We start from the raw sequence: 57,671 nt of genomic DNA, 5'->3' as shown, positions 1-57,671 counted from the left end.
CGAAACCAGGGCGCTCGAGGAAGCGATCAGCCATCGTGACGAGCGCTGGGAGGAAGGCATCGTGCTCGCCCTCCACCGGCTCTCGCGCTATCGCTCGGATCTCCCTGCGGAGCGCGCCGCTTGGGAGGACGCCCATCGCAATTTCCACCGGGCGCTGCTGGCGAATTGCGGGTCGCCCTGGCTGCTCGAGTTCTGCGAGATCCTGGCCGACCATGCCTCGCGCTATATCTCGATCTCGCACGCCTTTGGCAGGATGCCGCGCAATGGGCAGAGCGAGCACGAGGCGCTGATGAAGGCGGTGCTCAACGGCACCCCGCAAGAGGCCTGTGCCCTGCTCGTCGCGCACTACACCAAGACGCTCCAGACGATCGAGGAACTGTTCACGGAGGAGCGTTTCGCAGCCCTTGCGACCGGGCCCGGGAGCACACGCACCGCGGAATTCACGGAGTGACCACAGCGACGCTACGCGGAAATCTGATCTCCGCGTCGGCAAATCTGTGGGGAGCGCCGTTGTTTCGAGTGTCGCCTCCAGCCCGATCTTGCCGGGCCTCTTCCCGTCTCCGCCCGCCGCAGCGACGAACGTGGCTGGCGTGTCTGACTGGACCTCAGGACAGTCGATGGTCAGGCTCGGCGACAAGGCCGAAATCCTCCTGGAGCCCCCCGGACCCGGCAATGGGCTCGTGAGCCGAAGGTGCGCATATTGGCGTAAGGCATCGCTCGTCAGAAGCCGACCGATGCGGTCGTAAACGGCAAGCCCGTCACGCGGTGCCTGTTCGGAAGCGGCAAAAGTCAGACGATTGCCGAACACCGGATTGTCCATGGTAGTGGACATGCTTGGTGGTGTGGCGATCGTCTGGGCAGCTGACGCGGCGGCCCCGATAATTCGCGTGAGATGGTTCGGTTTCTGCTCGAAAGCTGAGGCGTGGGATTGCACGAGAAGGATCACGTTTCGGGTCGGCCGACATTGACGAAGGCGAAGTCCGCATGCCCTCACTCTGCCCCGCCTCTGCCGACTGCCGACGGACGAGCGCCCTCGACAGACTCACGGCGCGGCAAACGGCCATGCAGGATCACATAGGCGACGAGCCCGATCACCAGCCCCCAGAACGCCCCGCCGATGCCGAGCAGGCTGATCTTGGCCGATGAGGCAAGGAACGTGATCAACGCCGCCTCACGCGACCTCTGGTCGGCCATAGCGCTGGCGAGACTGCCGCCAATCGTGCCCATTAGCGCCAGCCCTGCGAGCGTCGTGATGAAGGTCGCTGGGAATGCCATGAAGACCGCCGCCAGAGCCACGCCGAAGACGCCGACAAGCACATAGAAAACGCCTGAGGCGACTCCTGCGATCCACCGTTTGGACGGATCCTCATGCGCTTCCTTGCCCGTGCAGATCGCCGCGGTGATCGCTGCGATGTTGAAGGCGTGGGAACCGAACGGCGCCATGATCAGCGAACCGAGACCTGTCACGGTCACGATCGGATTGGCGCTGGTCCTGAAGCCGTCATTGCGCAGGACGAGCATCCCCGGCATGTACTGCCCGGTCAACGTGATCAGGAACAGCGGCAACGCGACGCTCAAGAGCGCATTGAGCGAAATGTCCGGCGCAGTGAACACCGGAGCCGCAAGCTTGAACTGAAGCCCCGCGAGATCGACACGTCCCTGCACAGTCAAGAAGGCGAGGCCGAGCACCAGAATGCCAACGATAGCATAGCGAGGGATGAAGCGCTTCAGCACGAGATAGGCGATGATCAGAAGCCCAACCAGCAGAGGATCGACGCTCGCACCGCCAAACGCGCCGATGCCGAACTGCAGCAGGATACCGGCGAGCAAGCCTGATGCGATGCCCGGCGGGATCAGCCTGACGACCTTCTCGAAATAGCCCGACAGCCCGAGGGCGACGAATGCGGCCGCCGAGATCAGGTAAGCACCGACCGCCTCGGCATAAGGGGTCGTGGCGAGTGCCGTGACGAGGAACGCCGCCGCCGGCGTCGACCAGGCCGTGATGATCGGCTCGCGAAAGTGCCAGCTCAGATAGATCCCCGTCAGCCCCACGCCGATGGAAACAGACCAGACCCAGGATGCCGTCAGCTCCGGGCTGAGCCCCGCAACCTTTGCGGCCTGAAAGACCAGAATGAAGGTTCCCCCATAGTTGACGATGACAGAGATCAGTCCCGCGACGATCGGAGGCGCGAGATCACTTGGAGTGAGCGATGGTGGTGACGAGACAGGCGGCATGATCGTGGTCGTTATCCTGAAAACCCGCCTGGCCCGGGCCAGCGAGGCGGCTTGACTCCTAGCGGATCAATGGTCTGTTCATCCCCTCCACTTTCTTCGAGCAAGTCAGACCAATTGTTCAAGCATTCTCAGTTGGAATCGGTGAAGGCATGGCTTGCCCATCCCGCCCATGCGGAACTGCCGCTTCACGCGCGTATTCAACGGGCTTTGCGGCAGATGATCCTCGATGGTGCGCTGGGTCCCGGCAAGCCGCTGCCGGCCTCGCGGGCGCTCGCCAAATCGCTCGGTCTCTCCCGCGACACGATCGAGGCCGCCTATGCCCAGCTCCATGCCGAGGGCTTCATCGACCGGCGGGTGGGCAGCGGCAGTTTCGTGGCTGAGATGACCGAGTTCACTCCTGGCCTCAGGCTCTCTCATCGCGGCGCACTGCGGCGTAGCCCGGCTTCGAACCTCAGCGAACGCGGAGCGGCCATCTTCCGCGGTGGCGGCGTTCGCGAGCAGCTATCTCCCCGGCCGTTTGCCCCGGGCGTACCCGAGACGCGCAGCTTTCCGCTCGCGCTCTGGCAACGCCTGGAGCGGCAGGTGCTGAAGGAGACCGGCACGCGGGCGCTTCTTCACGGAGATCCCCAGGGCGCGGAGCCGCTTCGACGCGCTATTGCAGACTATGTCAACCTGGAGAGAGGCGCCCGCGCTCATCCCGACCGCGTGCTGGTCCTGACAAGCTCACAACAGGCAGTGGCGCTCTGCGCCAATATGCTGCTGGATCCTGGAGACCGCATCTTTATCGAGGATCCAGCCTATTACGGGGCACGCAAGGCCTTCGATGCAGCCGGTCTGGAATCTGCGCCTATCCGCGTCGACGATCAGGGAATTCTGGTCGAGCAACTGCGTGACGATCCGCGCAAGGCCAAGGCCGTCTTCCTGACGCCGTCCCATCAGTTTCCGACGGGCGCGACACTTGCGCTCGACCGGCGTCTCTCCCTGATCGAATGGGCAGCGAAGCATCAGGCCTGGATCATCGAGGACGACTACGACAGCGAGTTTCACTACGCCGGCAAACCAATGGCCTGCGTTCAGGGTCTCGATCAGCATGACCGGACCGTCTATATCGGCACATTCACGAAATCGCTCTTTCCAGGCTTGCGGGTCGGCTATGTCGTGCTGCCCCCGCAGCTGGTCAAGCCAATGACGATTGCGCGCACGCTCCTGGACGGCCACACCGCCTCGATCGCGCAATTGACACTCGCCCGTTTTATGGAGGGAGGACATTTCGGAGCGCATGTTCGCGCCATGCGTAATGTCTACGCCGAGCGGCTCGAAATCCTGGCAAGCCTCGTGCGGACGGAGCTTTCGGCTTTCGTCGAGCCTCGGGTTCCGATCGGTGGACTCCAGATGCCGTGCGCGCTGACCGGCGACCTTTCAGAGCGTGCGGCCATCGACGCCGCGCAGCGCGTTGGCGTCGAGCTTCTGGGTCTGTCGGCCCTTCATGCTTCTGACAATGGCGAGGCTGGCTTTCTGATGGGCTTCGCGGCCTACACTCCGGCCGAGCTTGAGGTCGCAGTCAAGCAGCTCTCGAGCGCATTCCGGACTGTGAAGAGCGCGTAGACCGGGGCAGTCCGGCTCACCGCAAATGGCCGGCCTTATCCTCTGCAAGTGGATGGGTGCAGCAGGCCATTTTCAAGATAAATACCGACGAAGCGATCCGCCGCAGATCAACAGTCGCATGTGCCAGGACTACACTTCATCTGGGTATAACGGACCTGCATCAAGGCGGGATCGTCGGGTTGCCGCCCTCGGCAAGGTCTTCGCAAGACTTGCCCGGCGGTCTCATCTGGAGCTTGCTTCGACATGAATGCACCATCGACGGGCGCCCTTTCGGCCGAGGATATCGCCCGCTTCGGTCATGACCCTGCCGAAGCATTTGCGATGAACCTGAAAGCCGTTCAGGAGCGCATCGCGTCAGCGTGCCAGGGCTGCGGGCGAAATCCAGTCGATGTGCATCTGCTGCCGGTCACCAAGACGGTTCCCGCCCATATCCTGCGGCTCGCCTTTGCTGCAGGCATCTCCAGCTTTGGGGAGAACAAGCTTCAGGAGGCCCGGGACAAGCGGTCGGTGCTTGGCGACCTGCCGATCCGCTGGAGCATCATCGGTCACCTCCAGACGAACAAGGTCAAGTATCTCGCCCGCTTCGCCACGGAGTTCCATGCCCTCGACAGCGTCCGGCTGGCCGATGAGCTCAACCGCCGGCTGGAGGCCGAGGGGCGCGACCTCGACGTCTTCGTTCAGGTGAACACGTCCGGCGAGGCCAGCAAGTACGGCCTGCATCCCGACGATCTTGTGTCGTTCGTCGAATGTCTGTCCGAGTACCCTCGCCTGAAGCCGCGCGGCCTCATGACGCTGGCAATCTTCAGTGCGGATTCCGAGCGCGTGCGCGCCTGTTTCCGGCTGCTGCGGACCCTGCGGGACCGCGCCGTCAGCATCGATCCCGGCCTTGTGCAGTTGTCGATGGGTATGTCGGGTGACTTCGAGTGCGCCATCGAGGAAGGCGCCGACGTCGTTCGGGTCGGCCAGGCCATTTTCGGTGCGCGACCGACCAGCGACGCGCTCTACTGGCCTGGTCTCATCCCGACCTCGCGACCGGAAGAGTGACGACACCGAGCCGAGCCTGTTCTGTTTCCGAAAGCAGACATGATCCGGCGGCAATGCGGGTTGCCGGCTGCGCCTCATGCAGCTTCGTCAGGCCCAGGTCTTCACCGCTGTGTCAGGTCAGCAACTGCCCGCCATCGACGACGATCGTTTGCCCGGTCACCCAGCTTGCCATGTCGCTCGCCAGGAACAGGGCGACATTGGCGACCTCTCCCGGCGCCCCGAAGCGCCCCCAGGGAATGCTGCCGAGCGTGCGCTCGTAGAGCTGCGGATCGGTCGTCTTGCGATTTTCCCACGAGCCGCCCGGAAACGCGATCGAGCCCGGCGCGATGGCGTTGACCCGGATGCGCTTCGGTGCGAGCGCCCGCCCCTGCCCCATGGTGTAGTTGACCACGGCCGCCTTGATGGCAGCGTAGGGCAGCGAACGCGGCACCGCCGTCAGGCCGGAAATCGACGAGATGTTGATGATGGCGCCGCCGCCCGCTTCCTCCAGGAACGGTATCGCCGTCTGGGTGGCGCGCACGGTCGCCATCAGGTCGACATTGATGCTGGCAAGCCAGCCGCTCTCGTCATCCTTCGAGCCGAAGCCCGACGCGTTGTTGATCAGGATGTCGATGCCGCCGAGCGCGCGAGCAGCGTCAGCCACAAAGCTCGCGGCCGCAGAGCCCTCGCCGAGATCGCATGCCATGCTGAAAACCGCCCCGCCATGCCGCTTCAACTCGGCTTCGACGGCGCTGAGCCCCTCGGGATTGCGAGCGCAGATCGCCACATCGGCGCCTGCCGCCGCGAAAGAGAGCGCGATGGATCGCCCGATGCCGCGGCTGCCGCCTGCGACGACGACCTTCTTGCCCCTGAAGGAGATTTCCATTCCGTAGCCCCGTTCAAACCATTTGACTGATCACGCCATGGTGCGCTTTCGGCAAACCGGCCTCAATCCGAATATGGCCCGGCGTCGATGTGTCCACACCCCAGTGAGGGGCGGATCATGCCGGCCGCTCCATCGCGGGCGCGAACTCCTTTTTCGGGGCAAGGGGCAATTTCTGTCGCGCATCACCGGCGGGCATCCCGGAGGCGATAGGCGCCGATCGAAACCCGGGTCGCTCAGAGGGTGAGCGGCATCCTGAATCTGAACCGCGTGCCCTCGGATGTCGAGATGACATCCAGCGTGCCTGCATGCGCCTTGGCGATCTGCGCGCAGATATAGAGGCCAAGACCGAGGCCCTGCTGGTGGGATCTGGCGGAGGCGCGCACGAAGGGTTTGAAGAGCTCGGCCATGATCTCAGGCGGGATTGGCTCTCCGGAATTCGAGACCGACAGCTCGAAATAGTCGGGAGACCGATGAGCGTCCACGATCACGGGGCCGTCCTCGGCGCCGTGCCTCAATGCGTTGGCGATGAGGTTCGACGCCATCTGGGCGATGCGCGCCGGGTCGCAGTCGATGACGCCGTCGAACCGCAGCGCCGCCGCGATCTCGCGATCGGGATATGCGGTCTGGAGTTCGCCGATCACCTGCTCTAGCGCAGGCTTCAGGTTCGTCTCGGCACCGCGCTCGAGAATGAACCCGCCGCCCAGTCGCCCGCGTGCGAAATCGAGAACGTCGTCGATCAGGCGCGACATCCGGCCAACGCTGCTCTGCATCATCGTCGCCAGCGTGCGCACCTTCGCCATGTCATCGCTCTTCAGCACCATGCGAAGGCCGGAATGGATGGAGGCAAGCGGATTGCGCAGGTCATGGCCGAGCACGGCGATGAACTGCTCGCGGATCTCGGTGTTCTGCAATTCGCCGACCAGTCTGGCCGCGCTGTCAGCGAGTTTCTGGTGGGCGTCGAGGTGGAAGGCGATCAGCTCAGCGAAGAGCTTGAACATGCCGGTAATGGCGGGCGTGCTGACGACATGCGGCCGCGGGTCGATCGCGCAGAGCGTGCCGAAGAATATTCCATCAGGCAGGATGATCGGCATCGAGATATAGCTCTGCAGGCCATAGGTCGCAGGCGTATGATGCCGGCAATAGACGGGGTCCGCGTCGACATGGTCGATGACGACCATCTCGCGATGGTCGCGGATTTCATTGCAGATCGTGGTCTCGATCTTTAGCTCGCCGCCGGGCTGCAGGCCGAACGCGATTTCGTCGCGAACGCCACAGGCGACCCAGCGGTCCTCGGTCACCCGCGCGACGGCGGCAAAGCCCATGCCCGTCGTCCGGCACACCACTTCCAGAATGCTCGGTACCGCGGCAATGGACGAGATCGCGGCGATATCTTCAGAGAAATCTTGACGCATCAAACCCCGCCCGGAAAAAATGAGCGGAAACACAATCGTGACGACGCGTCTATGTCAAAAGACCGGTCACGATTGGCCGTCCACGCCCGGATATGCGGCTCAGACATTTCTCCAAAGCCATGGGCATAGCGGCCATTCCGGCCCCATACCATAGGATAATGCCTAGCCTGTGACGCGTCCCAACACCCGCCCGAGCAGGTCCAGACCATAGGGCTTCTTGAGCAACTCGGTGCGCGGCTCTGCATCAAGACCCTCGACCTGGTCCCGCCCCGTCGCGAAGACAATGGCGATCGCCGGCTTGAGTTCACGCAAGCTCCGGGAGAGCTCGATGCCCGAAATGTCGGGCAGGCCGACATCGGTCAGCAGGATGTCGATCTCCTCCCGCGACGCGATATCGATTGCCTCGCGCCCGCTATCGGCCTCGATCGCGACATAGCCGAGCTCGCGGACCAGATCGGCGGTATCCATGCGAATGATGGCGTCATCCTCGCAAACGAGGACCGTGAGTTTCCGCGCGGGCTCGGATGCAGCGAGCGGTGCCGGGCTGACTGCCGGCTCCGGCGTGTCGCCAGACGGTTTCCTGCCGCCATGCGACAGGACCTGCCTGATCTTCCTGGCCAGAGCCTCGCGCGTGTAGGGCTTCGACAGCAGGTTGACGCCTTCATCGAGCCGCCCGCCATGCACGATGGAGTTTTCCGTGTAGCCCGAGGTGAAGAGCACGCCGAGTTCCGGCAGCCTCTCCTTGGCCTTGCGCGCCAGTTCCGGGCTCTTCAATACTCCCGGCATCACGACATCGGTGAAGAGCAGGTCGATGGGTATGCCGCTCTCGATGACCGCAAGCGCGCTTTGCGCGTCATGTGCCTTCAGGACGCGGTAACCGAGTTCGCCCAGCAGTGCGATCACCGTGTCGCGAACGGCCTCGTCGTCCTCGACGACCAGGATGGTCTCGCTGCCGCCGCTGACCGGGCCGGTTTCGCTCTCGACCGGCATATCCTCGACCTGGGTCGAGCGTGGCAGATAGAGCCGGATCGTCGTGCCGTGGCCGGCCTCGCTGTAGATCTTCACATGGCCGCCGGACTGTTTGACGAAGCCGTAGACCATGGAGAGGCCGAGGCCTGTGCCCTTGCCTTCGGGTTTGGTCGAGAAGAACGGCTCGAAGACCCGCTCCATGACCTCAGGGCTCATGCCCGAGCCCGTATCGGTCACCGCCACCATGACATACTGGCCCGCCGAGACATCGGAATGCGCGCGTGCATAGGCGTCGTCGAGAAAGGCGTTGCCGGCCTCGATGGTGAGGCGGCCCTGGCCGTCCATCGCATCACGCGAATTGATCGCGAGATTGAGGAGCGCATTCTCCACATTGGTCGGATCGACCAATGTGTTCCAGAGCCCGCCGGCGATCATCGTTTCCACTTCGACGGCTTCGCCCAATGTGCGGCGAAGCAGATCGTCCATGCCGCGGATCAGCCGGCCTACGCTGACGACCTTGGGCTCCAGCGCCTGCCGGCGGCCGAAGGCCAGCAGTTGAGCGGCGAGCTTTGAGCCGCGCGCCACGCCTGCCATGGCGTTCGCGGCCCGCTTCTCGGCCCTCTCATTGCCGGTGATATCGCGCGAGAGCAGCTGCAGGTTCCCGCTGATGACCTGCAGCAGGTTGTTGAAATCATGCGCAACGCCGCCGGTCAGGTTGCCGATCGCCTCCATCTTCTGGCTGTGGCGCAGGGCATCCTGCGCCCTGGCGAGCTCGGCCGTGCGGAGCTCAACGCGATCTTCCAAGGTCGTGGCGAGGTCCGAGAGCGCCGCCTCAGCCGTCTTCTGATCGTCTATATCGGTATTGGTGCCGATCCAGCGTGCCACCGCGCCGTTCTCATCGAGGATCGGGACGGCACGGGCGATGTGCCAGCGGAAGGCCCCGTCATGGCGCCTCAGCCTGAATTCGGTCTCGTAGCGAATCCCGTCACGCCGGGCATTTTCCCAGGCTGCGGCGGCACTCGCGAGATCGTCGGGATGAACGATCGCTGTCCAGCGCTCGTCGTCGAGCGCGCCTGCCTCGGTTCCAGAATAGGAATAGACCTGTTCGTTGAACCAATCGAGCATTCCGTCCGGCGTCGCGGTCCAGACATGGTTCGGCATGGATTGCGACAGAGTCCGGAAGCGGCTTTCGCTCTCCTGCAAAGCGGCCTCGGCCTTTTTGCGGCCCGTGATGTCCTGGAAGAGCACCGCGACCTGCTTCGCGCTGGCCGGCTCGATGCGAAAGGCCGAGAGCTCGAGATAGCGGCCGGTGGCGACGAGCTCACGTTCGAAGCGGATCGGCTGGCCGGTGCGCAGCACGCCGCCATAGAGCTCGACCCAGCCATCGGCCTCGTCCTGCACCATGTCGCGGAGCTTCTTTCCGACGACATCGGGAATGCCGGCATGAATCGCGTAGGCGGGGTTGGCCTCGATATGAATGTAGTCGCTCAGCGCGCCATGCGGCCCATCGAAGAACTCGATGATGCAGAACCCCTCATCTATGCTGTCGAACAGGGTGCGATAGCGCTCTTCGGTCGCGACCAGCGCCTCTTCGACCGATTTTTGCGCCGTAATGTCGCGGGAAATCGCCAGCAGCCGCTCCGGCTTGCCGTCGGGACCCGGGACAGGCGTGACGCGGACATCCCACCATTTGGGCGTGCCCGCCATCGTCCTGGCGAAGCCCTCGAATTGGCCGGTGCCGCCGGCCCTGGCCGCTGCAACAGCGGCGATCGCCTCTGCCCGATCCGTGCCCTCCCAGAAATCGGTCCAGGCGCACCCCTCGATCGGCCCAAAATCGGCGACCTCCATGACCCGTATGCCGCCTTCGCTCATGAAGGTCAGCTTGCCGTCGAGGTCGAGAACCTTGATGCAATCGTCGGATATCGCGAGCACGCTCTGGATCAGGCGGCGGTCGCGCTCCACGTCTGTGGTCACAGTCAGGTCCCTGCTCATTGCGCTGCGTGATGTCTCGAGCGTGCAAGCGTTCCTAGCGGCATTCGGCATGAACTGACACTGAGAGGATCATCGCGGGGCCGCCAGACTGAGCAGAGTGGAAGGAAAAACGGGGAGATAGACACGCCGGCAGTCCGCCGGGGAGACGAAGGATTTCGACACCGACAATCGACTGGCGACACTCAACTGCGATGCCCCCCGTCAGGTTCCATCGGTCCGAAAAGATTCTGCGCCTCACGATGCCGTCCGTGCGCAGGCACGAAGAGGCGCCCTCATTCTGATCCGGCCTGGGCCTCGCCTTCGCCGTCCCCGCCATTCATCACGCCGTAGGAGCTGGATTTTGCGCCCGGCACGAGCGTGTAACCGACGGCCTCCAGCCCTCGCCTGAGCAGCTCCCGCACGGCCGCGGCACGCGTCGGCATGCGATTATTGAACCGGAAGTCATCGATCACCCGCAGCTCGTCCTCGTCGAGCATGACCTGAAGTCGCTCGCCGCGGCTGAGGCTTGTTCCCTTGATCGTTGTCTCGCTCATTGTCCGACCCTGCGCTGCCCGGATCACTCAATCGACGCAAAAGCATCACTCTCATCAGAATGCGCCACTTACTCATTTGTTCCCATTGCGCCATCGGCTCGAAATGAGCAGGCGGTGCGCACGCCTCGCTATAAGTCACTGCACCAATTGGTTTTTTATCGTATCGACGGGCGAGGCGCGGTACTCTTGAGAAAATTATCTCAGGGACCGCGCCGAAGTTTCGCCCGTCCCGGAACAGGAGCAGCGATGCCAGTTGCAGGAAAAATCGTACTCAAGAGCGGAGCACAGCTTCCGCTGGAATACCGCATGGTGACCCAGCCGGACGGCCTCCTGTCCGGTGAGCTGATCGGCGATCTGGATGCCTGGGATCCGTTGGTCTTTGCCGACCGCCTGAGACTGGTCTGCAATGACGGGCGATCAGTCGAGGTGCTGATCACGCATGTGACGGACAAGGGCGCGCTTTTCATCGCCGCGCTGGAAGTTGCCGCCACGAACTCCGATTGCCAGGATGTGGCAACCACGACGGCAGCACTCGCTGGCTAGTATTGGGCCGCGGCGCAGTCGGATCTGCGTGCCGAATTCAGCTTGTTGCCGCGTCGACGGCACGCTGGAGATCGACCTGCCAGAACGGCTTTGAGAGCCGGGGCAGTTTCTGTCCCTGCTCGGTTGGCAGCTCCGCATAGCCGGTTGCCAGGATGATCGGCAGGTCCGGCCATTTCGCCCTGATGATTTCGGCGAGCTGGGCGCCTGTCATCCGGGGCATCGCGTGGTCGGTGATGACGAGATCGATCTTTGCGCCGCCGTCGAGCACCTCGAGCGCCTCCCTGGCCGAGGCCGCCTCGATCACGCTGTGTCCAAGATCCTCGAGCAAGGCCGCCGTGTTCATCAGGATGAGTGCGTCGTCATCGACGGCGAGCACCCGCAATGAGCGCTGGGGCTTGTCATCCGCCGGATACGATCGGGCATCGGGCGAGACCTCCTGCGTCGGCAATCGCTCTGCGACGGGAAGCCAGATTTCGGCCGTCGTCCCCTCTCCGGACCGGCTCTTGAGGACGAATCCCCCCCCGGACTGTTCGGCCATGCCATGGACCATGGAGAGCCCGAGCCCGGTGCCCTTGCCGACCCCCTTGGTCGTGAAGAACGGCTCGGTCGCGCGTGCCAACGTCTGCTCGTCCATTCCCTCTCCGACATCGCTCACCGACAGGCAGAGATAGCGCCCTGGCGCCAGGTTCGAGCGCCCGGCCGCCGCAATATCCTCAGCGCGCGCCGCAATGATGATCGTCCCGCCACCTGGCATGGCGTCCCGCGCATTCATGGTCAGGTTCAACAGCGCCAGTTCGAGCTGATGCGGATCGACGCGCGCCGCATCCAGCGCCAGCGGAAACCGCGTTTCAATACTGACGAGCGGACCGAGCGAGCGCTGGAGCAACTCCGACATGCCCGAGACCAGCTTCGGCAGGTCGACCGTCGTGGGAGAAAGTTCCTGGCGGCGCGCGAAGGACAGCATGCGCTGTGTCAGGGAAATGCCCCGGCGCGCGCCCTCGATCGCGTTATCGGCGAGAGCGGCGACCTTCTCGCTCGAGGCCTGTTTGCGGATGAGCTCCAGGCTGCCGAGGATGGCGGCCAGCAGATTATTGAAGTCATGCGCAACGCCGCCGGTGAGCTGGCCGATGGCCTCGGTCTTCTGGCTTTGAAGCAGCGATTGCCGCGCCTCCTCCAGCGCCTGCTCATGGCGTCGCCGTTCGGTCATGTCCCGGGTGACCTTGGCGAAGCCGATGACCTCGCCATTGTCCCCCTTGATCGCATCGATGACCACGCTTGCCCAGAACGGCGTTCCGTCCTTCCGGAGGCGCCAACCCTCCTTCTCGAACTTGCCCTCGCGGATGGCCGTGTCGAGCGCGCGCTGGGGCTCGCCCCTCTCGCGATCCTCGGCCGTATAGAAACGGGAGAAATGCTGCCCGATGATCTCGTCTGGCGCATAGCCCTTGATCCGCTCGGCACCCTGATTCCAGTTGCTGACGATGCCGTCGCGATTGAGCATATAGATGGCGTAGTCGGTGACGCCCTGCACCAGGAGCCGGAAGCGCTCCTCGCTTCGACGCAGGGCATTTTCGGCTTCTCTCCGCTCGGACAGATCGCGCGTGATCTTGGCGAAGCCGAGGAGTTCGCCGTCCGTTCCATAGATCGCATCGATGACGACGCTGGCCCAGAAGGTCGTGCCGTCCTTGCGGACGCGCCAGCCCTCGCTTTCGAAGCGGCCCTCGCGCGCCGCCGTGCCCAGCGCGAACGCGGGCAGTCCCCTCGCGCGATCGGCATCGGTGTAGAAACGCGAGAAATTGGTGCCAAGCACCTCCAGCGCCGTGTAGCCCTTGAAGCGTTCGGCCCCGCGGTTCCAGCTGCCGATCGTGCCTGCCGGGTCGAGCATGTAGATCGCATAATCCGTGACGGCCTCGACCAGGATGCGATAACGCTCATCGCCCATTGCAGATTGTTCGGCCTTACCCATAGCGTCCCCGCGCATCACACCGGAACAGGGAACGTCGGCGAGTGGACATTGTTCCGTCGCCGGAATGAAAAAGCATCGAGCGCCCCGTCGCAGCGCAGCACGCCTAAGCCCCATTTGCTTTATCGAATGCCCCGAGCAAGATGGCTACCAACTCGCGAAAGCGTCGTTGGAGACTGGCATGGCCGACGCCGAAGCTCTGCTGGGCACCTGGAAAATGATCTCCTGGACGCGCGAGGCTGTCGCGACCGGGGTCGTGACCGACGCCATGGGGTCTGATCCGGTCGGCTACATTTCCTATCAGCCCGACGGTCGAATGATGGCGCTCGTGCTTGACCGGAACAGGGAGAAGCCCGTCGGGTCTGCGCCATCGCCCGAGGAAAAGATCGGTCTGTTCGATTCGATGCTTGCCTATGCGGCGGCCTATACGCTGGAGGACGACAAGGTCACCCACCATGTCGACGCGGCCTGGAACCCGACCTGGCAGATCGACCTGATCCGGCCCTACATCCTGGCCGGGGACAGACTCGTGATCAGCGGAGCGCCCGGCCATGATCCCGCAACCGGCGAAGCGGTGATCTACCGCATGGAGTTCCGGAAGGTCTGAGCGCTTTCGCGGGCAGATCGGCACATTTTCAGATTGAACCGAACGACCGCCGCGCTAGCCTAGCTGCAATGATCATTCGTCAGCTTGTCTATCTGGACGCCCTTGCCCGCGAGAAGCATTTTCGACGCGCAGCCGAGGCCTGCCACGTCTCCCAACCCACCCTGTCCACCGCCATCGGACAGCTGGAGGAAGAACTCGGCGTGCTTATCGTCGAGCGGGGGCGCCGGTTTCAGGGGCTGACCAAGGAGGGCGAGGTCGTCCTCGCCCATGCCCGCCGCATCCTGGCAGAGGCCGACCTGCTGAAGGAATCGATCGCCGAGCTCAGGCAGGGCGTGAGCGGTCGCATCCGGCTCGGCGCCATTCCGACAGCCCTGCCGATGATCGCCCACATCACCGCGCCGTTCTCGGAGCGCTACCCGGCGGTCTCCCTGACCGTGCTGTCGCTGACCTCGGCCGAGATCCAGAGCCGAATCGACAATTTCGAGCTCGATGTCGGCCTGACCTATCTCGACAATGAACCTCTCGACCGCGTGATCTCGAAGCCGATCTACCTGGAATCCTATGTGCTGCTGACGCGCGAGGATGGCGAGATCGCGCGGCAGGACACCATCACCTGGGCGGAAGCCGCGGAGCTCAAGCTTTGCCTGCTGACCTCCGACATGCAGAACCGACGGATCATCGACGGCATCTTTCGCTCCGTCGGACATTCGCCGCGGCCGGCAATCGAAACCAACTCGATCTTCAACCTGTGCTCTCATGCCGGGATCCAGGGCGTCTCGAGCATCGTCTCGCTGCAGCTGCTCGAGTTCTTCGGGGTACCGCTCGGAACCAAGGCCCTGCCGCTCGTGGAGCCGGACGCCAAGCGCACCATCGGGCTGATCGTGGCGGACCGCCAGCCCTTCGCGCCCTTGGCGCGAAACCTGCTGATGATGTCGCGCCCGATCAGCGAGGCCGGCCTGCCTCGCCTGCCCATCGTGAGATAGCTGAGTTCTATCTAAGACGGCAGATCCAGCTCCTCCCGGAGGGAACTATAATCGTTTGGCCGCGTTCTATGGATTGGCACGCAAGGAGATGCGGCAAGCATCCCGGGAACGCTGCTTTTTGATAGCTAGAAGCTATCACGTAGTTGGAACAAACGATTTGAAATCGTTCCAGCCTTGGCCACCCTGACCACAAGCATGACGGCCGGTTCAACGGCCCGCTTGGAGGAAATATGGCTGAGTTTCCGGCATGGGACCGGGACGAAGCACGTCGAATCGTCGGCGGGCTCGTTCATTTGGAAGGCGCAACCCTGCCCATCCTGCACGCGCTGCAGGAGGAGTTCGGCTATATCGACGCCGAGGCCGTTCCGCTGATCTCGGAAGCGTTGAATCTGTCGCGGGCCGAGGTTCATGGCACGATCAGCTTCTATCACGACTTCCGGTCCGAGCCGGCGCCGCGCCGCGTCGTCAAGMTGTGCCGGGCCGAGGCCTGCCAGGCGCTCGGCTGCGAAGACCTCGTCGCGCATCTTGCCCAGGCGGGCGGCATCGCGGTCGATCACGCGTCTCCCGACAGCCCCGTCGCGGTCGAGACCGTCTATTGCCTCGGCAATTGCGCACTCGGGCCCTCGGCCCTGGTGGATGGCGAACTGATCGGGCGCGTCGACGCTGCGCGCCTGCTTGCGCTTTGCGAGACGCAGCCCGGCTCGAGGGGGCAGCGATGAGCCAGGAGTTCACCAACAGCCCGCCCCCCGGCATCCGCGTCTTCGTGCCGATCGATGCGGCCGCCCTGTCGGTCGGCGCCGAAGCGGTCGCGCAGGCGATCCTGCGAGAAGCCGCGGAGCGCGGCATCGAGATCGAACTCGTCCGCAATGGTTCGCGCGGCCTGCTCTGGCTGGAACCGATGGTCGAGGTTGAAACCAGCGAGGGCCGCGTCGCCTATGGCCCGGTCACCGCGGCAGGGGTAGCCGGCCTGTTCGATGCAGGCTTCATGCATGGCGATGCGCATACGCTGCGCCTTGGCCCGGTCGCCGAACACGACTGGATGAAGCGCCAGCAACGCCTGACCTTCGAGCGTGTCGGCGTCACCGATCCGCTCTCCCTGCCGGAATATCGCGCCCATGGCGGCCTGGCCGGATTGCAGTCGGCGCTCGCGCTTCAGCCGGCCGAGATCGTCGAGACGGTTCGCGCGTCGGGCCTGCGCGGCCGGGGCGGCGCCGGGTTCCCGACCGGGATCAAATGGAAGACCGTCCAGGACGCCAGGGCCGATCAGAAATATATCGTCTGCAATGCCGATGAGGGCGATTCCGGCACATTTGCCGATCGCATGCTCATCGAGGGCGACCCCTTCCTCCTGATCGAGGGCATGGTGATCGCGGCAATCGCGGTCGGCGCGACGCGTGGCTACATCTATCTGCGCTCGGAATATCCGCATGCCTATCGCACGCTCTGCCGCGCCATTCTGAAGGCGGAGCATGCCGGCCTGCTCGGCGACTCGGTCCTCGGTTCCGGACATGCTTTCCACCTCGAGGCCCGGCTCGGGGCCGGCGCCTATATCTGCGGCGAGGAGACGTCGCTGCTCGAAAGCCTGGAAGGAAAGCGGGCGATCGTCCGGGCCAAGCCGCCCCTGCCCGCGCTGCAAGGCCTGTTCGGCAAGCCGACGATCGTCAACAACGTGCTGTCCTTCGCGGCCGTGCCCTGGATCCTGGCCCATGGCGCCCAGGCCTATGCCGATTTCGGCATGGGTCGCTCGCGCGGCACGCTGCCGGTGCAGCTCGGCGGCAATGTCAGACGTGGCGGGCTGATCGAACTCGCCTTCGGCATCTCGCTGCGGGAGATCATCGAGGGCTTTGGTGGCGGCACGCTGAGCGGCCGGCAGATCCGCGCCGTCCAGGTTGGCGGTCCGCTCGGCGCCTATCTGACTGCGAGCCAACTCGACACGCCGATGGATTACGAGGCGCTGGCGGCCATCCGGGCGATGCTCGGCCATGGCGGTATCGTCGTGTTCGACGACACGGTCGACATGGCCAAGCAGGCGCGCTTCGCCTTCGCGTTCTGCGCCAAGGAAAGCTGCGGCAAGTGCACGCCCTGCCGCATTGGCGCGACGCGCGGCGTCGAGGTGATGGACCGCATCATCGCAGGCGAGGAGCGCCCGAAGAACATCGCCGTGCTGCGCGATCTTTCGCGCCTGATGACCGACGCCTCGCTCTGCGCGATGGGCGGCCTGACCCCCATGCCCGTGCTGAGCGCGCTGAACCATTTTTCCGAGGATTTCGACCGGCCACCGCTGCCGATGGCCGCCGAATGAGGAGCATCTGATGAGCCTGATCAAGGAGATCGATTTCGGGACGCCGATCCGCGTGGCGGAGAAGCTGGTCACGCTGACGGTCGACGGACAGAGCGTCACGGTGCCGGCCGGCACCTCCGTCATGGCCGCGGCAATGAGCCTCGGCACCAAGATCCCGAAGCTCTGCGCCACCGATACGCTCGAGCCCTTCGGCTCGTGCCGGCTCTGCCTGGTCGAGATCGAGGGGCGGCGCGGCACGCCGGCCTCCTGCACCACACCGGCCGAGGACGGCATGGTGGTCAGGACGCAGAGCGAGCAGCTCTCGACGCTGCGCAAGGGCGTGATGGAGCTCTACATCTCCGATCACCCGCTGGACTGCCTGACCTGCTCGGCCAATGGCGACTGCGAATTGCAGGACATGGCCGGAGCCGTCGGCCTGCGCGAGGTGCGCTATGGCTATGAGGGTGAGAACCACGTCTTCGCGAAGCAGGACGGCGCGGCCAACGCGCTGTTCCTCGGCAAGGACGCTTCGAACCCCTATTTCACCTATGACCCGTCGAAATGCATCGTCTGCAACCGCTGCGTCCGCGCCTGCGAAGAGGTGCAGGGCACATTCGCACTGACGATCACCGGACGCGGCTTCGAGTCGCGCGTCGCGGCCGGCCCAACCGACTTCCTCGGCTCCGAATGCGTCTCCTGCGGCGCCTGCGTCCAGGCCTGCCCGACCGCGACCCTGATGGAAAACTCCGTCATCGCGATGGGCCAGCCGGAGCATTCCAAGGTCACGACCTGCGCCTATTGCGGCGTCGGCTGCTCGTTCAAGGCCGAGATGCAGGGCGACCGCGTCGTGCGGATGGTTCCCTACAAGGACGGCAAGGCGAACGAGGGACATTCCTGCGTCAAGGGCCGCTTCGCCTGGGGCTATGCGAACCACAAGGACCGCATCACCCAGCCGATGATCCGCGAGAAGATCACCGATCCCTGGCGCGAGGTGTCCTGGGAGGAGGCGATCGGCTACGCGGCGTCCGAGTTCAAGCGGATTCAGGCCAGCTACGGGCGGGAATCGGTTGGTGCGATCACCTCGTCCCGCTGCACCAATGAAGAGGTCTTCCTCGTCCAGAAGCTGGTGCGCGCCGCGTTCCGCAACAACAATGTCGATACCTGCGCCCGCGTCTGCCACTCGCCGACCGGCTACGGTCTGAAGACGACATTTGGCACCTCCGCCGGTACCCAGGACTTCAAGTCGGTGGCCAAGGCGGATGTCATCATCGTCATCGGTGCGAACCCGACCGACGGTCACCCGGTTTTCGCCTCGCGGATGAAGAAGCGCCTGCGCGAGGGCGCCAAGCTGATCGTCGCCGATCCGCGCCGGATCGACCTCGTGAAGTCGCCGCACATCAAGGCCGAGCATCACCTCCAGCTCAAGCCCGGCACCAATGTCGCGCTGATCAATGCGATTGCCCATGTCGTGGTCACCGAGGGGCTGATCGACGAGGATTATGTCCGCGAGCGCTGCGACCTCACCGATTTCGAGATCTGGGCCCGCTTCATCGCCGAAGAGCGCAACTCGCCCGAGGCGAGCGAGGAATTCACCGGCGTTCCGGCGACCGAGGTCCGCGCCGCCGCGCGCCTCTTCGCCACCGGCGGCAATGGCGCGATCTATTACGGGCTCGGCGTCACCGAGCACAGCCAGGGTTCGACCACCGTCATGGCGATGGCGAACCTCGCGATGGCCACCGGCAATATCGGCCGCGAGGGCGTCGGCATCAATCCGCTGCGCGGCCAGAACAACGTCCAAGGCTCCTGCGACATGGGGTCGTTCCCGCACGAGTTCTCCGGCTATCGCCATGTCTCCGACGATGCGACCCGCCAGATCTTCGAGATGATGTGGGGCGTGCCGCTCGAGACCGAGCCGGGCCTGCGCATTCCCAACATGCTCGACGAGGCGGTCGGGGGTACGTTCAAGGGGCTCTATGTCCAAGGCGAGGACATTGCGCAGTCCGATCCCAATACCCAGCACGTCACGGCGGGTCTCGCTGCGATGGAATGCGTCGTCATCCAGGATCTCTTCCTGAATGAGACTGCGAAATACGCCCATGTCTTCCTGCCGGGCTCGTCCTTCCTGGAGAAGGACGGCACCTTCACCAATGCCGAACGCCGGATCAACCGCGTCCGCCAGGTCATGGCGCCGCTTTCGGGCAAGTCGGAATGGCAGGTCACGATCGATCTCGCCAATGCGCTCGGCTATGACATGGCCTACGCCCATCCCAGCGAGATCATGGACGAGATCGCGCGCCTGACGCCGAGCTTCGCAGGGGTGAGCTATGACAAGCTCGACAAGCAGGGTTCGGTGCAATGGCCCTGCAACGAGAAAGCCCCGAACGGGACGCCTCTGATGCATGTCGACCGCTTCGTGCGCGGCAAGGGCAAGTTCATGATCACGGAATACGTGCCGACGCAGGAGCGCACCGGCCCGCGCTTCCCACTGATCCTGACGACCGGCCGCATTCTCTCGCAATACAATGTCGGCGCTCAGACGCGCCGGACCGAGAATTCGATCTGGCACGATGAGGATGTGCTCGAAATTCACCCGTTCGACGCGGAGAACCGCGGCATCCAGACGGGCGATCTGATCTCGCTTGCCAGCCGCTCGGGCGATATCGCATTGCGGGCCGAGGTCTCGGAACGCATGCAACCGGGCGTGGTCTACACGACCTTCCACCATGCCTCGACCGGCGCCAACGTCATCACCACCGATTATTCGGACTGGGCGACGAACTGCCCGGAATACAAGGTCACGGCCGTCGAGGTTCGGCGCACCAATTACTATTCGCAATGGCAGGAGCGGAACCGGGAGGAAGACGTTTCGCTCAGGCTGATCGCGGGCAGGTTGCCGGATGCCGCAGAATAGTTCGCCCGCCCAGTCCCCGGCCTCCTGCGCCGTCCAGGTCGAACCGCTGCGGTTCGACTCAGGCCCGCAGCCGTTCGCGATCGCCGAGGTCCCGGTCGAGACGCCGGTGAACGTCGTCTATGGCACCCTGCCCTATGCGGTGATGATGGCGAGCCCGGCCGATCTGGAGGATTTCGTCGTCGGGTTCAGCCTGACCGAAGGCATCATTGCCGGGGTTGACGAGATCCGCGAGATCCGGGTCACGCCGCGGGAAGACGGCATCGTGGTCTCGGTCGATCTGGCGCCCGGCCGTTTCCGCGAGCATCTGGCCCGGCGTCGCAATCTCTCGGGCCGAACCTCCTGCGGCCTGTGCGGCGTCGAGACCCTGGCCGATCTGCCGGTGGCGGAACTGGTGTCCCGCAGCCGCTCCCCGGTGACACCTGGCGCCATCCGGACAGCGCTCGCCGCACTGGAAGGCCACCAGCCCCTGCATCGCCGGACGCGCGCCGTCCATGCCGCGGCCTGGTGCGACAGCGAGGGCAAGATTCTGGCTGCGCGCGAGGATGTCGGCCGTCACAACGCGCTGGACAAGCTGATCGGCGCCCGGCTTCGTGCCGGCCATGGCACCGATGACGGCTTCGTCCTCGTCACCAGTCGCGCCTCATTCGAGATGGTCGAGAAGGCCGCGATCTTCGGAGCCGGAACCCTGGTTTCGGTTTCGGCCCCAACATCCCTGGCGATCGAGCGGGCCAAGCGCCTCGGCCTCACCCTGGTCAGCATCGCGCGCAGCGATGCTGCCATGCTTTTCACTGGCACGCTCGCGCATGAGCGGGAGGCCCACACGTCATGAGCACGATAGGCAATACGCCCTCCTCGCATGCCGAAGCGGTGCTGGCAGGTAAAGGCGCCAAGCTCGCGCACATGGGCGGCCAGATCGCCGACTTCTTCCAATCCTACCCGGACGAGCAGGCCGTGCCCGCGATCGCCGACCATATCAACCAGTTCTGGAGCCGGCGCATGCGCGACGACTTCATCGCAGCCTTCGCTGCAAACCCGTCCGGATTGCCACCGCTGCTGCGCAAGGCGCTGCCCAAGATCAAGGGCGCGCCCGCCGGACGCTGACATCTCTGCTGTTCACGGAATGCCACCGGCCCTTCGAGGGAAGGCCGGTGTCGGAAGAAGCCGGTGCGGAAACCGGCCAGGACGCCAAACGCTCGGGGAGAATGACTGGGATGAGCATCGCACAAGATCTGGGGCAAGTCGCACCGTCGCCCGGCCTGCTGGACCGGGAGCGGATCATCGCGACTGCGGGGTTCAATCGCTGGCTGGTGCCGCCTGCGGCGCTCTGCATCCATCTATGCATCGGCATGGCCTATGGTTTCAGCGTGTTCTGGCTGCCGCTCAGCCAAGCGATCGGCATCACCAAGCCCGTCGCCTGCGCGGCGGATGTCGGGCTGATCGGCTCGCTGTTCACGACGAGCTGCGACTGGAAGGTCGCCGATCTCGGCTGGATGTACACGCTGTTCTTCGTGCTGCTCGGCTCTTCGGCAGCGATCTGGGGTGGCTGGCTCGAACGCTCGGGCCCGCGCAAGGCTGCCTTCGTCTCGGCGCTGTGCTGGTGTGGCGGACTGCTGATCTCGGCCCTTGGCGTCTACACCCACCAGCTCTGGCTGATGTGGCTGGGCTCGGGCGTGATCGGCGGCATCGGACTTGGCCTTGGCTACATCTCTCCGGTTTCGACGCTGGTGAAGTGGTTCCCGGACCGGCGCGGCATGGCGACCGGCATGGCGATCATGGGTTTCGGCGGCGGCGCGATGATCGGCTCGCCTCTGGCTGACATCCTGATGAACTATTTCAAGACGCCGACCTCCGTCGGTGTCTGGCAAACCTTCGTCGTGATGGCCGTGATCTACTTCGCCTTCATGATGGCAGGTGCCTTCGGCTACCGCATTCCGCCCGCCGGCTGGCGCCCGGAAGGCTGGACGCCGCCGGCAACGCAGAACGCGATGATCACGTCCGGCCATGTCCATCTCAAGGACGCGCACAAGACGCGGCAATTCTGGCTGATCTGGGCGGTGCTCTGTCTCAACGTCTCCGCGGGCATCGGGGTGCTCGGCATGGCGTCACCCATGCTGCAGGAGATTTTCGCGGGATCGCTGATCGGCAAGCCCGAGATCGGCTTTGCCGCGCTCGATGCCGAGCAGAAGAAGCAGATCGCGACGATCGCCGCGGCCTTTGTCGGCCTGCTCTCGCTGTTCAACATCGTCGGCCGCTTCTTCTGGGCCTCGCTGTCGGACAAGCTCGGGCGCAAGCTGACCTATGCCACCTTCTTCGGCCTCGGCATGCTGCTCTACGGGCTCTCGCCCTGGGCGGCGCATGCCGGCTCGCTGGCGCTGTTCGTCGGCTTCTTCTGTATCATCCTGTCGATGTATGGCGGCGGCTTCGCGACGGTTCCGGCCTATCTCGCCGACATGTTCGGAACCCAGTTCGTCGGCGCKATCCACGGGCGCCTGCTGACGGCCTGGTCGACGGCCGGCATCGTCGGCCCGGTGGTCGTGAACTACATCCGCGAGGCGCAGATCAATGCGGGCGTGCCCCGTGCGCAGGTCTATGACCGGACGATGTATATTCTGGCCGGCATGCTGGTGCTGGGCTTTATCTGCAACCTGCTCGTGCGCCCCGTTGCGACGAAATGGTTCATGAAGGACGCGGAAGTCGCCGCCCTCCAGGCCAAGTCGGCCAATGCCAGCGCCAGCCTGCATTACGGCTCCTTCGGCATCGGTAAGGGCGGGCTCGACGGCACGGCGCTGCTCGCCTGGGCCGTCGTCGGCATCCCGATTGCCTGGGGTGTCTGGATCACCCTGTCCAAGTCGCTGGCGCTGTTCCGGTAACCGACAGGATTCGGACGTGACCGTCGAGGCCTGCGGCATGCCGCGGGCCTCGATCCGTTTGGGGCGTGCCGGCCAAGGAGACAGCTCTCCGCCCTCCCCGTTATTCAGACGGAAATACAATGCGATGTCTTGGCTTCTTCGTTAGAGTCATGAAGTAACGGTTGCGCGCAAATCGTCCTTCCCAGCGATGGCCTGGAAGAGCTGCGTGGACAACGACCTGCCCGGTCGGTTATATTCCAATGGATATAGCGAACTTCCTGATCGCGCGACCATTGGGTGCCATGCCGGACGACAGAGCGACCTCCCTCCCGGAACCAGCCGCGACGCTGGAAGCCAGGGCCTTGCAGGCCAGCGAGCTGTTCAAGGTCCTGGCTCACAAGAACCGGCTGAAGCTGCTCTATCTGCTTGCAGAGCAGGAACGCTCGGTCGCGGAACTCGAAACCGCCCTGTCCCTGAGCCAGGCCATGGTCTCCCAGCAGCTGACCCGCCTGCGGCTTCAAAGTATCGTGTCGACGCGCCGCGTCGGCCGGCGGATCTTCTACCGCCTGAACGACCGCGGCGTCGGCGCCGTGATCGCGGCCACCCTCGATGCGACGGCTGCGCATTGGACGAAAGCTCACGCCTGATCGAGGCGCGCGCAAAGGCCGGTCTAGTCCTGCTACGCGCCGGACAAGGGCCGTTCCGCCATTTCCGTTGCGACCGGCCCGTCGATCGGCGTGTCGTAGGTCATCAGGATATAGCCGAGCACGGAATAGAATCCGACGGTCGCGATCAGGTCGAAGACCGCCTTGCGCCCGAATGCCTCCGCAAGCTCGGCCTCGAGTTCGGCCGGCAGGCGGCGCTGATCGAAGAGCGCGTCGACAGCGCGGGCGACCAGCCCGTCCTCGCCCTCCGGCATCCCGCGCATCGCGGCGATACGCGCATCGCTCATCCCCAAAACCCGGGACCGGCTGACATGATGGGCCCATTCATAGGGCGAGCCCATCCGGTGCGCGGCGCGCAGGATAACCAGCTCCGAACGCACGGCGCCGAGCGCGCTGTCCCTCACCACATGCTGGCGTAGCGCAGCCCAGGCCTTCAGCAGCTCCGGATGATGGGCCATCGTCCGGTAGACATTGAGCGCGCCGGCAAAACCGGTTCGCATCTCGGCAATCTGGTCCGGCCAGCCGGCGTCAGTGATCGGTGGGCAAGGAGAGTTCGTCATTGTCAATCTCGTTGAAGGCAGCGCCGGAGGATGCCGGTTCTGAAAATCACTGGCCCGAAAAAGTTCCGGTTTTTGGGACCGATGCAAACACGGAAAGGCTGAAGCATCGGGCCAGTCAGCTGCGCACCGCTGCCTCGATCGCCGCGCCGATCCGCTCGACGATAAGGTCGATCTCGTCAGGCTGGATGATATAGGGCGGTGCAAGCAGCACATGGTCGCCGAGCCGCCCGTCCACTGTGCCACCCATCGGATAGCTCATCAGGCCGCGCGCCATCGCCTCCTTCTTGATCCGGGCATGCAGATTCAGGGCCGGATCGAAGGGGGCCTTGGTTTCCTTGTCCGCAACGATCTCGATGCCGCGGAACAGACCGCGCCCGCGGATGTCGCCGACATGGGCGTGCTGGCCGAGCCGTGCGTCGAGCCCAGCCTGCAGGCGCTCGCCCATCAGGCGGACGTGTCCCATCATTTCCGGCTGCGAGATGATCTCGACGACCTTGTTCGCCGCCGCCGCCGCGAGCGGGTGGCAGATATAGGTATGACCATGCTGGAACAGCCCTGAGCCCTGGGCGAAGGCGTCATAGATCCGCTGCGACAGCAGCACGGCGCCGATCGGCTGATAGCCACCCCCCAGCCCCTTGGCGATGGTGGCGAGGTCGGGCGAGATGCCGTCCTGCTCGCAGGCGAACATCGTGCCGGTGCGGCCCATGCCGCACATCACCTCGTCGAGGATCAGCAGCACGCCGTATTTGTCGCAGACGCGGCGCACCCTCGCGAAATAGTCCGCGACCGGCCCGACAGCTCCCAGCGTTGCGCCGACCACCGGCTCAGCTACGAAGGCGATCACCTCTTCGGCGCCGAGTTCGAGGATCTTCGCCTCCAGTTCGTCGGCGAGCCGTTCGGCATAGGCTTCGGACGTCTCGCCTGGCCTGAGGTCACGATAGGCATAGCAGGGCGAGACATGGTGGCTCTGTGGCAGGATCGGCTGGAACTGCGCCCGCCGCCAGGCATTGCCGCCGGCCGCGAGCGCGCCGAGCGTATTGCCGTGATAGCTCTGCCGGCGGGCGATGAAATGGCGGCGCTGCGGCTGGCCGATTTCGACGAAATATTGCCGCGCCATCTTGAGCGCCGCTTCGACCGCCTCCGAACCGCCCGAGACGAGATAGACGTAGTCCAGCCCTGCTGGCGCCAGGTCGATCAGGCGCTCCGCAAGCTCTTCCGCGACATCGGTGGTGAAGAAGGAGGTGTGGGCATAGCTGATGCGGTCCATCTGGGCGCGCATCGCCGCAAGCACCTCCGGGTGGCCATGGCCGAGGCAGGAGACGGCGGCCCCACCGGAACCGTCGATATAGCTGCGCCCCTCGGCATCCGTGATCGTGATGCCCTGCCCCGCAACCGCTCGCGGTAGCCGCCCATTCAGGGAGCGATGAAGAATCCTGGTCATCCTGGCTTCCGGGTTAGCGTGGCCCCGCCGCCCTCACCGCGGCCTGCAATTCATGGCACAGGGCAGCAATCGGCGCACGTCGCCAGACACCGGTGCCAACAGAGTATCCTGCGGCGCGACGCGCCATACTCTTGTTGAGCACCGAGTCCTGAAGGTCTCTCTGTATGTATTGCGAAAGAGGGGCCTCGCGCCCGCGCTGCTGGCGATATCAGGGTGCTCTTGGCGGCATCCCCGGCGCATCTGCGCCCGCATTTTCCCTCTTCCGGGCGAGCACCTGTTCCGCATCGGCGCCCGGCCGTATTCATGACCGGCGCACCAACGGCAGGTCATAGCTGACGTTACGTAGGCGTCCCTTGAAAGCACAAAGGAAGTGCTTTATATCCTCGGCATGGTTTCGCGCTATCAGTCGACCATGAGCTACGTCCTGGACCCCTCGCCGGACGACATGCGCGCGATCCGCGCAACGCTCGCGGATTATGCCGAGATGATGCGCATTCTCGACGAGATCGAACGTGATCGCGGCGCCAGTGCAAATCTCGTCGCCCTGCACGAGCAGGCTTACGCCACCATCCGCGAACAGACGCGGTTACCGGCGCGGCTGGTGACGCTCGGCCTGCGGGATCACGCAGGCCGAACCAGTGGAACCGTCGTCGCCGACCTGCCGCTGGATGGGCGGCTCTATGCCATCAAGACCCCCACGCATCTGAGCCTCTCCACCATCGAGGGGCGCAGGCTCATTCCCTATTCTGTTGCCGGCTACGTACCTGGTTGGTCGGATCACGCCGAAGCACGGCTTGTGCTGCGGGATGACGAGACTCTCATCCTCGTCGGCATCGCTGCTGCCATCACACCGAAGGAGACCGTCATGGCCACCGAAGGAATTTTATCGCGCATCGGGCGTATCATCGCGGGCGCCGCCCACGGGACCGTCGATGCACTTGAAGGCGCCAACGCCATCGTCACCGTCGAGCAGTCGATCAGGGAGATCGACGCGGTCGCGGAGGATGCGCGGGCGGGCGCCGGCAAGGCACGCGCCGAAGAGCACCGCCTCAAGGCGAAGATCGCCGAGATCAACGACGAGATCGAGGATCTCGCAGGGAAGATCGAGATCGGCCTGGCCAGCGGGCGCGAGGATCTGGTCACACCCGTCATCGGCCTGCAGATCGACCTGGAGGCACAGCGCTCGGCGCTGGAGACGGCGCTGGCTGAGGCTGCCGGCAAGATCGAGGAGGCGGGCAAGGCCCTCCAGGCTGTCAACTCCGCCCGGCAGGATGCCGTTGCCCGGCTCGCCGCCCTGAAGGAGAGCAAAGGCGCGGAGGATGCGAGCCAGGGCGTGAGTGCCTCGGTCCGCAATGACAACCGACTGGCCCAATCGCTGAACGCGATCGAGCGCGTCACCGGTGTCTCCGGGCGGCCGGAGACAGGCGTCTCCGAGGTCGAGGAACTGGCCCGCCTGCAACGAGAGAGGGCAATCCAGGAGCGGCTGGCCCGCTATAAAGGGCACAGCGGTTCATGAGCGCACTGACTGCGCCGGGCCTCTATCCCTTCACGATCGCTGCGCTGATCCTCGTCGGCATCGTCGCCATCGAGATCCTCGCGATGGTCGTGGGGATGTCGATCTCGTCGCTGGTGAATGACGGGCTCTCCCATCACGGCGTCCATAGCGAGCACGGCCCGCTCGATGCCTGGATGTCCTGGCTCAACCGGGGCGGCGTGCCGCTGCTCGTGCTGATCATGATCTGGCTGGCCTCGTTCGCCATCGCCGGATTCGCCATTCAGGGCGTGGCCCAGGCGCTCCTTTCGCCGCTGCCGACACTGTTTGCCAGCCTGCTCGCCGTGATGGTGGCGCTGCCGACGACACGTGCGCTGTCGCGTTGGACGGCGCGGATTATCCCGGGCGATGAATCCAACGCCATCAGCCAGTCCGACCTGATCGGGCTGACCGGCACGGTGACGCTCGGCCCGCTCGACCAGGGCAAGCCGGGGCGGGTCCGTGTCAGGGACCTGCACGGCAACATCCACGTCCTTCGGGCGAAAGCCGCCGCGGGCCACCTCATCCCGCAAGGGGCGAGCGTTCTGGTGGTCGATGGTTCCAATGGGTTGTTCGAGGCCATTCCTGCGCCCGATGAGCTCGGCGCGCAGACCTGAAGCTGGATAAGGGGAAATACGTTCATGGACTATGTTTCCGTCCTCACGATTGCCGGAACGGCGATTGTGCTCATCATCGGCATCGGCGTGGTCATGGCGGCGCTCTATACGCGCTCGACCCGGGACAAGGCCTATGTCCGTACCGGCCTAGGCGGCAAGCGGGTCGTCCTCGACGGCGGGTCCGTGATCCTGCCGATCTTCCATTCCTATTCCTGGGTGCAGCTCAGCACGTTGCGCCTTGAAGTTCACCGCAGCGAAGGCGAGTCGCTGATCACGGCCGATCGCATGCGCGCCGACATCACCGCGGAGTTCTACGTGCGGGTGAAACCGGATGCGGACAATATCTCCCTGGCGGCGCAGACGCTGGGCGACCGCACCAACAATGCCGACCTGCTGAAGACCCTCGTGGAAGCCAAGTTCGTCGACGGGCTGCGCTCGGTTGCCGCGACCATGAGCCTGAAGGACCTKCAGGAAAAGCGCTCTGACTTCGTGAAGGCGGTGCAGGATGCCGTCGCGGCCGACCTGCAATCCAACGGCCTCGAGCTTGAATCCGTCTCGCTCACGCGGCTCGACCAGACCGACATCAAGCATTTCAACCCCAACAACACTTTCGACGCCGAGGGTTTGACCGCGCTGACCCGCGTCACCGAGGAGCGGCGCCGCGAACGCAACGAGATCGTGCGCGAGAACGAGGTGGCCATTGCGACGAAGGACCGTGAGGCAACGCTGCAGCGCCTGACGATCGAGCGCGAGCAACGCGACGCCGAACTCAACCAGCAGCGCGACATCGTCAACAAGACGGCAGAGACGCGCGCGGAACAGGCCCGTGCGGAGCAGGCCGCACGCCTGGCCGAGGAGACGGCCCGGCTCGAGACCGAACGTGGCGTCGCCAAGAACGAGGCAGAGGCGCGCCAGGCCAAAGAGACCGCCCGCATCACGGCCGAGCGCGGCATCGCCGAAAGCGCGGCCGAAGCGACGCGCATCACCGAGACAGCCAGGATCGACGCCGCCATCGCCGTTGCACAGAAGAGCGAAGCCGAGTCACAGGCCAAGGCCAAGGCGGAGGAAGCCAAGGCGGCAGCCGTCACCGCCGAGGAGCAGGTCGCGACCGCGCGCGCCGTCGAGGTCGCCGAACGCGCCAAGAAGATCGCCGTCATCGACGCTCGCAAGGATGCCGAGCAGGCCGCAACCGGTATCACGGTCAAGGCCGAGGCCGAACGCGAGGCCGCCGAGAATCTCGCTGCGGCCATGCTGACCAAGGCACAGGCCGAGGCCGAGGCCGCCAAGGTTCGTGCGGGCGGCATCATCGAACTCGGCGAGGCGGAGGCGAAGCGCGAGCGTGCGCTCAACGAAGCCCGCAATTCGCTCTCGCCGCAGATGGTCGATTTCGAGCTGACGAAGCAGCGCATCGCCGTCATTCCCGAAGCTCTCGCGCAGGTGATGAAGCCGATAGAGAAGATCTCCGACATCAAGATCTTCAGTGCGGGCGGCCTGCTCGGCGCTATGGGCGCTGGCGGCGCAGGATCGGCCGGACATGGCGGCCCGATCGCGGACCTCAGCAGCCAGCTCCTCAGCTATGGCGCGCAAAAGCCGATCGTCGATGCGATACTGGCCCAGGCCGGCTTCGCAGGCGATGATCCGGTGCATGCCTTACTCGACGGAACGCAACGCCCGACCGCGCTTCCCGCAGCCGAAGGCGGGGCGGCGTAAGCGACCTTTGCGCCGCGCAGCCCTTGCGAGCGCCGCTCGGTCGAGGGGCACAAGGCGGCGGCTCAAGCGTCCGGCTTTGACCGCCCCTCCCTCAGAGGCCGGGAGCCTGATCGACAAGCGTCAACCGGGGGATTTTGGTCCCCCGGCCGATGATCGCGCCGGGCGCGATGACCGCGTTCGCGCCGACCCGCACGTGGTCCCCGACGAGCGCCCCGAACTTCTCGACGCCGGGCTCGACGACCCCTCCGCCAAAGACGAAGCGAATAGCCTTCGTCTCCCATTCGTTACGGTGGTTCGCGATGATCGCACCCGCTTCGAGATTGACGTCCGCACCCAGGATCGAGTCGCCGACGAAGTTGAAATGCGCGAGCGTGGCCCCCTGGAACAGGAAGCTCGACTTGAGCTCGCATCCGGGCCCGATGATGCAGCCCTCGTCCAGGAACACGCCGCCACGCAGATAGGCGCCGGCGGCCAGGAAGCAGCCCGGCCCGATGATCGCGGGCCCCTTCAGGACAGCCCCGCTCTCGATGGTCGCGGTCCGGTGCACCGCGATATCGCCTTCACGCCTGTAATCGTCATCAAGAGCGCTGAGCGCCGCTCCGACCAGTTCCGCGGCCCTCTGGGTGATCTGCCAGGCGTGTTGAGCGTCCTGCCGGAATGGCGAAACCGGCCAAAGCGCGACGAATTTCTCGATCCGCAGATCGGCAGACATGGCGTCTCCTCACTCTCTCGATCCCTTCGCTGGCCGAGGTCAGCATCGCAACGCCAATTGCCGTTGATGTGCAGCCGCGAGCCATGCAACACTTTGTATTCAGACCGGACCGAGGACGCCTGGTGTATTTCTCCGCGCATAGTGCCGGGCGACAACAGGGTTAGACGATCCCGCTTCGTCTAACGGCAGGACACCTGATTCTGGCTCAGGGAATTGTGGTTCGAATCCATGAGCGGGAACCACCCCAAATACATCGTCAGCCGGCATTCCCGGTTTCCGGACTTGACCGCGTTCCGAACAATCGTGAACGAAACCCTACCCCCTTGCCCGCTGGCCAGGACATGCTGACGCTCGACCATCTCACCGTGATTGCGCCGACGCTGGTCGAAGGCGTCGCCCATGTTCGATCCTGCCTCGATCTCGATGTCCCTTTCGGGCAGCGCCATGGCTATATGGGCACCTATAATCACCTGCTGCAGCTCGGCGGGACCGTCTATCTGGAAATCGTCGCGCTCGACCCGGATGCGCAAGGGCCTGGCCGCGCACGCTGGTTCGGCCTCGACGATCGCATCGCCGTCAAAGCCGATTGGGATGCGGGGCGCCGCCTGCGCGGCTGGGTCGCGCGAACCGACACCATCGACCTTGTCCTTCAAGGCCGCGAAGACATCTTTGGGCGAAAGGTCTCGCTGCCATGGTCCGCCCCCTCCTTTGACTTCGCGATCCCGGATGACGGCGCCCTGCCCCTTGGCGGAGCAGCCCCTTCCCTCATCGACAGGCGGGGCAAGCCGCGCGCGATGGCTGCGATTGCGGATCTGGGTGCACGGCTGCGCTCATTCACGCTCGCACACCGTGACGCGGCCACCCTCTCGACGCTCTATGAGACGCTCGGGATCGACCGTCCGCCTGTCATCATACCAGGCGATGATCTGCGCTATCGTGCGCTGATCGAAACGCCAGCCGGCGTGAAGGAACTGTCCTGAGCGAGCGAAAAGCCCGATCCCATCGGACTGGCGCTGTCCCCAACCGGGAGAACAGCCAAGGCCCGTTCGCCCCGATCTGCAGCTCTTGAAACCCATCAACCCGCATGAAAATCTGAACCAATCGCAGAGCGGTTCAATGCAAGATGCCTGGCCATTGCGCCCCATGAACAAGGTACGCCGCATGCCCAAACGCCCACCGTTCGAGCGTATCGCGCTGCTTCTGCAAGGGGGAGGAGCGCTCGGGTCGTATCAGGCCGGAGTTTACCAGGCCCTGGCCGAAGCCGAACTGCATCCTGACTGGGTGGCGGGCATCTCGATCGGCGCGATCAATTCCGCCCTGATCGCCGGCAATCCGCCGGAGAAGCGCGTGGATGCGCTGCGTGCCTTCTGGGAGGCGATCACCGCGCCGCTGCCGGGTTTCCCCGCCTTGCTCTCGTCCATGCTGGGAGCGATGGCGTGGAATGGTGATCTCGCGCATGGCTGGCTCAACCAGACGCGCGCCTTCGCCACGCTGATGGGCGGCGCGCCGGACTTCTTCAGCCCGCGCCCGATCCCGCCCTTCCTGTCCTCGGATAGCGGTGCTGCTGCAGAGAGCTTCTACGATGTCAGCCCGCTCAAGGCGACGCTGGAGCGGCTCGTCGATTTCGATCGCATCAATGCCGGCCCGATGCGCTTCAGCGTAGGAGCCGTGAATGTGAGAACGGGCAATTTCGCCTATTTCGACACGGCGACCCATGTCATCGCGGCCGAGCATGTCATGGCCAGCGGGGCCCTGCCCCCGGGTTTCCCCGCCGTCGAGATCGATGGCGAGAGCTACTGGGACGGCGGACTTGTTTCCAACACTCCGCTGCAATGGGTTCTGGACAGCCGGCCTCGCCAGGACACGCTCGCATTTCAGGTCGACCTGTGGAGCGCGAAGGGCGAGTTTCCCAAGGATCTGGCCAGCCAGGATTCGCGCTTGAAGGATATCCGCTTCTCAAGCCGCACACGTGCAGCGACCGACCAGTTCCGGAAGAACCAGAGCCTGCGACGCGCGCTGCGGCATCTGATCGAATACGTTCCGAAAACGGCATTGGCCAACGCCGATCCTGACGTTCTCGCGTTGATCGCCGAGGCCGACGACAAGATCCACAACATCGTCCACCTGATCTACCGCTCCAAGAGCTATGAGGGCTCCTCCAAGGACTACGAGTTTTCGCGCGCGACCATGGAAGAGCATTGGGCATCGGGCTACGAAGACGCGTGCTTCACCCTGAGCTATCCCGAAGTGCTTCGGCCCGCGGAGACGCCCGATGGCGTCGCCACCTTCGATCTGGCTGAACTGGCGATGCGAAAGCGCAGTTAGTGGCTTGCGAGCATGTCGCAGCAGGCTTCAGGCAACGAGCAACGAGGACACAGCGTCATGAAGATCGCCGATGTGCGCGCCAATGCTTTCGCGATGCCACTGAACAATCCCGCCTACCCGAAGCCGCCCTACAAATTCTACAACCGCGAATTCGTCGTCATCAACTACCGGACGGATATCGAGCGGCTGCGCGCGTTCGTGCCCGAGCCGCTGGAGGTCATCGGCGATACCGTGGCCTATGAGTTCATCCGCATGCCGGATTCGACCGGCTTCGGCGACTATACCGAGACGGGTCAGGTCATCCCGGTGCGCTTCACCACCGCGTCGGGCGAGGTCCAGGAAGGCGGCTATGTCCACGCCATGTATCTCGACGACAATTCACCCATTGCCGGCGGGCGCGAGATCTGGGGCTTCCCGAAGAAACTCGCGACGCCGAAGCTGACGCATCAACAGGAGACGCTCGTCGGCACCCTGCATTACGGCTCGGTCCTCTGCGCGACCGCCACCATGGGCTACAAGCATCGCGAACTCGATCTGGCGCCGCTTGCCAAGGCCATGGCCAAGCCCGCCTTCATGATCAAGATCATCCCTCATGTCGACGGTTCGCCGCGCATCTGCGAGCTGGTGCGCTACTACATGGAGGACGTGACGTTGAAAGGGGCCTGGTCCGGCCCGGCCGCGCTGCAGCTCTTCGAGCATGCGATGTGTGACGTGGCGCGGTTGCCCGTTCACGAAGTGGTCTCGGCGAGCCACTACATTGCCGACCTGACGCTGGGCCTCGGCGAGGTCGTGTTTGACTACCTCGCGACCGACGCAGCCAAGGCCTGAACGGCGATCCGTTCGGCGCGGCGAGCGCGCGGCGGCGGATGGGAACAGCGTTTCAGTGTCGGAAACATCCTGGCTCCCTTGTCGAAGAGCTGCGGGACCGTCACCCCACGCGGAATAATCGACACTGCCGTGGTGGCCCGGCGCGCTGTTTCAGTCCGCCCGTGGGTGGTGGATCAGAGCGATGACGAGCAAGCAGTCGTTGTTGCAGACGGCGGCCGCTCCAAGATAGCGAAACGGATCGGTTCCGACGCAACGCCGCCTCATTGAGACAAGTGCAGTGAAGATGCCGAAACGTCAGCATTCACGGTAAGTGTTGCTGATTTGTATCTGCGCTCAGCTTCCGTATTCCCGCGGATAGTTCTCGTCAACAATGGCTATTCACCATTCGTTTTTTGGTCCTTTGCTCGGTGACGACGGGGCCAGCGGACGAATCGCGTTGGACGGTGCCTTTGGGGGGCGCAGCATGAATTTCTGGGCATCGACTGCGCGCCAGGCGCCTGCAGTAAGCGCGAACTCGGGCATGTCTACGGGCCGCGAACACCACCATTCCGGCATACGGCGGGCCTGGTTGGCCAGCGTATCGGCGCTCGCCATGCTCGGAGCCCTGGCGGCAACGCCGGCATTGGCGATCGATGTCGCGAACCAGAGCGACTGGAACGCGGCCGTGGCGGCCGTGGCCGCGGCGGGCGCCGGCTCCACGACCACGATCAACATCACCAATGGCTTTACGCTGACGAGTTCGCTCGCCCAGCTGCAGGCGAGCAACGCCAATGTCACGGTGAACATTACCGGCAACAACCAGGCGATCGATGGTGCGGCGGCCTTTCAAGGCATTCAGGTCAATGGCGCCAATGCGCCGACCGTCAACATCTCCAATCTCGCGATCACCAACACCGCCGCGCGCGGCGGCAAAGGCGAGAACGGGTATAACGGCTATTACAGCGGCGGGCTCGCGTATGGCTCGGGCGGCGGCGGGGGCGGCGGCCTCGGTGCGGGCGGAGGCCTTCTGGTCGGCAGCGGCGCCATCGTCACGATCGCCGAAGTCAGCTTCAGCGGCAATGCGGCGACCGGCGGTGCGGGCGGCAATGGCGGCGTGGCACAGAACGCGGCGGCAGATCCAGTCAATGGCGGCAATGGCGGCGCCGGTGGCGCAGCCAATAATGGCGGCGCCACCGGCGGCGGCGGCGCGGGCGGCCTCGGCGGCACCGGCGGCCATGCCTGCATGCAAGGGACCGCGGGCACTGCGGGGGCATCATTCGGCGATGGCGGCGGCGGCGGCGGCGGCTCCGGCACAACCAGCAGCACGGCCTATACGCCGAACAACAATGGCGGTGCAGGCAATGCGAATGGCGGCAATGGCGCACAGGGCGGCGATGGCGTTACCAACAACAACGGCTCGCAAGGCCCAGGCTCGGATGGCGGCTCCGGCGGCGCGGGCGGCGCGGCACGCGGGGGCGCGATCTATGTCGCCACCGGCGGCTCGCTGACCATCCTCGATTCCTCGATTTCGGGCGTCTCGGTCACCGGGGGGACTGGTGGCACTCAGGGCGTCGGACAGGGCCCGAGCAGTTTCAGCGGGTCGCCCGGCGCAGCCGGCAGCGTCAGCGGCGCTGCGATCTACCTCAGCGGCGTGACGGCGAATATCGGCGTCTCGAGCGGGACGGTGACCTATGGCAGCTCTATCGGCGGCACTGGCCTGATTAGCGGCGGCGTTTCCACGGCGCTCAACAAGACCGGCGCGGGCACCCTCGTATTGTCCGCCGCGAACGACTTCACCGGCAATATCGCCATCAGCGGCGGCACGCTCTCGATCGGAGCCAGCAACAATCTTGGCAACGCCGCCAACGACCTGGTGCTCTCGAACGGCGGCACGCTGGCGGTCACGGCCACCACCACGCTGGCGGCGGCGCGGACGTTCAGCATCACCGGTTCCGGCGGCATCGACGTGGCCAGCGGCGCGACGACGACGCTGCAGGGCGTCATCTCGAACGGCTCCTCCGCCGGGAGCCGGTCAAGGCCGGCGGCGGCACGCTCACACTTTCGGGCGCCAATACCTATACCGGAACGACCTTCATCAATGCTGGCACCCTGACCATCACCGGCGGCCAGGCGATCAGTGACGCCGGGCGTGTCGAGATCGCCAGCGGCGCGACCCTCGATGTTGCACAGAGCGAGACGATCGGCTTCCTGTCGGGTGTTACCGGCGCGCAGGTCATCATCGCCAGCGGCCAGACCCTGACGACCGAGGACAACACCGGAGCGGTCTTTGCCGGGGCGATCTCCGGCGCGGGCAGCCTCAAGCAGAACTTCGCGGGTACGACGACGATTTCGGGCACCAGCACTTATACGGGCCCGACATCCGTGACTGTCGGAACGCTGGTGGTGAACGGCTCCATCGCCTCATCTTCCAGCTTGACCGTCAATGCGGGCGCTACGCTCGGCGGCTCTGGCCAAGTGCCCGGCACCACAGTTTACGGCACGCTCGCGCCTGGCAATTCGCCCGGCACGATCACGGTCAACGGCAACCTGACGCTCGGCGTCGGCTCGACCTACATTGCCGAAGTGCAGGGCGCGGTCTCCGACCGGGTCAACGTCACCGGCTCGGCAACGCTTGCCGGCACGCTGCGGATCGTGCCGCTGGGTGGCCCCTACACCTTCAACAGTGCCTATATCCTGCTTTCGGCGGCCGGCGGCCGCAGCGGCACATTCGGCACGACCGATGTCACCGCGTCCTTCGGCGACGGCGTTTCCAGCGCGGTAAGCTACACCGCAAATGACGTGCTCCTGACACTGACGCCCAAGGCGATGACGACGCTCGGCGTCACGGCTCCGCTGAACGCCTATTCCGTGGCCGCAGGCCTCGACCGGGCGGTGGCGGGTGGGGCCGATCCGTCGGCGCTGTTCGGCATCTACAACCTGCCGGCGGCTGCGATCCCCGGGGCGGTGAACCAGCTTTCGGGCGAGGCCCATACCGCCGCACCGGCGATGGCGGTCTCGGCCGCCGACCAGTTCCTGCGCGCGATGCTCGATCCCTTCGCGGCGGGCCGCGGCGCGGCGGCGCCTGCTCCCGGCGCAGCCTCCTTCTCCGGCCTCGACCGCAAGGGTGCTGATTGGCTGGCCCCGGCAGCGCGGCTCGACAGCCCGGCCTATACCGTCTGGGGCGCGGCCTTCGGCTCGGTCGGCCGCAGCGATGGCTCGGCCCGAACCGGCTCGGCCAAGCGCGATCTCGACGATGCCCATCTCGCCGTCGGCGCCGATTTCAGGATCATGCCCGGCACGGTTGCGGGTTTTGCGGTCTCCGGCGGCAGCGCCCGGTCCTCGCTCGCCGGCGGTCTCGGCAAGGCCGAGGCCGATGTCTTCCAGGCCGGCCTGTACGGCACGACCCGGCTCGGCCCGCTCAACCTCGCTGCTGCCTTCGGCTATGGCCGGCTCGAGAACGAGATCAAGCGCAGCATCCCGGTGCTCGGCAGCGCGCTCTCCTCGTCCTATGCCACCACCGCCTGGAGCGGCCGGCTGCAGGCGAGCGCCGCCGTGCTGGACTGGAACGGCCTGACGCTCTCGCCGCTGGCGGCGCTGCAGGCGATCCAGGCGCGCAGCCCGGCGCTGACCGAGGCGAACTGGGCCGGCGCCAATGCCGGCGCGCTCAACGTGGCCCGGCGCAACGACATCACCTCGCGCAGCGAGCTTGGCCTGCAGCTCGACTATGCCAGCGGGCTGAACGGGCTGCCTGTCGCCGGCTATCTCCGGGCGAGCTGGGCGCATTACTACCAGCGTGACGCCAACCTCTCCGCCTCGATCGCCGGCCTGACCGGCTCAGGCTTCGCGGTCGAGGGTGCCAGGCCCGCCCGCAACAGCGCGCTGCTCGCCGCCGGGCTCGACCTCAGGCTCAGCCCCTCCGTCACGCTCGGCGCCCGCCTCGACGGCGAACTCTCCGGCTCCACCAACCGCCTCGGCGGCCAGGCCCAGATCAGGGTGAGCTTCTGAAAGCAACCCACTGCAGCAATGAGCTGTTCCCGCCAAGGCACCTCACCGAAGCGAACGCCCAGACCAGCGCCAGGGGGAGCTTTGAAACTCCCCCTGATCCAGCCGCACGCGGCTCGCAGGGTGGCAGCTCCTTCAGCCCTTCAGTTTCGTCCAGCGCGCGTTTGCCTTCGATGAGGCGACCGCGGCCTCGATGAAGGCCATGCCCCGAAGCCCGTCCTCCAGCGTCGGGAACGTGCAGTCGCCAGGGATGGGTTGTCCGGCCTGGCGCGCCCGGATGGCGGCGGCGGCCTCCCGGTAGATCGTGGCGAAGGCTTCGAGATAGCCTTCGGGGTGCCCGGCGGGGACACGGGTGACACGTTGCGCTGCCGCATTGGCGCCGCCGGAGCCGCGCGTGACGATGCGCTGCACCTCGCCGAAGGGCGACCATTTCAGCTGATCGGGCTGTTCCTGCGCCCATTCGAGCCCGCCCTTGTCGCCATAGATGCGCAGCCGCAGGCCGTTCTCATTGCCCGGCGCGACCTGGCTCGCCCAGAGGCTGCCGCGCGCACCATTCTCGTAGCGCAGCATGACCTGGACATTGTCGTCGAGACGCCTGCCGGCCACGAAGCTGGTGAGTTCGGCCGAGATCTCCGTCACAGCGAGCCCCGAGACGAAGGCCGCCAGATGAAACGCATGCGTGCCGATATCGCCGATCGACCCACCGGCACCGGAGCGTGCCGGGTCGGTGCGCCATTCCGCCTGTTTCTGGCCGGTCTGTTCGAGCGCCTCCGTCAACCACTCCTGCGGGTACTCGACCTGGACGACCCGGATGCGGCCGATCTCGCCGGCTGCGACCATCGCCCGGGCATGGCGGACCATGGCATAGCCGGAATAGTTATAGGTCACCGCGAAGACCACGCCCGCACGGTCCGTCGCCGCCTTCAGGCCTTGCGCCTGCTTCAGGCTCGTCGCCAGCGGCTTGTCGCAGATCACGTGGATGCCGCGCTTCAGGAAGGCGAGCGCGGCGGGAGCGTGCATGTGGTTCGGCGTGACGATGGCCACGGCTTCGATGCCGTCGCGACGTCGCGCTTCGGCCCGCGCCATCGCCTCGAAATCGGCATAGACCCGCGCCGGGTCGAGACCGAGCGCAAGGCCCGAGCGCAGCGCCTTTTCGGGCGTGGCGGAGAGCGCCCCTGCGAGAAGCTCGTATTCGCCGTCGAGACGCGCCGCCATACGGTGCACCGCGCCGATGAACGCGCCCTCGCCGCCACCCACCATGCCGAGCCGGATGCGCGCATTCATCGGGTGAGCCCCAGGAGTTTGCCGTTGGTCGCACTGTCGGCGCCGCTCGCGGCGAAATCGTCGAAGGCCCGTTCGGCCCTGCGGATCATATGGCTGCGGATGAACGCAGCACCTTCGGCTGCTCCCTGTTCGGGGTGCTTCAGGGCGCATTCCCATTCGACGACCGCCCAGCCCCGATAATCGTACTGGGCCAGCCTCGAGAAGATGCCGGCGAAGTCGACATGCCCGTCGCCCGGCGAACGGAAACGGCCGGGCCGCTCGACCCAGCCCTGATAGCCGCCGTAGACGCCGGAACGGCCGGTCGGGTTGAGCTCGGCATCCTTGACGTGGAAGGCCCGGATGCGCGCGTGGTAGATGTCGATGAAGGCGAGATAGTCGAGCGCCTGCAGCAGGAAATGCGAGGGATCGTAGAGGATGTTGGCGCGTCGATGCTCACCAACCGATTCAAGAAAACGCTCGAAGCTGATGCCATCATGGAGATCTTCGCCGGGATGGATCTCGTAGGCGAGATCGACGCCGGCCTCGTCGAAGGCGTCGAGGATCGGAGTCCAGCGTCGGCCCAGTTCCGAAAACGCTTCCTCGATGAGGCCCTGCGGCCGCTGCGGCCATGGATAGACATAGGGCCAGGCCAATGCACCGGAGAAGGTGGCATGCGTGGCGAGGCCGAGATTCCGCGAGGCCTGGGCGGCAAGTTTCAGCTGGTCCACGGCCCAGGCCTGCCGCTCGGCAGGCTTGCCGCGCAGAGCTGCCGGCGCAAAGCCGTCGAAGAGCAGGTCATAGGCCGGATGCACCGCGACCAGCTGGCCCTGGAGATGGGTCGATAGCTCGGTAACCTGGAGGCCATGGCGATCGAGCCTGGCGACGATGTCCTCGCAATAGGATTTCGACTGCGCCGCCTGCGCCAGATCGAACAGCGCCGGATCGTTGGTCGGGATCTGGACGCCGACATAGCCATGCCCGGCCGCCCAGCCGGCAAGACCATCGAGACTGTCGAAGGGCGCCGTCGGGCCGACGAACTGCGCGAGGAACAGGGCTGGACCTTTCATCGTCTCATTCCTTCGTTCTCGGGTTGGGGGTCGGGCAGAGTGGCACAGGAGCGGTGGAACCGCGCACGACGAGGCGTGTCTCCATCACCAGATTGGCGGCGGCCGGCTCCTCGCCGAGGAGACCGATCATGCGCGCCATCGCCTGCCGCCCGATATCGAAACGCGGCTGGTGGATCGTGGTCAGCGGCGGCATGAAGGCGTCGGCGAGCACGATATCGTCGAAGCCGACGACCGAGACATCCGTGGGGACCGAAAGCCCGAAAGCGCGCAATTCGCTGATCGCACCGAATGCCATCTGGTCGCTGGCCGCAAACAGCGCCGTGAAACCGGTCCCGGTCTCATTGAGACGGCGCACGGCCCGGCGGCCGGCGTCCAGGCTGAAATCACCCTCGACGATCAGCGCCTCATCGGCCGCGATGCCCGCTGCGGCGAGGCCGCTCCGATACCCGGCCAGCCGGTCGACCGCGAGCCGCTCCGGCAGCGGCCCGGTGATATGGGCGATGCGGCGGTGGCCGAGCCCGAGCAGGTGCTCGACGGCTTGCCGGGCCGCAGCGATGTTGTCGATCGAGACGGTCGGCAGCGCGAGCTCGGGAAAGGTCTCGAGCGCGATCACGATCGGCGGCAGCCGCGACAGCTCCGTCTTCAGGGCGTCCGGGAAGCGACCGACCATCAGGATGAGCCCGTCTGCGTGGCGCGCGCGCACCATGTCGACATAGTGGGTGATGCGCTCGTCGTCATCGCGCGCATCCCCCATCAGCACCTTGTACCCGGCCCGCATGGCCGCCTCTTCGACGCCTTTGTAGATCTCGAGATAGAACGGGTTCGAGATGTCGCGCACCAGCAGGATGACCGTGCGGGTCGCGCGGCTCCGGAGATTGCGCGCCTGGGAGTTCGGCACGAAACCTGTCGCCGCCACGGCCTCGAGCACGCGCCGACGGGTCTCCGGCTGGACCTTGTCGGGGCGCTGCAATGCCCGCGAGACCGTCGCCGTCGAGACGCCGGCGAGTTCTGCGACCGTGGCGATCGTGGGCACGCTCATGATCAGACCCGCAGCCTGGCCTGACGGCCGTAAAGCAGCATCAGCACCAGGAGCGTCAGGCCGAAGATCATCTGACGGCCATAGGTTTCAAGCTGCAAGGTCGTCAGCACGCTCTGCAGCAGCACGAGTGCCAGCGCCCCGAGCACCGTGCCGAGATAGCCCCCGGCGCCGCCTGCGAGCGATGTGCCGCCGATGACCACCGCGATGATCGAGGACAGGACGTACTGATCGCCGACGCTGATGAAGGAGCTGCCGGTGTAACCGATGACGCAGACACCCGCGAGGCCGGCGAACAGGCCTGAGAAGCCGTAGAGCAGGCAGCGGATGCGCGCGACGGGCAGCCCGACGAGCATGGCGGCGCGCTCATTGGCGCCGATTGCGTAGACGCCGAGCCCGAAGGCCGTGCAGCGCAGAACGAAGCCGAGCGCCAGTGCGATGACGGCCCAGACCAGGAGGATGCCGGGCAGCCCGAACAGCAACGGGCGATTGACGAAGGCCATCAGGGCTGGCGCGGCATTGCCGGAGGGTACGCCCTGCGAATAGACGACGAGGCCGCCCTGGATGATCGCGGTCATGCCGAGCGTCATGACCAGCGGCGGAATCCGGACCAGGGTGACGCCAAGCCCGTTGACCAGCCCGATGCCGAAGGTCACGCCGCAGGCGGCCAGCACCGCCGGCAGGATGGCGGCGTCCTGCCCGGCCATGACATTGCCGGCAATGACCGCGCCGAGCGAGACCATCGGCCCGACCGACAGATCGATGCCTTCGCGCCCGCCGAGAATGACGAGGTTCTGACCGGCGGCGACGATGCCGAGGATCGCGGCCACTGTCGTCAGGCGGACGATCTGGTCGCCTTGGGCAAAACCCGGCGACAGCGCTTCGCCGATGGCGAGCAGCAGCGCGATCGCCCCCGCGGCGAGCGCCAGCGGATTGGTGAGAAGGGCCCGCACCGTCATCGCCGCGTCACCAGCACGCCGCCGGCCAGTGCGGCGAGCACGATGACGCCCTGGACCAGGGTCTGCCAGGCGAAGGGCAGACCGGCGAAGAAGATGACATTGCCGATCATGCCGAGCACCAGCGCGCCCAGCACCGAACCGACAGGGCTGCCCGAGCCGCCGGAGAGCGCCGTGCCGCCGAGCACGACGGCCGAAATCGACGAGAGCGCGAGGCTCTGTCCGAGCAGCGGATCGCCGCTCGCCGTCTCCCCGGTCAGGCACAGGGCCGCGAAACCGGCAAACAGGCCGGACAGGGCAAAGGCGCCGATGCGGATGCGCTCCAGCCTGAGGCCGGTCTGGAAGGCACCGACACGGCTGCCACCGACGGCCAGCAGATGCGCGGCAAAGGGCCGGCGGGCGAAGACGAGCGCAAAGGCGAGCCCCGCCAGCAGGATCCAGAGCACGACCGGCAGCCCGAGCAGCGTCGCGCCATAGCTGCGCCAGAATCGCTCGGGCACCGGCAAGCCCGCCTGCGGCAGCACGAAGAGCGCCGCCCCCGCAAAGACGATACCGGTCGCGAAGGTGGTGACGATGGCCTGGAGCCGGAGCAGCGCGACGAGCAGGCCATTGACGAGCCCGCAGAGCAGCGCGGTCGTCAGCCCCGCCAGCATGCCGGCCAAGATGGCCGCCATCCCCTCGCCGCCGATCGCGGCGATGACGCTGACCGTCACCACATTGACGAGCGCGGCAATCGCGCCGACCGAGAGATCGATATCGCCGCTGAGCACGACATAGGTCTGGCCGATGGCGACCAGCGCCAGCGGCAGGAAAGTCGTGAGATTCGATTGCAGCACCGCCGGCTGGACGAAGGATGGCTGGAAGGCGGTGTTGACCAGGACGAGCACGATCAGCGCGGCGAGCGTCAGCATCCAGGGCTGGCTGCGGATCAGGGCCGCGCTCATGCCACCTCTCCATAGGAGGCGCGCGTCAGGTGGAAGGGATCCAGCGTGTTCTCGGCGAGTTCGGCCACGACCCGCCCGGCGTTGAAGACGGCGACGCGATCGCACCATTCCAGCAATTCGGCGTCCTCGGAGGAGTAGATCAGGATGCCCGCCCCCGCGTCGGCGAGCTGCCGCATGATCGACAGCAGATCGGCCTTGGCGGCGAGATCGATGCCCTTGGTCGGATCGTCGAGCAGGAGGACGCGCGGCCCGGTCGCCAGCCAACGGGCGATGAAGACCTTTTGCTGGTTCCCGCCCGACAGCGTGCCGATCGCTGCGGAAAGGCTCGCATATTTGGTCCTGAGGCTGTCGGCATGCTGCGCGGCGCGCGGCACGAGCACGCTCCGCCGGACGAGCGCCCGCTTCTCGCGGACGAGGACGGCAGCGATCAGGTTTTCGAAGATCGAGCGGCCGCTCAGGGCCGCGTCGCGCCCACGGTCGCCGGAGACATAGGCGAGACCGCGCCGGATCGCATCGGCCGGGCGGGCCGGCATGAAGGCCTCGCCCGCGAGCGTGACCGCACCGGAGGAAAACGGCAGGACGCCGAACAGCCCTTGCAGGAAGGCCGACTGCCCCTGTCCCTGCAGCCCGCCGAGACCGACGATCTCGCCCGGCGCCACCCTGAGCGAGACATCGCGCAGGCGCGGGTTCGAGACATGGGCCACGACCAGCCCTGCCTTTGCCTGTGCCGCAGGCGGGCGCCGTCCGGCAGCAGGGCGAAGTTTTGTCTCGCCAACCATGTGCCGCACGACGGTATTACGATCGGCCTCAGCCGTTGCGAGCTCGGCGACCGTCGCGCCGCCGCGCATCACCGTGATCCTGTCGGCGACGGCAAAGACCTCGTCGAGACGGTGCGAGATCATCAGGGTCGAGACCCCCTCGCCCTTGCGCCGGCGCAGGATTTCGAAGAGTCGCTCGGCCTGCCGCCCGTCGAGTGCCGCCGTCGCCTCATCCAGGATCAGGAGGCGCGGCTCGCGGGCAAGCACCTTCAGGATCTCGACGATCTGGCGCAGATCGGGCGTCAGATCGGCAATCAGCGCCTCGGGTGTCAGGTCCGGTCCCGCGACTCCCTCGAAGAGAGCGATCAGTTCACGCGCCCTCGCCCGCAAGCTCCGACGGTCGACGAAGCCCAGCCGCGTGCGCGGCTCATGGCCGAGGCCGAGATTGGCCTCGACGCTGAGCTGCGGGATGAGGCTGAGCTCCTGGTAGAACAGGGCGATGCCGGCGCGCTCCGCATCACGCGGGCCGCGGAAATGCCGCGGCTCGGCATCGATCGCAATGGTTCCCGCGTCAGGCGCGACGGCGCCTGCCACAGTCTTGCACAAGGTGCTCTTGCCGCAGCCATTGGCGCCGAGAAGGGCGTGGATTTCGCCCGCCTCGACCCTGAGCCGCCCATCGGAAAGGGCAACAACGGCGCCAAAGCGCTTGCCGACGCCCCGGGCCTCGAGGAGAGCCATGGCTATTTGAAGTACTGCTGGGCCTCGTCGGGCGTCACGACCGCAGTGACAGACCAGTAGCCCGGCTTGCCCTCGGCCTGCTTCAGAGCCGCCGGCAGGCTGGCATTGTCGACGAACGGAATCGGGATGTAGATGGCGTTGCCATACTGCCCCTTGAACACTCCATCCTTGAACTCCTTACCCATCAGGCGCAGCACCGCGACGTTGAGCGCCGAGGCCATCACGCCCGGCGGATTGACCGAGGCGCCGGAGTTCAGCTTCTGCTCGGACCAGCGCGTCAGGAAATCCTTGCGGATCTCGCCGGTCGCAGCGGTCTGGTCCTTCTTGCCGACAGCGTCGATCGCGCGCCAGGCGCCATCCGCCATGCCGTCCTGCACCCAGACGCCGTTAAGCGCCGGATAGGTCGCGAGCAGGTTCTGCATCGCCTGCTGACCCTTGGCCTGGTCCCAGTCGGCATTGGCCTGGTTCAGCACCTTGATGTCGGGATGCTTGGCGAAGACCTCCCGATAGCCCGCGACCCGCATCTCATTGGCGGGGTGGCCGGCGATGCCGTTGATGGTGACGATATTGCCCTTGCCGCCGAGCGCCTTGGCGAGCCACTCCGCCGATTTCACCGCCCAGTCCTTCTGGTCGATGCCGACATAGATCGCGTCCTTGGACGAGACCTCGGCATCGGTCGACACGACGAGGATATTGCGCGCCTTGGCTTGGGCGAAGACCGGGTCGAACGCCGTCGGGCTGTTCGGGTTGATGATGATGGCGTTGACGCCCTGGTTCACGAAATTGCGGACATGGCCGATCTGGCCTTGCACATCCACGGTCGAGCTCTGGACCACGACCTCGACATTGACGCCCTTCGCCTTCCAGGCCGCGGCCGCGGCCTGGGCCTCCTCGATCATCTGCGTGCGCCATTCGCTGCCGACCCATCCGTTCGACAGCCCGATCTTGTAGGATTGTTGTGCGCTCGCCGCGCCGCTCATCGCGAGCACTGCGGCAGCCGTCAGAAGTCCCCTGCGGGTTGTGATGCTGTTGATCATCGTTTCCTCCCTTGTCCCGTATTAATCGGGACTTTGGGCAGGATGTAATCGATTGCATCGAGCGTCAATACGCCAAAGGGCTGGTCCGACGCCCCTAATGGGCGTCCTGGGATCAAAGCGGCGCCGTGAGGCGGCAAGGCCGCGCGATCAGCGCGGACCGCGACGAAGCAAGGGATGCCCGAGGGCACCCCTTGCTGAAGGTCTGGCAGGATCCGTCCGGTCAGAATTTGACGGCGAAGGTGCCCTTGACAGTCTGTTCGATCGCATGGGCGCTGTACTGGCCGCCATAGGACAGGCTGAGCGTCGCATTCGGCGACACGGCCAGATCGAGCCCGGCATCGAGGACGGCCGCGTTCTTCGCGATCGGGATGCCCGTGATGCTGAACGGGGTGCCGCCGGCGAAGGACAAGGGCGAGGCTGGTGTGACGTCGCCGAAGGCGTGCCGCCAGGCGAGCGCCCCGCGCAACTCGAGCCCCATGCCGTTCACGGTCACGTTCGTCGATGCTCTCAGGCCCAGGGTCGTGAAGGCGGTGCTCATATCGGAGCTGCGACCGACAAGAGCCGCTGCCCCGCCCCGCTCGGTAAAGCCGTCGCTCTGCAGGTTGACATAGGCAAGGCCGGCAAAGGGCTCGAGCGCGACGCGCCCGGCATCGATGCGGTAGCCCAGTTCGCCGAAGACCTGCGCGGTTGCCGCATTGTAGTCGCTCCTCAGCCGGTCGGAGAAACCGGTAAAGGAGACGGTGCGATCGACCGTGAGGTCGTGCCAGCTATAGGCGGCGCCGGCGCGCAGCCCGAGCGCACCCCATTGGCCGCCGCCATAGAGACCGAGATGATAATTGTCGCTGTTGCCGGAGGAGATCCGGCCCTTCGCCTCGAAGGTCGAACGGCTGTAGCCGCTGTAGAAACCGACGCGCCAGTTGTCGAAGACCGCGGCATCGGCGCCGAGCAGGAAGCCGCCGCTTGAGCGGGAGAGCTTCGACACGCCGCCCTGGGCCTCATTACGGCCCCAGGAGCCAAAGCCCTGCCCCCAGACCGCGAAACGGTCGCTGGGAACGAGCCGCGGCATCGGCCCGGTGACGGGCGCTGCCATATCGGCCGTGAAGCCATAGGTCATGACCGGCTGCTGCGCCGCCGCGACGGTCCCGAACGCCGACCTCAGGCGATCGATCGCCGTTCCGCGCACCACAGTGCTGTCCTCGACCAGGATGGCCTGCGCCGACGCGTGCACTTCGCCCGACAGGGCGTCGAACGCCTGGCGCGCCGAGGGGGCATCGAGCTTGACGATGGCATCATAGACCGGATTGCCGGTGCCGAGCCGTTCGCCTGCCGTGCCCAGGCTCGTCTGGTTGCGGGTCTGGCCGACGCTGCCGAAGGAGACATCGTTGCGCGCGATCGTCAGGTAGGTTTGCGCGGCATCGTAGCTCAGGCCCGGGGTCAGGAAGGCGAAATTGCTGGTCACCGAGGTGAACTGGCCGGAAACGCCGCCTGCTGCATCGAAGAGTTTGAAGCGCGCCGAGGGCGGCATCGCGCCCGAGATGGCCGCGATCGCGAGCGTGGCGCCGGAGACCGTGATCGTGCCGGTCGAGATGATCTGGTCCGACTGGCCGGCGCCATTCACCTCGACCTGATAGATCGAACCCGGCGCGAAGCTTACGTTGCCGTTGACGGTCAAGGTGCCGATGGAGTTGCCTGGCGCGACAATACCCCCGCTGAGCACGTTCAGTCGGCCAATCGTACCATTGCCGCCAAGCGTCGCGCCGCTTTCGACGGTCACGGCGGAATTGGCGAGCGAGCCGTTCACGGCGAGCCGCCCGGCCGCGATCGTGGTGGGGCCCGACAGCGTGCTGGTGCCGGTCAGGTTGAGCGAGCCGGTGCCCGTCTTGGTGAAGCGGCCGGTACCGTTGATGGCGTTGGCGAACTGGGCGTCGCTGCCCTGGTCGATCACCAGGGCGGCGTTGTTCAGGATTGCGCCGCTGCCGAAGCTGGTTGCGCTGCCGCGCAATGTGCCGGCCGTGATCGTCGTGCCACCGGAATAGGTGTTGACGCCGGTCAGGTCGAGCGTGCCAGTTCCAAGCTGCTTCAGAGCACCTGCCCCGGAGATCTGGCCGGAGAAGGCGACCATGTCGGATCGGTTGAAGGCCAGCGTGCCGCTATTGGCGACATTGCCGCTGATCGCCCCCGTCGTGCCGCCATCGCCGATCTGCAAGGTGCCGGCGCTGATCGCTGTGCCACCCGTGTAGCTGTTGACGCCGGTCAGGATCAGCGTGCCCGACCCCATCTGGGTCAGCGCGCCCGAGCCGGATATGGCGCCTGCGAAGGTCACGCTGTCCGAGCGGCTGAAGGCGAGCCTGCCGTTGTTGACGACAGCACCGGTGATCTCGCCCGTCGTGCCGCCAGCACCGACCTGCAAGGTACCAGCCGAGATCGTCGTGCCGCCAGTATGGCTGTTCGCTCCGGTCAGGACGAGCGTGCCCGCGCCAAGCTTGGTAAGCCCGCCGGCGCCGCTGAGCGCCTGGCTCAGGGTGAAGCTGTTGGCCGCATCGGCGATGTCGAAGCCACCGCCATTGCTGCCCCAGCTCACAGCCCGGCTGGTCGCGGTGAAGCTCGTGCCGGTCACGCGCAGGACGCCGCCGTTGAAGACCAGACCGCCGGCCGCCTGGCCGAGATTGCCGTCGGACGAGACCGAGAGCGTGCCAGCGTTCAGGAGCGTGTTGCCGGTGTAGCTGTTGGCGCCGGAAAGGACGAGCGTGCCGAGATCGGTCTTCACCAGGTCGCTCGCACCGGTCAGGTTCGATGCGATGGTGGCGACATAGGAGGCGCCGCCCGAGGTGCCGTCGCCGACACGGATGATCGCCTGCGCGCCGCTGAGGGTAACAGTACCGCCCTCGATCCTGTAACCGTCCGCTGCGAACTGCATGCCCGTCGCCGAGACCGTGCCGAGGCTCGTGTCGACCGTGACGATGCCGCTCGTGCCCTGGAAGACCATGAAGCCCGGGGCCGGCGCCGCCGGGGCGTTAATGCTGCCGTTCTGGTCGGTCCAGTTGCCGCTGGTCGCGCTCCAGATTCCGGCGCCGCCATCGATCGCGCCGTTATTGGCGTTGCCCGCCGCGCCGCCGTCCCAGAATTTCAGGGTGAGGCCGTTGCTGTTGACCAGGTTGACCTGGCTCGCGACGGAGGTCTGCACCGAGAGATCGCCGGCCGAAACGCCGCTCGGCAGCGTGCCCAGCGTCAAGCCGTTATTCGTCAGCGTGCCACCATAGTTGATCAGGCGGTAGATGCCGCCGCCGAAGCCGCCGGCATTCGCGACATTGAGGGTGCCGGCCAGCGTGAGATTGCCGGTCACGTCGACGCGATCGCTGCCGCTCCCGGTCGGGAGATTGGGCAGGCCGAGATCGAAATCGAGCTGCGAACCGGAGGACAAGGTCAGCGCACCGACGCTGAGCGTGCCCGTGGTCAGGGTGCCGGGATTGGCGCCAGGTGCCAGGCGCCCGCCGCTGGCGATGGTGACCGCGCCGGCGATCGTGCCTGCACCGGCCAGCGTCGCGCCGCTCTGCACCGTGACCGCCGTGTTGCCGAGCGAGCCCGACACCTCCAGCGTGCCGCCGCTGACCGTGGTCGCGCCGGTATAGGAGCTGGCGCCCGAGAGTTTGGTGACGCCCGTGCCGCCGGTACCACCGGTCGTTTCGAAACTGCCGGTGCCGCTGATCGCGCCAGCGATCGTGATCGCGTTGTTCTTGTCGATGACGAGGGCGCCGGCATTGGCGATGGCGCCGCTGCCGAGCGAGCCCTGTGCGCCGCCGCTGCCGACCTTGAGCGTGCCGGCCTCGATCACGGTGCCGCCGCTATAGGTCATACCATCGCCGAGGACCGTCGTGCCGGTGCCGCGTTGAGCGAAGCTGCCTGCGCCGCTGACGGCATTGGGCATCGCATAGATATCGGAGCGCTTGACCGCGAATTCGGCGCCGGACGCAACCGTGACCGAGCCCGCGATCGAACCCGCCGCGCCGCCATTGCCGATCTGCAATGCACCGGCATTGACGGTGGTGCCTCCCGTATACGTGTTTGTGCCGGTGAGGATCGTTCGTCCGGTGCCGTTCTGCTCGACCGAGCCCGCGCCGACGCCGTCGGAAACGACGTGGCTGAAGATGTATTCGTTGATGCGGTTGAAGGCGAGGACGCCGCTATTGCTGACATCGGTCGCAAGCGCGCCAGCCGTTCCGGCATTGCCGATCTGCAGCGTGCCGGCAGCAATCGTCGTGCTGCCGGTAAAGGTGTTGTCGCCCGTCAGGGTCAGGCGGCCCGTGCCCGTCTTGGTCAGCGAGCCCGCGCCGCTGATGGCGCCGGCAAAGATCGAATCGGTGGTCGTGCCCGCGCTGAGCGCCCCGCCCGAACCGAGCTTGACCTCGCCTGCACCGCTGAGGGCGCCGATGCCTTGCGAGAAGCCGCCAAGGTCGAAGGACGCTCCCGAGGAGACCGAGACATCGCTGCTCGTGTTCAACCGGTTGTTGCCGCCGAGCAGCAAGGTGCCGGCGGCGATGGAGGTCGGGCCGGAATAGGTGCTGGCGCCGGTCAGGGTCAGCGTGTTGCTGCCAAGCTTGCGGAGCGCGCCATTGCCGGAGATCACGCCCGCGAAGCTGGCAGCGTTCAGGTTGTCGAATTCGAGCGAGCCGTCATTGAAAACAGCGCCACCGACCGAACCATCATTCGTGCCGTCATTGCCGATCCGCAGCGTGCCGCCGGTGGTGATGGTCGTGCCACCGGAAAAGGTGTTAACCGCCGTCAGCGTCAAGGTGCCGCTGCCGGCCTGGGTCAGTGAGCCGCTGCCGCTGATCACGCCAGCATAGCTAAGGTCGTTCGTGCGCTTGAAGCTGAGCGCGCCGTTGTTGAGGATGTTGCCGGAAATCGCGCCGGTCGTGCCGCTGTCGCCGATCTGCAGGGCGCCGGCGCTGATCGTCGTGCCGCCGGCATGGCTGGCCGCGCCGGTCAGGATCAGCGTGCCCGCCCCGCTCTTGGTCAACGCACCCGTGCCGGAAATGTCACCGGCGAAGCTCAGGCTGCCGGTGCGGTTGAAGGCGAGCGCGGCATTGTTGACGACATTGCCGACGAGCGAGCCGGTGCCGCTGCCATCGCCGATCTGCAATGTGCCACCGCTGATCGTCGTGCCGCCGGTGAAGCCGTTGGCGCCGGTCAGCGTGAGCGTGCCCGTCCCCGCCTTGGTCAGCGAACCGCCGCCGATGATGCCGCCGGCGAAGGTCGAGGAGGCATCGGCGTTGCCGACCGTCAGTGCGCCGCCCGTACCGAGCTGGACCGTGCCGGCGCCTTCGAGCTTGGCGAGGCCCTGTGCCCTGCCATCCATGTCGAAGGTCGCGCCCGACTGGACCTCGAGGTCGCCATCGCTGCCCAGCCGGTTGTTGCCGCCGAGCTTGAGCGTGCCGGCGACCACCTTGGTGCCGCCCCGATGGGTGTTCTCCCCGGTGATCGTCAAGGTGCCCGCACCGTCCTTGGTGAAGGTGCCGCGATCGCTGCCGCCGTCCAAGGCCCCCCCGGCATAACTGCTCGTGCCGGCCGTGTTGAAGACAAGGCTGGTGCGGACATAGATATTGCCGGCGATGCTGCCATCGGTCGTGCCGTCGCCGATCTGCAACGTCCCGAAGCTGACGGTCGTACCGCCGGTATAGGTGTTGTTGCCTGTCAGGATGAGCTTGGCGTTGCCGGTCTTGGTGACCTGGCCGGAGCCGGAGATGTTGCCTGCGAAGATGTAGTCGTCGCTGCGGCTGAAGGCGAGCATGCCGTCATTGACGACATTGCCCAGGATCGAGCCGGTTGTCGTGCCCGAGCCGATTTGAAGCGTCCCGCCGGAGATCGTCGTCCCGCCCGTATAGGTGTTGTCGCCGGTCAGGACGAGTTGGCCGGCCCCGCTCTTGGTAAGCGACCCGGTGCCGGAGATCACGCCGGCGAAACTCGACAAACTGGACGTCCTCAAGACCGTCAGCGCAGCGCTGCCGAGCTTGACCTCGCCCAAGCCGTCGAGCCCACCGATCGTCTGCGTGCGGCCGTCGAGATCGAAGACGCCCGCCGCGCTGTTGATGTTGAGCAGGCTGTCGCTGGAGAGGGCGCCGCCGGCGCCCAGTTTCAGAGTGCCGCCATTGATGTTTGTCGCGCCGGTGCTGCCGATGGCACTCGTGAGCGTCAGCGTGCCGCTGCCCGCCTTGGTTAGAGCGCCCGTGCCGGTGACCGTACCGCCATAGCTGATGCTGCCGGAGGTGTTGAAAGCCAAGGTACCGTTATTGATCACGGAGCCGAGGATCGTGCCATCGGTCGTGCCGTTGCCGAGCTGCAAGGTGCCGGCTGAGATCGTCGTACCACCGGTATAGGTATTGGTGCCGGTCAGGATCAGCGTGCCTACACCCGTCTTTGCCAGAGCGCCGGCGCCCGCGAGGCTGGCGCCGATCGTGCCGGCCGACAGGTTGAAGGCAGTCGTGGCCGTGATCGAGCCTGTTCCGGTGACGCTGCCGCCGGTCATCGTGAACGTCCCGACACCGAGATTGTAGCCCGCGGCGACATTGACCGTCGCGGTGCCGCTATTGGTCAGCGTGCCGATACCGGTCATGTTGCCGCCGGTCAGCGAAAGCGTGCCGTTATTCTGGTTGTTGATGTCGCCGATGACGGCGACATCGCCGCCGAGCACCTTGATCTGCCCGTCATTGTTGATGCCCTGGCCGGCCGACAGCACCGCCGACCCGGTCGGGCCATTGAAATTGATTGTGCCGCCGCCCTGGTTGTTGATCGCGCCGGCATCGATGACGCTGCCGCCCACACCGACATCGATGACCGCATTGTTGCTGAGCGTATTGCCGATGCCCTTCAGGGTCGCCCCAGTGCCTATGCTGATCGTGCCCGCGGCGTTGTTGATGGTCTGAGCGCTGAGCGTGCGCCCGGCGCCGATCGTGGTCGTGCCGTAGTTTGTCAGAGTGGTGATGCCGGTGACATCATCGGCCGCGGTCGCGCCGCTCACCGACATGGCGACGCCGCCATTGACCTGGATCGTGTTGTTGAAGACGCCGGCCAGCGTGGTGGTGCCGCCCAGTTCGATCGCGCCGATCGAGCTGCCGGCGAGCGCCCTGATGCTGTTGGTGCCGCCGGTGATGATGATGGCCGTCGACGCTGCGCCGTTCAGGCCTCCGGCACCGCCCAAGGCGCCACCCGCGATCGTGCCGCTATTGATGATCGTCAGGTTCTGCCCGATGATTCCGTAGCCGCCGGCCTGTGGCCGGTAGGGTTGGGCGTTCTGGAAATCGGTGCCGCCACCGCCGCCCTTGATGGTGCCTGTATTCGTGATCGTCAGCCCGGCCGAGCCGGTCGCGGTAATGCCGTTGCCGCCTCTGCCGCCCGCTCCGTTGCCGGAGGGGTCGGTGAACGGATTGATCGCTCCGTTGGCTGAGCCGCCGCCGCCGCCATTGCCGCCTGTGATCGTGCCGGAATTTGTGAGGTTCGCACCGGTTCCGGCGATGATGCCGGAGCCACCGCCGCCGCCACCACCGCCGCCGCCGTAGGAGTAGTTCGGCACGGAATTGTAGTTTCCGCCGCCGCCATTACCGCCTTTGCCGCCGGTAATGGCGGCGCTGTTGTTCAGATCGGCGTTAAGTGTCAGACCGGCACCGCCGGCCCCGCCGCCACCACCACCGGCGCCCGCCGCATAACCGCCGCCGCCGCCGCCGGCACCGTCGGAGCCGCCACCGCTCCCGCCTCGGTTCCCCTGACCACCGGTGCTTCCGCCGCCGCCGCCGGGAGCCGTCGCACTGCCGTCTCCGTAGGCGCCGCCACCTCCGGCGCCGCCTGCGGTAGCGCCATTCGGCGCGCCGCTGCCATTGCCGCCATTGGCTCCGGTGTACTGAGCCAGCGCTGGCCGTTGTGTCGCCGCCAGCATGACCGGCATGACCAGCGCCGTGCAGGCAAGCAGCACTGCGCGACGCCTGCGCCAGTGGCGCACCGGTGCGGCAACCCGCTCAGCCCGGTTGACCACGGGAGCAGCCCCGTCATCGATGCCTGTTCCGGCCAGCCGAACCCGGCGCCCCGTCTCGATCTCTGCGGTCATGGCGAAGCCCAAATCCCCCCAGGCGCCGAGCGCCCCAGTCCTTGATGCAACCCCGGATTGCGAGGTCGCTACGTCGTCTCACTCAGCGCCTGTCAGGGCGCCGTCGGCCAGAACACACATCAGATCGGCAGCGAGCGCCCTCTCGCGCCGCCGCTCATTCCCAGTCCGCCGCTTGACGCGCGGCCGCGCCGGAGGCGCGGAGCAGCAAACAGCCGACCCATCGTCTGAAAATCACGGGAGCGGCTTCCACGATCACGCCGCACATGCGCCTCGCCCGTATGCCCCGCGAATGGCTGAAACCCTCGCCCGGGTGAGTATCGTCGGCACGCCAGGCAAGCAGGGCTCCCTCCCGGGCCGATCGCCCGCGCTCCGCCTCACCGGCGAAGCCTCCATGACCATCACCGCCGCGAGCACGAAGCAGGAACTGCCGCTGCGACAGTCCGGTCTTACCAGAACGTCCGGACGGGACCAGACGGGCACAGCCTCCCGATGTGAACGGTCGTTAGCATTTGAAGGGATTTATGATTTTGTTCCGGCGAAAGGCGCGCCACGGGGCCGATCGGGGCTTTCAGTAGCCAGTTTCCATCGCGCCGACGTCAGGCGAAACCAGAGCTGCAGGACGCCGTCCGGCGTGTGGCGCCCAGCCCACGCGCGAGGCGCCACGGCGCGCGTGGGCCCGATGCAGATCACCGGGATATCCTGTCTCCGGCGGCCATCCCTGCATCGGCAAGGCAGGCGTTTTCGCGCAGGCAGCACGGCAAAGTGAGTACCGCGACGCTGAAAGTCTGGTGAAAGGTTCGGGGTCTAACGCTTACGGCGTCACGGTTCAGCCAATCCTCCGCGAAAGGAGGAAGGAAGCGTGGCAGGAAACCAAAACCAAGGAGCCGGCCCATGCGTGCCCGCATTCTAACATCGTCGATTGCCTTCGCCGCGCTTCTGGCCGCAGCCGGATCGGCGCTGGCTGCCGACAAGGTCACCATCATGGTGGGCGGCTATGAGAAGCAGATCTACCTGCCCGCGAAGCTCGCGGAGAGCCTGGGCTATTTCAAGGACGAGGGGCTCGATGTCGAGCTGCTGAACGAGGCCGCCGGCGTCGACGCCGAGAACGAGATGCTGGCCGGCGCGGTTCAGGGCGTCGTCGGCTTCTACGACCATAGCGTCGACCTGCAGGCCAAGGGCAAATATGTGATGTCCGTGGTGCAGTTCAGCCAGGCACCGGGCGAAGTCGAGCTCGTCTCGTCCAAGTATCCCAACGTGAAGTCGATGGCCGACCTGAAGGGCAAGACCCTCGGCGTGACCGGGCTCGGCTCCTCGACCAATTTTCTGACGCAGTACCTGATGATGAAGTCCGGCGTGAAGCTCGGCGACTTCACCTCGCTTCCGGTCGGCGCCGGCACGACCTTCATCGCGGCTATGCAGCAGGACAAGATGCAGGCCGGCATGACGACGGAGCCGACGATCTCGCGCCTGCTCGCCACCGGCGAGGCCCGGGTCCTGGTCGATATGCGCACGGTCGAGAAGACCAAGGAAGCGCTCGGCGGCACCTATCCGGCCGCCTCGCTCTACATGCAGACGGCCTGGATCGAGAAGAACAAGCCGATCGTCCAGAAGCTCGCCAACGCCTTCGTCAAGACACTGCGCTACATCAATACCCATGATGCCGCCGACATCGCCGACAAGATGCCGAAGGACTATTACGCCGGCAACAAGGAGGCCTACGTCAAGGCGCTGGCCGACGGGAAGGCCATGTTCACGCTCGACGGCGTGATGCCGCAAGGCGGCCCGGAGACGGTCCTTGCCGTGCTCTCCGGCTTCTCGAAGAACATCCAGGGCAAGCAGATCGACCTGTCGAAGACCTACACGACCGAGTTCGTGAAGAACGTCAAATAGGTCCGCCACTCCCGGGCGATGGCGTGAGGCCATCGCCCGCCTTGCCTGCCTTTCGCCTCTTGCGATCAGCGAACGCCGGCCTGCCGGCGAAGGAGAAGCCATGTCCGCGACCGCGCCTGATGAGAGCCCGGCGATCGAGCTGATCAATGTCAGCCGCCGCTTCCTGACGCCCGATGGCAAGTCGATGACCGCGATCCGCGACTTCAACATGAGCGTGGCGCGCGGTGAGTTCGTCGCCGTGGTCGGCCCGACCGGCTGCGGCAAGTCGACCACGCTGAACCTGGTGACCGGCCTCGCCCGCCCCTCGAGTGGCGAAGTCCGCCTGTTCGGCGAACCCGTCGACGGTATCGATCCGCGCATCGGCTTCGCCTTCCAGACCGATGCGCTGTTTCCCTGGCGCAACGTGATCGACAATGTCGTGGCCGGCCCGCTCTTCCGGGGGACACCGCGCGAGGCGGCCTATGCGAAGGCCAGGCAATGGCTGGCGCGCGTCCACCTGACCGGACATGAGACGAAATACCCGCACCAGCTCTCCGGCGGCATGCGCAAGCGCGTCTCGCTGGCGCAGACCTTCATCAATGAGCCGCAGATCCTGCTGATGGACGAGCCCTTCTCGGCCCTCGACGTTCAGACGCGCGTGCTGATGCACGACGTGTTGCTCGACCTCTGGTCGGAGGCGAAGGCCTCGGTCGTCTTCGTGACGCATGACCTGGAAGAAGCGATTGCGCTGGCCGACAAGGTCTATGTGCTGACCTCGGGCCCCGCGACGGTGAAATCGGTCTATCCCGTCGATCTGCCGCGCCCGCGGGTGGTCAGCGAAATCCGCTACGAGCAGGACTTCATCGCCCTGTCCAAGACGATCTGGGACGACCTGCGCGACGAAGTGCAGCGCGGCGCCGCCCGCGACGAAGCCCGCGCAGCCTAGATCATCGGACCGGATATCGTATCCGGTGCGATGATCTAACCATCTGTGATTGCATCGGCTTTCCCGAAAACCGCAATCCACTTTTCGGGCCGATTCCAGGGAGCATCAACATGGCCGATATCGCAATCGCCTCCGGGCCGGTCTATCGCGCCGGGACGTCCGACGCCGAGATCGAGGCCGCCGCCGCCAAGGCGGCACGCCGCCGCACGCAGCTCGTCCTGTTCTGGCGCTGGGCCATCCTGCTCGGCTTCCTCGGCGGCTGGGAGATCGGCGCGCGCACCGGCATCATCGACGAGTTCTTCTTCTCGAGCCCGAGCGCGATCTGGTCGCGCCTGGTCGAATGGATCTTCGAGGGCACGTCGGAAGGGCCTCTCTGGTTCCATCTCTGGGTGACGATGGAGGAATCGCTGATCGGCTTCGCGACTGGCTCCGTCGCCGGGATCGTCGTCGGCATCGCGCTCGGCCGCAACCGCATGCTGGCCGACATCTTCTCGATCTATATCAAGGTGATCAACTCGATTCCTCGCGTGGTGCTGGCACCGATCTTCATCATGGTCTTCGGGCTCGGCCTCGCCTCCAAGGTCGCCCTGTCTTTCGTCATGGTGTTCTTCGTGGTCTTCGCCAACGCCTTCCAGGGCGTGCGCGAGGCCGACCGCAACCTAATCGCCAATGCCCAGATCCTGGGTGCGCGCGGCTGGCAGCTGACGCGCTCGGTGGTGATCCCCTCGGCGATGAGCTGGATCTTCGCCTCGCTGCATGTGAGCTTCGGCTTTGCCATCATCGGCGCGATCGTCGGAGAATTCGTCGGCGCGCGCTACGGCATCGGGCTCCTGATCAACATCGCCAAGGGCTCCTTCGACTCAGCTGGAATGTATGCCGCGATCGTCGTGATCATGGTTGTCGCCCTGCTGGCCGAATACCTGATGACCCGACTGGAGCGCAGCCTGGCGACATGGCGGCCCGCCCCCTTGCAGGACACGCAGTAAGACACGGGCAGCGACAGAAAAGGCCTCGCCCGGTCGGCCGACCGGGCGAGGCTCATTTGTGATTGGCGATGCCCGGTTCAGCCTTGGTCGGTCAGCTCTGGCCCGGCGTCGCTGCCGGCAGCGACGGAAGCATGACCTCGGCTCGCAGGCCCGGCCCGGCGGAGCGATTGGCGAGCGTGACTGTGCCGCCATGCGCTGCGGCGATCTCGCGCACGATCGACAGCCCGAGGCCTGTGCCGTCCGGCCCGGCGCCCGGCAGGCGGTAGAAGCGCTCGAAGACCTTCTCCCGCTCCTCTTCGGGGATGCCTGGCCCGGTATCCTCGACGACAAGGCGGATCTGTCGCTGCGCCTGCGACAGGGCGACCGAGACGGCTCCGCCCTTCGGCGTGTAGCGCAGCGCATTCTCGACGAGGTTGACGACGATCTCGCGCAACAGCGTCTCGTGCCCCTGCAGCATGGCCGCTCCGCCCGATAGTTCGAAGGCAAGGTCGATCTCGCGCTCGAAGGCAATCGGCGCCAGGCCCCCCAGGGCCTCGCGCGTCACCGTGGCGAAGTCGACGGGGACCTTGCGCAGGGCCGCACCGCCCGGCTCGGCACGCGCCAAGGTCAACAACTGGTTGACCAGCCGGGCCAGGGCATCGAGCCCCCGGTCGATGGCGTGGAGAGTTTCGTCCTTGGAGGCGATCTCGGTTTCGCGCAAACCGACGGTCGACTGGGTCTTCAGAACGGCAAGCGGCGTCCGCATCTGATGGGACGCATTGGCGACGAAGCGCCTCTGCAGGGCCACATAGCGCTCGATGCGCCCGAAGGCGTGATT

General features: G+C 65.8%; 42 protein-coding genes, 1 tRNA gene and 1 pseudogene (2 of these 44 only partly in view). 26 read left to right on the top strand and 18 right to left on the bottom strand.

Annotation, left to right across the window (positions count from 1 at the left end; genetic code table 11):
- Positions 1 to 451: the 3' portion of a GntR family transcriptional regulator gene (locus AC1DGP_RS20780; protein WP_441491028.1), read on the top strand. 269 nt of this gene lie to the left of the window's left edge; 451 of the gene's 720 nt are visible here — the last part of the coding sequence; its start codon lies off the left edge, out of view; it ends in the stop codon at positions 449 to 451.
- 539 nt (positions 452 to 990) lie between these two features.
- On the opposite strand, the gene AC1DGP_RS20775 is transcribed toward AC1DGP_RS20780, so the two are convergent.
- Positions 991 to 2,235 (bottom strand): benzoate/H(+) symporter BenE family transporter, encoded by a 1,245-nt coding sequence (locus tag AC1DGP_RS20775; RefSeq protein ID WP_476832485.1) that lies wholly within the window; start codon positions 2,233 to 2,235, stop codon positions 991 to 993.
- Between the two features lie 114 nt (positions 2,236 to 2,349).
- On the opposite strand from AC1DGP_RS20775, the gene pdxR reads away from it, so the two are divergent.
- Together pdxR and AC1DGP_RS20765 are read left to right on the top strand one after the other, a co-directional pair.
- On the top strand, positions 2,350 to 3,840 hold the full coding sequence (gene pdxR / locus AC1DGP_RS20770) for a MocR-like pyridoxine biosynthesis transcription factor PdxR (protein WP_476832484.1): 1,491 nt from the start codon (positions 2,350 to 2,352) through the stop codon (positions 3,838 to 3,840).
- 243 nt (positions 3,841 to 4,083) lie between these two features.
- The gene (locus AC1DGP_RS20765; protein WP_476770784.1) at positions 4,084 to 4,884 is read left to right on the top strand and encodes a YggS family pyridoxal phosphate-dependent enzyme; all 801 of its coding nucleotides are present in this window, start codon (positions 4,084 to 4,086) and stop codon (positions 4,882 to 4,884) included.
- A 112-nt stretch (positions 4,885 to 4,996) separates the two neighbouring features.
- On the opposite strand, the gene AC1DGP_RS20760 is transcribed toward AC1DGP_RS20765, so the two are convergent.
- The 4 genes from AC1DGP_RS20760 to AC1DGP_RS20745 form a co-directional block, all read right to left on the bottom strand.
- Positions 4,997 to 5,749: an SDR family NAD(P)-dependent oxidoreductase gene (locus AC1DGP_RS20760; RefSeq protein WP_441491032.1), complete on the bottom strand. Its 753-nt coding sequence runs from the start codon at positions 5,747 to 5,749 to the stop codon at positions 4,997 to 4,999.
- 233 nt (positions 5,750 to 5,982) lie between these two features.
- Positions 5,983 to 7,161, bottom strand: coding sequence for a GAF domain-containing sensor histidine kinase (locus AC1DGP_RS20755; protein ID WP_476776589.1), 1,179 nt, complete (start codon positions 7,159 to 7,161; stop codon positions 5,983 to 5,985).
- A 162-nt stretch (positions 7,162 to 7,323) separates the two neighbouring features.
- Positions 7,324 to 10,104: a hybrid sensor histidine kinase/response regulator gene (locus tag AC1DGP_RS20750; protein ID WP_476771019.1), complete on the bottom strand. Its 2,781-nt coding sequence runs from the start codon at positions 10,102 to 10,104 to the stop codon at positions 7,324 to 7,326.
- A gap of 290 nt (positions 10,105 to 10,394) precedes the next feature.
- Positions 10,395 to 10,655, bottom strand: a complete 261-nt coding sequence (locus AC1DGP_RS20745) for a hypothetical protein (RefSeq protein WP_441491035.1) — start codon at positions 10,653 to 10,655, stop codon at positions 10,395 to 10,397.
- Between the two features lie 246 nt (positions 10,656 to 10,901).
- Here AC1DGP_RS20745 and AC1DGP_RS20740 point away from each other — a divergent pair, with 246 nt between their 5' ends.
- Complete coding sequence (locus AC1DGP_RS20740) at positions 10,902 to 11,198, top strand: hypothetical protein (RefSeq protein WP_476832483.1); 297 nt, start codon at positions 10,902 to 10,904, stop codon at positions 11,196 to 11,198.
- A gap of 37 nt (positions 11,199 to 11,235) precedes the next feature.
- Here the strand turns inward: AC1DGP_RS20740 and AC1DGP_RS20735 are convergent, their stop codons facing one another.
- Positions 11,236 to 13,137 (bottom strand): hybrid sensor histidine kinase/response regulator, encoded by a 1,902-nt coding sequence (locus AC1DGP_RS20735; protein ID WP_441507733.1) that lies wholly within the window; start codon positions 13,135 to 13,137, stop codon positions 11,236 to 11,238.
- Positions 13,138 to 13,339: 202 nt separating this feature from the next.
- On the opposite strand from AC1DGP_RS20735, the gene AC1DGP_RS20730 reads away from it, so the two are divergent.
- The 9 genes from AC1DGP_RS20730 (at position 13,340) to AC1DGP_RS20690 (ending at position 23,436) form a co-directional block, all read left to right on the top strand.
- Complete coding sequence (locus AC1DGP_RS20730; protein WP_441491038.1) at positions 13,340 to 13,765, top strand: lipocalin-like domain-containing protein; 426 nt, start codon at positions 13,340 to 13,342, stop codon at positions 13,763 to 13,765.
- Positions 13,766 to 13,833: 68 nt separating this feature from the next.
- Positions 13,834 to 14,748, top strand: coding sequence for a LysR family transcriptional regulator (locus AC1DGP_RS20725; protein WP_441491039.1), 915 nt, complete (start codon positions 13,834 to 13,836; stop codon positions 14,746 to 14,748).
- A 230-nt stretch (positions 14,749 to 14,978) separates the two neighbouring features.
- Positions 14,979 to 15,467 (top strand): NAD(P)H-dependent oxidoreductase subunit E, encoded by a 489-nt coding sequence (locus AC1DGP_RS20720; RefSeq protein WP_476832482.1) that lies wholly within the window; start codon positions 14,979 to 14,981, stop codon positions 15,465 to 15,467.
- On the top strand, positions 15,464 to 17,050 hold the full coding sequence (locus AC1DGP_RS20715) for a formate dehydrogenase beta subunit (protein ID WP_476832481.1): 1,587 nt from the start codon (positions 15,464 to 15,466) through the stop codon (positions 17,048 to 17,050). Before AC1DGP_RS20720 ends, AC1DGP_RS20715 begins: the two co-directional genes overlap by 4 nt.
- Positions 17,051 to 17,060: 10 nt before the next feature.
- Positions 17,061 to 19,940 (top strand): formate dehydrogenase subunit alpha, encoded by a 2,880-nt coding sequence (gene fdhF / locus AC1DGP_RS20710; RefSeq protein WP_476823925.1) that lies wholly within the window; start codon positions 17,061 to 17,063, stop codon positions 19,938 to 19,940.
- Positions 19,927 to 20,769, top strand: coding sequence for a formate dehydrogenase accessory sulfurtransferase FdhD (gene fdhD, locus AC1DGP_RS20705; protein WP_476832480.1), 843 nt, complete (start codon positions 19,927 to 19,929; stop codon positions 20,767 to 20,769). The genes fdhF and fdhD overlap by 14 nt, the downstream gene beginning before the upstream one ends.
- Positions 20,766 to 21,041, top strand: coding sequence for a formate dehydrogenase subunit delta (locus AC1DGP_RS20700; RefSeq protein WP_476832479.1), 276 nt, complete (start codon positions 20,766 to 20,768; stop codon positions 21,039 to 21,041). Before fdhD ends, AC1DGP_RS20700 begins: the two co-directional genes overlap by 4 nt.
- 110 nt (positions 21,042 to 21,151) lie before the next feature.
- Positions 21,152 to 22,810 carry an OFA family MFS transporter gene (locus tag AC1DGP_RS20695; protein ID WP_476823927.1) on the top strand — a complete coding sequence of 553 codons (1,659 nt, stop codon included), beginning with the start codon at positions 21,152 to 21,154 and terminating at the stop codon, positions 22,808 to 22,810.
- 239 nt (positions 22,811 to 23,049) lie between these two features.
- On the top strand, positions 23,050 to 23,436 hold the full coding sequence (locus tag AC1DGP_RS20690; protein WP_476832478.1) for an ArsR/SmtB family transcription factor: 387 nt from the start codon (positions 23,050 to 23,052) through the stop codon (positions 23,434 to 23,436).
- Between the two features lie 32 nt (positions 23,437 to 23,468).
- Here the strand turns inward: AC1DGP_RS20690 and AC1DGP_RS20685 are convergent, their stop codons facing one another.
- Both AC1DGP_RS20685 and AC1DGP_RS20680 read right to left on the bottom strand, forming a co-directional pair.
- Entirely contained in the window at positions 23,469 to 24,014 is a 546-nt protein-coding gene (locus AC1DGP_RS20685) for a carboxymuconolactone decarboxylase family protein (protein WP_441491047.1), read from the bottom strand.
- A 115-nt stretch (positions 24,015 to 24,129) separates the two neighbouring features.
- Complete coding sequence (locus tag AC1DGP_RS20680; protein WP_441508205.1) at positions 24,130 to 25,455, bottom strand: aspartate aminotransferase family protein; 1,326 nt, start codon at positions 25,453 to 25,455, stop codon at positions 24,130 to 24,132.
- A gap of 370 nt (positions 25,456 to 25,825) precedes the next feature.
- Here AC1DGP_RS20680 and AC1DGP_RS20675 point away from each other — a divergent pair, with 370 nt between their 5' ends.
- Genes AC1DGP_RS20675 through AC1DGP_RS20665 form a run of 3 tightly spaced genes read left to right on the top strand, consistent with a single transcriptional unit; the run spans position 25,826 to position 29,313 of the window.
- Positions 25,826 to 26,971 (top strand): PspA/IM30 family protein, encoded by a 1,146-nt coding sequence (locus AC1DGP_RS20675; RefSeq protein WP_476832477.1) that lies wholly within the window; start codon positions 25,826 to 25,828, stop codon positions 26,969 to 26,971.
- Positions 26,968 to 27,603, top strand: a complete 636-nt coding sequence (locus AC1DGP_RS20670) for an OB-fold-containig protein (protein ID WP_476776579.1) — start codon at positions 26,968 to 26,970, stop codon at positions 27,601 to 27,603. Before AC1DGP_RS20675 ends, AC1DGP_RS20670 begins: the two co-directional genes overlap by 4 nt.
- A 24-nt stretch (positions 27,604 to 27,627) precedes the next feature.
- Positions 27,628 to 29,313: a flotillin family protein gene (locus tag AC1DGP_RS20665; protein WP_476832476.1), complete on the top strand. Its 1,686-nt coding sequence runs from the start codon at positions 27,628 to 27,630 to the stop codon at positions 29,311 to 29,313.
- Between the two features lie 91 nt (positions 29,314 to 29,404).
- Here the strand turns inward: AC1DGP_RS20665 and AC1DGP_RS20660 are convergent, their stop codons facing one another.
- Entirely contained in the window at positions 29,405 to 30,025 is a 621-nt protein-coding gene (locus AC1DGP_RS20660) for an LbetaH domain-containing protein (protein WP_441508209.1), read from the bottom strand.
- Between the two features lie 168 nt (positions 30,026 to 30,193).
- Between AC1DGP_RS20660 and AC1DGP_RS20655 the strand changes: the two genes are divergently transcribed.
- From AC1DGP_RS20655 to AC1DGP_RS20625, 7 genes and pseudogenes are all read left to right on the top strand, one after another.
- Positions 30,194 to 30,267: transfer RNA gene (locus AC1DGP_RS20655), tRNA-Gln, on the top strand.
- 81 nt (positions 30,268 to 30,348) lie between these two features.
- Positions 30,349 to 31,005, top strand: a complete 657-nt coding sequence (locus tag AC1DGP_RS20650; protein ID WP_476769894.1) for a VOC family protein — start codon at positions 30,349 to 30,351, stop codon at positions 31,003 to 31,005.
- Positions 31,006 to 31,186: 181 nt separating this feature from the next.
- Positions 31,187 to 32,350 carry a patatin-like phospholipase family protein gene (locus AC1DGP_RS20645; protein WP_441508211.1) on the top strand — a complete coding sequence of 388 codons (1,164 nt, stop codon included), beginning with the start codon at positions 31,187 to 31,189 and terminating at the stop codon, positions 32,348 to 32,350.
- A gap of 57 nt (positions 32,351 to 32,407) precedes the next feature.
- Entirely contained in the window at positions 32,408 to 33,178 is a 771-nt protein-coding gene (locus AC1DGP_RS20640) for an acetoacetate decarboxylase (RefSeq protein WP_476769896.1), read from the top strand.
- 370 nt (positions 33,179 to 33,548) lie between these two features.
- Positions 33,549 to 35,270 (top strand): autotransporter-associated beta strand repeat-containing protein, encoded by a 1,722-nt coding sequence (locus tag AC1DGP_RS20635; RefSeq protein WP_476832475.1) that lies wholly within the window; start codon positions 33,549 to 33,551, stop codon positions 35,268 to 35,270.
- Positions 35,228 to 35,530: pseudogene (locus tag AC1DGP_RS20630) on the top strand (autotransporter-associated beta strand repeat-containing protein); the annotation flags it as partial. The gene AC1DGP_RS20635 and the pseudogene AC1DGP_RS20630, both read left to right, overlap by 43 nt.
- Before the next feature lie 30 nt (positions 35,531 to 35,560).
- On the top strand, positions 35,561 to 37,162 hold the full coding sequence (locus AC1DGP_RS20625; RefSeq protein ID WP_476832474.1) for an autotransporter family protein: 1,602 nt from the start codon (positions 35,561 to 35,563) through the stop codon (positions 37,160 to 37,162).
- Positions 37,163 to 37,294: 132 nt separating this feature from the next.
- Here the strand turns inward: AC1DGP_RS20625 and AC1DGP_RS20620 are convergent, their stop codons facing one another.
- The 8 genes from AC1DGP_RS20620 to AC1DGP_RS20585 form a co-directional block, all read right to left on the bottom strand.
- Positions 37,295 to 38,443 carry a Gfo/Idh/MocA family protein gene (locus AC1DGP_RS20620; protein ID WP_441508214.1) on the bottom strand — a complete coding sequence of 383 codons (1,149 nt, stop codon included), beginning with the start codon at positions 38,441 to 38,443 and terminating at the stop codon, positions 37,295 to 37,297.
- A complete protein-coding gene (locus AC1DGP_RS20615) occupies positions 38,440 to 39,489 on the bottom strand; it encodes a sugar phosphate isomerase/epimerase family protein (protein WP_441508215.1) in 1,050 nt (349 codons plus the stop codon). Before AC1DGP_RS20615 ends, AC1DGP_RS20620 begins: the two co-directional genes overlap by 4 nt.
- 4 nt (positions 39,490 to 39,493) lie before the next feature.
- Complete coding sequence (locus AC1DGP_RS20610; protein WP_441508216.1) at positions 39,494 to 40,528, bottom strand: LacI family DNA-binding transcriptional regulator; 1,035 nt, start codon at positions 40,526 to 40,528, stop codon at positions 39,494 to 39,496.
- Between the two features lie 2 nt (positions 40,529 to 40,530).
- Positions 40,531 to 41,484: an ABC transporter permease gene (locus AC1DGP_RS20605; RefSeq protein WP_441508217.1), complete on the bottom strand. Its 954-nt coding sequence runs from the start codon at positions 41,482 to 41,484 to the stop codon at positions 40,531 to 40,533.
- Positions 41,481 to 42,425, bottom strand: a complete 945-nt coding sequence (locus AC1DGP_RS20600; RefSeq protein WP_476832473.1) for an ABC transporter permease — start codon at positions 42,423 to 42,425, stop codon at positions 41,481 to 41,483. Before AC1DGP_RS20600 ends, AC1DGP_RS20605 begins: the two co-directional genes overlap by 4 nt.
- Positions 42,422 to 43,921, bottom strand: a complete 1,500-nt coding sequence (locus tag AC1DGP_RS20595) for a sugar ABC transporter ATP-binding protein (RefSeq protein ID WP_476832472.1) — start codon at positions 43,919 to 43,921, stop codon at positions 42,422 to 42,424. The genes AC1DGP_RS20600 and AC1DGP_RS20595 overlap by 4 nt, the downstream gene beginning before the upstream one ends.
- Positions 43,922 to 43,923: 2 nt before the next feature.
- Complete coding sequence (locus AC1DGP_RS20590; RefSeq protein ID WP_476775920.1) at positions 43,924 to 44,958, bottom strand: substrate-binding domain-containing protein; 1,035 nt, start codon at positions 44,956 to 44,958, stop codon at positions 43,924 to 43,926.
- Between the two features lie 220 nt (positions 44,959 to 45,178).
- A complete protein-coding gene (locus AC1DGP_RS20585; protein WP_476832471.1) occupies positions 45,179 to 53,053 on the bottom strand; it encodes an autotransporter-associated beta strand repeat-containing protein in 7,875 nt (2,624 codons plus the stop codon).
- An 891-nt stretch (positions 53,054 to 53,944) separates the two neighbouring features.
- Here AC1DGP_RS20585 and AC1DGP_RS20580 point away from each other — a divergent pair.
- The 3 genes from AC1DGP_RS20580 (at position 53,945) to AC1DGP_RS20570 (ending at position 56,854) form a co-directional block, all read left to right on the top strand.
- On the top strand, positions 53,945 to 54,943 hold the full coding sequence (locus tag AC1DGP_RS20580) for an ABC transporter substrate-binding protein (protein WP_476832470.1): 999 nt from the start codon (positions 53,945 to 53,947) through the stop codon (positions 54,941 to 54,943).
- Positions 54,944 to 55,043: 100 nt separating this feature from the next.
- Positions 55,044 to 55,868, top strand: a complete 825-nt coding sequence (locus AC1DGP_RS20575) for an ABC transporter ATP-binding protein (protein ID WP_441508221.1) — start codon at positions 55,044 to 55,046, stop codon at positions 55,866 to 55,868.
- Positions 55,869 to 55,978: 110 nt separating this feature from the next.
- Positions 55,979 to 56,854, top strand: a complete 876-nt coding sequence (locus AC1DGP_RS20570; protein ID WP_476770011.1) for an ABC transporter permease — start codon at positions 55,979 to 55,981, stop codon at positions 56,852 to 56,854.
- Between the two features lie 91 nt (positions 56,855 to 56,945).
- On the opposite strand, the gene AC1DGP_RS20565 is transcribed toward AC1DGP_RS20570, so the two are convergent.
- On the bottom strand, positions 56,946 to 57,671 hold the 3' portion of the coding sequence (locus AC1DGP_RS20565) for a sensor histidine kinase (RefSeq protein WP_476832469.1). 672 nt of this gene lie beyond the right edge of the window; 726 of the gene's 1,398 nt are visible here — the last part of the coding sequence; its start codon lies off the right edge, out of view; the stop codon is at positions 56,946 to 56,948.

Source organism: Allobosea sp. 05T433 (genome assembly GCF_056396065.1).
This window is presented reverse-complemented; position numbering and strand designations above follow the sequence as displayed.

Coding starts and splice junctions, on each gene's coding strand:
- AC1DGP_RS20580 (WP_476832470.1), top strand. CDS start 53,945: ATGCGTGCCCGCATTCTAACATCGTCGATTGCCTTCGCCGCGCTTCTG.
- AC1DGP_RS20585 (WP_476832471.1), bottom strand. CDS start 53,053: ATGACCGCAGAGATCGAGACGGGGCGCCGGGTTCGGCTGGCCGGAACA.
- AC1DGP_RS20760 (WP_441491032.1), bottom strand. CDS start 5,749: ATGGAAATCTCCTTCAGGGGCAAGAAGGTCGTCGTCGCAGGCGGCAGC.
- AC1DGP_RS20685 (WP_441491047.1), bottom strand. CDS start 24,014: ATGACGAACTCTCCTTGCCCACCGATCACTGACGCCGGCTGGCCGGAC.
- AC1DGP_RS20715 (WP_476832481.1), top strand. CDS start 15,464: ATGAGCCAGGAGTTCACCAACAGCCCGCCCCCCGGCATCCGCGTCTTC.
- AC1DGP_RS20575 (WP_441508221.1), top strand. CDS start 55,044: ATGTCCGCGACCGCGCCTGATGAGAGCCCGGCGATCGAGCTGATCAAT.
- fdhD (WP_476832480.1), top strand. CDS start 19,927: ATGCCGCAGAATAGTTCGCCCGCCCAGTCCCCGGCCTCCTGCGCCGTC.
- AC1DGP_RS20740 (WP_476832483.1), top strand. CDS start 10,902: ATGCCAGTTGCAGGAAAAATCGTACTCAAGAGCGGAGCACAGCTTCCG.
- AC1DGP_RS20635 (WP_476832475.1), top strand. CDS start 33,549: ATGGCTATTCACCATTCGTTTTTTGGTCCTTTGCTCGGTGACGACGGG.
- AC1DGP_RS20605 (WP_441508217.1), bottom strand. CDS start 41,484: ATGACGGTGCGGGCCCTTCTCACCAATCCGCTGGCGCTCGCCGCGGGG.
- AC1DGP_RS20735 (WP_441507733.1), bottom strand. CDS start 13,137: ATGGGCGATGAGCGTTATCGCATCCTGGTCGAGGCCGTCACGGATTAT.
- AC1DGP_RS20615 (WP_441508215.1), bottom strand. CDS start 39,489: ATGAAAGGTCCAGCCCTGTTCCTCGCGCAGTTCGTCGGCCCGACGGCG.
- AC1DGP_RS20670 (WP_476776579.1), top strand. CDS start 26,968: ATGAGCGCACTGACTGCGCCGGGCCTCTATCCCTTCACGATCGCTGCG.
- AC1DGP_RS20775 (WP_476832485.1), bottom strand. CDS start 2,235: ATGCCGCCTGTCTCGTCACCACCATCGCTCACTCCAAGTGATCTCGCG.
- AC1DGP_RS20730 (WP_441491038.1), top strand. CDS start 13,340: ATGGCCGACGCCGAAGCTCTGCTGGGCACCTGGAAAATGATCTCCTGG.
- AC1DGP_RS20725 (WP_441491039.1), top strand. CDS start 13,834: ATGATCATTCGTCAGCTTGTCTATCTGGACGCCCTTGCCCGCGAGAAG.
- AC1DGP_RS20600 (WP_476832473.1), bottom strand. CDS start 42,425: ATGAGCGCGGCCCTGATCCGCAGCCAGCCCTGGATGCTGACGCTCGCC.
- AC1DGP_RS20660 (WP_441508209.1), bottom strand. CDS start 30,025: ATGTCTGCCGATCTGCGGATCGAGAAATTCGTCGCGCTTTGGCCGGTT.
- AC1DGP_RS20680 (WP_441508205.1), bottom strand. CDS start 25,455: ATGACCAGGATTCTTCATCGCTCCCTGAATGGGCGGCTACCGCGAGCG.
- AC1DGP_RS20640 (WP_476769896.1), top strand. CDS start 32,408: ATGAAGATCGCCGATGTGCGCGCCAATGCTTTCGCGATGCCACTGAAC.
- AC1DGP_RS20700 (WP_476832479.1), top strand. CDS start 20,766: ATGAGCACGATAGGCAATACGCCCTCCTCGCATGCCGAAGCGGTGCTG.
- AC1DGP_RS20570 (WP_476770011.1), top strand. CDS start 55,979: ATGGCCGATATCGCAATCGCCTCCGGGCCGGTCTATCGCGCCGGGACG.
- AC1DGP_RS20645 (WP_441508211.1), top strand. CDS start 31,187: ATGCCCAAACGCCCACCGTTCGAGCGTATCGCGCTGCTTCTGCAAGGG.
- AC1DGP_RS20595 (WP_476832472.1), bottom strand. CDS start 43,921: ATGGCTCTCCTCGAGGCCCGGGGCGTCGGCAAGCGCTTTGGCGCCGTT.
- AC1DGP_RS20610 (WP_441508216.1), bottom strand. CDS start 40,528: ATGAGCGTGCCCACGATCGCCACGGTCGCAGAACTCGCCGGCGTCTCG.
- fdhF (WP_476823925.1), top strand. CDS start 17,061: ATGAGCCTGATCAAGGAGATCGATTTCGGGACGCCGATCCGCGTGGCG.
- AC1DGP_RS20690 (WP_476832478.1), top strand. CDS start 23,050: ATGGATATAGCGAACTTCCTGATCGCGCGACCATTGGGTGCCATGCCG.
- AC1DGP_RS20620 (WP_441508214.1), bottom strand. CDS start 38,443: ATGAATGCGCGCATCCGGCTCGGCATGGTGGGTGGCGGCGAGGGCGCG.
- AC1DGP_RS20590 (WP_476775920.1), bottom strand. CDS start 44,958: ATGATCAACAGCATCACAACCCGCAGGGGACTTCTGACGGCTGCCGCA.
- AC1DGP_RS20745 (WP_441491035.1), bottom strand. CDS start 10,655: ATGAGCGAGACAACGATCAAGGGAACAAGCCTCAGCCGCGGCGAGCGA.
- AC1DGP_RS20765 (WP_476770784.1), top strand. CDS start 4,084: ATGAATGCACCATCGACGGGCGCCCTTTCGGCCGAGGATATCGCCCGC.
- AC1DGP_RS20755 (WP_476776589.1), bottom strand. CDS start 7,161: ATGCGTCAAGATTTCTCTGAAGATATCGCCGCGATCTCGTCCATTGCC.